The 55,557-nt window shown below is 73.4% G+C and carries 54 protein-coding genes (1 of these 54 running past the window's edge); 26 read left to right on the top strand and 28 right to left on the bottom strand.

The features are described from left to right. Positions 1-218: 218 nt before the first annotated feature. The 5 genes from QE405_RS17575 to zwf form a co-directional block, all read right to left on the bottom strand. The gene (locus tag QE405_RS17575; RefSeq protein WP_307203109.1) at positions 219-2,678 is read right to left on the bottom strand and encodes a DUF5682 family protein; all 2,460 of its coding nucleotides are present in this window, start codon (positions 2,676-2,678) and stop codon (positions 219-221) included. Further along, positions 2,671-3,792: an ATP-binding protein gene (locus tag QE405_RS17570; RefSeq protein ID WP_307203107.1), complete on the bottom strand. Its 1,122-nt coding sequence runs from the start codon at positions 3,790-3,792 to the stop codon at positions 2,671-2,673. Before QE405_RS17570 ends, QE405_RS17575 begins: the two co-directional genes overlap by 8 nt. Beyond that, entirely contained in the window at positions 3,789-4,940 is a 1,152-nt protein-coding gene (locus QE405_RS17565) for a DUF4132 domain-containing protein (RefSeq protein WP_307203105.1), read from the bottom strand. The genes QE405_RS17570 and QE405_RS17565 overlap by 4 nt, the downstream gene beginning before the upstream one ends. 47 nt (positions 4,941-4,987) lie before the next feature. Next, entirely contained in the window at positions 4,988-7,063 is a 2,076-nt protein-coding gene (locus tag QE405_RS17560; RefSeq protein WP_307203104.1) for a WGR domain-containing protein, read from the bottom strand. Between the two features lie 80 nt (positions 7,064-7,143). After that, positions 7,144-8,604, bottom strand: a complete 1,461-nt coding sequence (gene zwf / locus QE405_RS17555; protein WP_307203102.1) for a glucose-6-phosphate dehydrogenase — start codon at positions 8,602-8,604, stop codon at positions 7,144-7,146. Between the two features lie 151 nt (positions 8,605-8,755). Here zwf and QE405_RS17550 point away from each other — a divergent pair, with 151 nt between their 5' ends. Together QE405_RS17550 and QE405_RS17545 are read left to right on the top strand one after the other, a co-directional pair. Next, positions 8,756-9,253, top strand: a complete 498-nt coding sequence (locus QE405_RS17550; protein ID WP_307203100.1) for an NfeD family protein — start codon at positions 8,756-8,758, stop codon at positions 9,251-9,253. A gap of 43 nt (positions 9,254-9,296) precedes the next feature. Then, positions 9,297-10,835: a flotillin family protein gene (locus QE405_RS17545; protein ID WP_307203098.1), complete on the top strand. Its 1,539-nt coding sequence runs from the start codon at positions 9,297-9,299 to the stop codon at positions 10,833-10,835. Between the two features lie 68 nt (positions 10,836-10,903). Here QE405_RS17545 and QE405_RS17540 read toward each other — a convergent pair whose 3' ends face one another. Then, entirely contained in the window at positions 10,904-11,371 is a 468-nt protein-coding gene (locus tag QE405_RS17540) for a MerR family transcriptional regulator (protein ID WP_307203096.1), read from the bottom strand. Positions 11,372-11,435: 64 nt separating this feature from the next. Between QE405_RS17540 and QE405_RS17535 the strand changes: the two genes are divergently transcribed. After that, on the top strand, positions 11,436-12,368 hold the full coding sequence (locus QE405_RS17535; protein ID WP_307203094.1) for an NAD(P)/FAD-dependent oxidoreductase: 933 nt from the start codon (positions 11,436-11,438) through the stop codon (positions 12,366-12,368). 108 nt (positions 12,369-12,476) lie between these two features. Here the strand turns inward: QE405_RS17535 and QE405_RS17530 are convergent, their stop codons facing one another. Next, positions 12,477-13,934 (bottom strand): NAD-dependent succinate-semialdehyde dehydrogenase, encoded by a 1,458-nt coding sequence (locus tag QE405_RS17530; RefSeq protein ID WP_307203092.1) that lies wholly within the window; start codon positions 13,932-13,934, stop codon positions 12,477-12,479. 106 nt (positions 13,935-14,040) lie between these two features. Here QE405_RS17530 and QE405_RS17525 point away from each other — a divergent pair, with 106 nt between their 5' ends. From QE405_RS17525 to QE405_RS17510, 4 genes are read left to right on the top strand one after another with little or no spacing between them, the layout of a single operon-like run. Beyond that, positions 14,041-15,039 (top strand): ABC transporter ATP-binding protein, encoded by a 999-nt coding sequence (locus QE405_RS17525; protein WP_307203090.1) that lies wholly within the window; start codon positions 14,041-14,043, stop codon positions 15,037-15,039. Further along, positions 15,036-15,797, top strand: coding sequence for an ABC transporter permease (locus QE405_RS17520; RefSeq protein WP_307203088.1), 762 nt, complete (start codon positions 15,036-15,038; stop codon positions 15,795-15,797). Before QE405_RS17525 ends, QE405_RS17520 begins: the two co-directional genes overlap by 4 nt. Next, positions 15,794-16,912, top strand: coding sequence for a sensor histidine kinase (locus QE405_RS17515; RefSeq protein WP_307203086.1), 1,119 nt, complete (start codon positions 15,794-15,796; stop codon positions 16,910-16,912). Before QE405_RS17520 ends, QE405_RS17515 begins: the two co-directional genes overlap by 4 nt. After that, positions 16,909-17,532: a response regulator transcription factor gene (locus tag QE405_RS17510; RefSeq protein WP_373459473.1), complete on the top strand. Its 624-nt coding sequence runs from the start codon at positions 16,909-16,911 to the stop codon at positions 17,530-17,532. The genes QE405_RS17515 and QE405_RS17510 overlap by 4 nt, the downstream gene beginning before the upstream one ends. Positions 17,533-17,724: 192 nt before the next feature. On the opposite strand, the gene QE405_RS17505 is transcribed toward QE405_RS17510, so the two are convergent. Together QE405_RS17505 and QE405_RS17500 are read right to left on the bottom strand one after the other, a co-directional pair. Beyond that, a complete protein-coding gene (locus tag QE405_RS17505; protein ID WP_307203084.1) occupies positions 17,725-18,927 on the bottom strand; it encodes a TerC family protein in 1,203 nt (400 codons plus the stop codon). Positions 18,928-19,053: 126 nt separating this feature from the next. Then, positions 19,054-20,175 (bottom strand): SGNH/GDSL hydrolase family protein, encoded by a 1,122-nt coding sequence (locus QE405_RS17500; protein ID WP_307203082.1) that lies wholly within the window; start codon positions 20,173-20,175, stop codon positions 19,054-19,056. Positions 20,176-20,517: 342 nt separating this feature from the next. Here QE405_RS17500 and QE405_RS17495 point away from each other — a divergent pair, with 342 nt between their 5' ends. Together QE405_RS17495 and QE405_RS17490 are read left to right on the top strand one after the other, a co-directional pair. After that, positions 20,518-20,655 (top strand): hypothetical protein, encoded by a 138-nt coding sequence (locus tag QE405_RS17495; protein ID WP_307203080.1) that lies wholly within the window; start codon positions 20,518-20,520, stop codon positions 20,653-20,655. Positions 20,656-20,842: 187 nt separating this feature from the next. Continuing rightward, positions 20,843-21,454 (top strand): YceI family protein, encoded by a 612-nt coding sequence (locus QE405_RS17490; RefSeq protein ID WP_307203078.1) that lies wholly within the window; start codon positions 20,843-20,845, stop codon positions 21,452-21,454. Between the two features lie 89 nt (positions 21,455-21,543). Here QE405_RS17490 and QE405_RS17485 read toward each other — a convergent pair whose 3' ends face one another. Continuing rightward, positions 21,544-21,966: a DUF1707 SHOCT-like domain-containing protein gene (locus tag QE405_RS17485; RefSeq protein ID WP_307203076.1), complete on the bottom strand. Its 423-nt coding sequence runs from the start codon at positions 21,964-21,966 to the stop codon at positions 21,544-21,546. Beyond that, on the bottom strand, positions 21,963-22,712 hold the full coding sequence (locus QE405_RS17480; RefSeq protein WP_307203074.1) for a PadR family transcriptional regulator: 750 nt from the start codon (positions 22,710-22,712) through the stop codon (positions 21,963-21,965). The genes QE405_RS17485 and QE405_RS17480 overlap by 4 nt, the downstream gene beginning before the upstream one ends. A 126-nt stretch (positions 22,713-22,838) precedes the next feature. Between QE405_RS17480 and QE405_RS17475 the strand changes: the two genes are divergently transcribed. Beyond that, entirely contained in the window at positions 22,839-23,834 is a 996-nt protein-coding gene (locus QE405_RS17475; RefSeq protein ID WP_307203071.1) for a glycoside hydrolase family 6 protein, read from the top strand. A gap of 4 nt (positions 23,835-23,838) precedes the next feature. Here the strand turns inward: QE405_RS17475 and QE405_RS17470 are convergent, their stop codons facing one another. Both QE405_RS17470 and QE405_RS17465 read right to left on the bottom strand, forming a co-directional pair. Further along, positions 23,839-24,330 carry a glutathione peroxidase gene (locus tag QE405_RS17470; protein ID WP_373459472.1) on the bottom strand — a complete coding sequence of 164 codons (492 nt, stop codon included), beginning with the start codon at positions 24,328-24,330 and terminating at the stop codon, positions 23,839-23,841. Positions 24,331-24,454: 124 nt separating this feature from the next. After that, positions 24,455-24,628 (bottom strand): CsbD family protein, encoded by a 174-nt coding sequence (locus tag QE405_RS17465; protein WP_163771602.1) that lies wholly within the window; start codon positions 24,626-24,628, stop codon positions 24,455-24,457. 122 nt (positions 24,629-24,750) lie between these two features. Here QE405_RS17465 and QE405_RS17460 point away from each other — a divergent pair, with 122 nt between their 5' ends. After that, positions 24,751-25,155: a hypothetical protein gene (locus QE405_RS17460; RefSeq protein ID WP_307203069.1), complete on the top strand. Its 405-nt coding sequence runs from the start codon at positions 24,751-24,753 to the stop codon at positions 25,153-25,155. Positions 25,156-25,234: 79 nt separating this feature from the next. On the opposite strand, the gene QE405_RS17455 is transcribed toward QE405_RS17460, so the two are convergent. Continuing rightward, complete coding sequence (locus QE405_RS17455) at positions 25,235-27,433, bottom strand: 3-hydroxyacyl-CoA dehydrogenase NAD-binding domain-containing protein (protein WP_307203067.1); 2,199 nt, start codon at positions 27,431-27,433, stop codon at positions 25,235-25,237. 29 nt (positions 27,434-27,462) lie between these two features. Continuing rightward, entirely contained in the window at positions 27,463-28,674 is a 1,212-nt protein-coding gene (locus QE405_RS17450; RefSeq protein ID WP_307203066.1) for an acetyl-CoA C-acetyltransferase, read from the bottom strand. A gap of 197 nt (positions 28,675-28,871) precedes the next feature. Here QE405_RS17450 and QE405_RS17445 point away from each other — a divergent pair, with 197 nt between their 5' ends. Both QE405_RS17445 and speD read left to right on the top strand, forming a co-directional pair. Continuing rightward, positions 28,872-30,164 (top strand): AI-2E family transporter, encoded by a 1,293-nt coding sequence (locus tag QE405_RS17445; protein ID WP_307203064.1) that lies wholly within the window; start codon positions 28,872-28,874, stop codon positions 30,162-30,164. Then, a complete protein-coding gene (gene speD, locus QE405_RS17440) occupies positions 30,161-30,604 on the top strand; it encodes an S-adenosylmethionine decarboxylase (RefSeq protein ID WP_307203062.1) in 444 nt (147 codons plus the stop codon). The genes QE405_RS17445 and speD overlap by 4 nt, the downstream gene beginning before the upstream one ends. Positions 30,605-30,613: 9 nt before the next feature. Here the strand turns inward: speD and manA are convergent, their stop codons facing one another. The 3 genes from manA to QE405_RS17425 all read right to left on the bottom strand — a co-directional run bounded on the left by manA (position 30,614) and on the right by QE405_RS17425 (position 34,211). Further along, on the bottom strand, positions 30,614-31,804 hold the full coding sequence (gene manA, locus QE405_RS17435; RefSeq protein WP_307203060.1) for a mannose-6-phosphate isomerase, class I: 1,191 nt from the start codon (positions 31,802-31,804) through the stop codon (positions 30,614-30,616). Between the two features lie 67 nt (positions 31,805-31,871). Beyond that, positions 31,872-33,023: an acyl-CoA dehydrogenase family protein gene (locus tag QE405_RS17430; RefSeq protein ID WP_307203058.1), complete on the bottom strand. Its 1,152-nt coding sequence runs from the start codon at positions 33,021-33,023 to the stop codon at positions 31,872-31,874. A 9-nt stretch (positions 33,024-33,032) separates the two neighbouring features. After that, entirely contained in the window at positions 33,033-34,211 is a 1,179-nt protein-coding gene (locus tag QE405_RS17425; protein ID WP_307203056.1) for an MFS transporter, read from the bottom strand. Positions 34,212-34,283: 72 nt separating this feature from the next. On the opposite strand from QE405_RS17425, the gene QE405_RS17420 reads away from it, so the two are divergent. After that, entirely contained in the window at positions 34,284-34,865 is a 582-nt protein-coding gene (locus QE405_RS17420; RefSeq protein ID WP_307203054.1) for a TetR/AcrR family transcriptional regulator, read from the top strand. A gap of 11 nt (positions 34,866-34,876) precedes the next feature. Here the strand turns inward: QE405_RS17420 and QE405_RS17415 are convergent, their stop codons facing one another. The 3 genes from QE405_RS17415 to QE405_RS17405 are packed head-to-tail and all read right to left on the bottom strand — an operon-like array spanning position 34,877 to position 37,731. Then, the gene (locus QE405_RS17415) at positions 34,877-36,142 is read right to left on the bottom strand and encodes an ArsB/NhaD family transporter (RefSeq protein WP_307203052.1); all 1,266 of its coding nucleotides are present in this window, start codon (positions 36,140-36,142) and stop codon (positions 34,877-34,879) included. 55 nt (positions 36,143-36,197) lie between these two features. Next, positions 36,198-37,361, bottom strand: coding sequence for a CaiB/BaiF CoA transferase family protein (locus QE405_RS17410; RefSeq protein ID WP_307203050.1), 1,164 nt, complete (start codon positions 37,359-37,361; stop codon positions 36,198-36,200). Positions 37,362-37,416: 55 nt separating this feature from the next. Then, the gene (locus QE405_RS17405) at positions 37,417-37,731 is read right to left on the bottom strand and encodes a DMT family transporter (protein ID WP_307203049.1); all 315 of its coding nucleotides are present in this window, start codon (positions 37,729-37,731) and stop codon (positions 37,417-37,419) included. A gap of 178 nt (positions 37,732-37,909) precedes the next feature. Here QE405_RS17405 and QE405_RS17400 point away from each other — a divergent pair, with 178 nt between their 5' ends. Continuing rightward, positions 37,910-38,491: a PadR family transcriptional regulator gene (locus tag QE405_RS17400; protein ID WP_307203047.1), complete on the top strand. Its 582-nt coding sequence runs from the start codon at positions 37,910-37,912 to the stop codon at positions 38,489-38,491. Further along, positions 38,488-40,569 (top strand): NADPH-dependent 2,4-dienoyl-CoA reductase, encoded by a 2,082-nt coding sequence (locus QE405_RS17395; RefSeq protein ID WP_307203046.1) that lies wholly within the window; start codon positions 38,488-38,490, stop codon positions 40,567-40,569. The genes QE405_RS17400 and QE405_RS17395 overlap by 4 nt, the downstream gene beginning before the upstream one ends. Before the next feature lie 122 nt (positions 40,570-40,691). On the opposite strand, the gene QE405_RS17390 is transcribed toward QE405_RS17395, so the two are convergent. After that, positions 40,692-41,909, bottom strand: coding sequence for a pyridoxal phosphate-dependent aminotransferase (locus QE405_RS17390; protein ID WP_307203045.1), 1,218 nt, complete (start codon positions 41,907-41,909; stop codon positions 40,692-40,694). Positions 41,910-41,964: 55 nt separating this feature from the next. Continuing rightward, complete coding sequence (locus QE405_RS17385) at positions 41,965-42,453, bottom strand: ribonuclease H family protein (protein WP_307203042.1); 489 nt, start codon at positions 42,451-42,453, stop codon at positions 41,965-41,967. 134 nt (positions 42,454-42,587) lie between these two features. On the opposite strand from QE405_RS17385, the gene trxA reads away from it, so the two are divergent. Both trxA and QE405_RS17375 read left to right on the top strand, forming a co-directional pair. Then, positions 42,588-42,989: a thioredoxin gene (trxA, locus tag QE405_RS17380; protein ID WP_307203040.1), complete on the top strand. Its 402-nt coding sequence runs from the start codon at positions 42,588-42,590 to the stop codon at positions 42,987-42,989. Positions 42,990-43,195: 206 nt separating this feature from the next. Beyond that, positions 43,196-43,993 carry a hypothetical protein gene (locus tag QE405_RS17375; RefSeq protein WP_307203039.1) on the top strand — a complete coding sequence of 266 codons (798 nt, stop codon included), beginning with the start codon at positions 43,196-43,198 and terminating at the stop codon, positions 43,991-43,993. On the opposite strand, the gene QE405_RS17370 is transcribed toward QE405_RS17375, so the two are convergent. Then, positions 43,978-45,330, bottom strand: coding sequence for an LLM class flavin-dependent oxidoreductase (locus QE405_RS17370; protein WP_307203037.1), 1,353 nt, complete (start codon positions 45,328-45,330; stop codon positions 43,978-43,980). The two genes, QE405_RS17375 and QE405_RS17370, sit on opposite strands and share 16 nt — an antisense overlap. Before the next feature lie 250 nt (positions 45,331-45,580). Here QE405_RS17370 and QE405_RS17365 point away from each other — a divergent pair, with 250 nt between their 5' ends. After that, complete coding sequence (locus tag QE405_RS17365; protein WP_307203035.1) at positions 45,581-45,868, top strand: hypothetical protein; 288 nt, start codon at positions 45,581-45,583, stop codon at positions 45,866-45,868. Between the two features lie 16 nt (positions 45,869-45,884). Here the strand turns inward: QE405_RS17365 and QE405_RS17360 are convergent, their stop codons facing one another. Then, positions 45,885-46,178 (bottom strand): DUF1905 domain-containing protein, encoded by a 294-nt coding sequence (locus QE405_RS17360; RefSeq protein WP_307203033.1) that lies wholly within the window; start codon positions 46,176-46,178, stop codon positions 45,885-45,887. A 120-nt stretch (positions 46,179-46,298) separates the two neighbouring features. Here QE405_RS17360 and QE405_RS17355 point away from each other — a divergent pair, with 120 nt between their 5' ends. Further along, positions 46,299-46,862, top strand: coding sequence for a dihydrofolate reductase family protein (locus QE405_RS17355; protein WP_307203031.1), 564 nt, complete (start codon positions 46,299-46,301; stop codon positions 46,860-46,862). A gap of 81 nt (positions 46,863-46,943) precedes the next feature. On the opposite strand, the gene QE405_RS17350 is transcribed toward QE405_RS17355, so the two are convergent. After that, positions 46,944-47,504: a YbaK/EbsC family protein gene (locus QE405_RS17350; protein ID WP_307203029.1), complete on the bottom strand. Its 561-nt coding sequence runs from the start codon at positions 47,502-47,504 to the stop codon at positions 46,944-46,946. Positions 47,505-47,521: 17 nt separating this feature from the next. Between QE405_RS17350 and QE405_RS17345 the strand changes: the two genes are divergently transcribed. Continuing rightward, positions 47,522-48,676, top strand: coding sequence for an MFS transporter (locus QE405_RS17345; RefSeq protein WP_307203027.1), 1,155 nt, complete (start codon positions 47,522-47,524; stop codon positions 48,674-48,676). Between the two features lie 85 nt (positions 48,677-48,761). Here QE405_RS17345 and QE405_RS17340 read toward each other — a convergent pair whose 3' ends face one another. Next, a complete protein-coding gene (locus QE405_RS17340; protein WP_307203025.1) occupies positions 48,762-49,529 on the bottom strand; it encodes a class I SAM-dependent methyltransferase in 768 nt (255 codons plus the stop codon). Positions 49,530-49,576: 47 nt separating this feature from the next. Here QE405_RS17340 and QE405_RS17335 point away from each other — a divergent pair, with 47 nt between their 5' ends. Both QE405_RS17335 and QE405_RS17330 read left to right on the top strand, forming a co-directional pair. Beyond that, complete coding sequence (locus QE405_RS17335; protein ID WP_307203023.1) at positions 49,577-49,933, top strand: TraR/DksA family transcriptional regulator; 357 nt, start codon at positions 49,577-49,579, stop codon at positions 49,931-49,933. A 177-nt stretch (positions 49,934-50,110) separates the two neighbouring features. After that, on the top strand, positions 50,111-51,763 hold the full coding sequence (locus QE405_RS17330) for a M20/M25/M40 family metallo-hydrolase (RefSeq protein WP_307203021.1): 1,653 nt from the start codon (positions 50,111-50,113) through the stop codon (positions 51,761-51,763). Positions 51,764-51,848: 85 nt separating this feature from the next. Here the strand turns inward: QE405_RS17330 and QE405_RS17325 are convergent, their stop codons facing one another. Further along, entirely contained in the window at positions 51,849-52,742 is an 894-nt protein-coding gene (locus QE405_RS17325) for a DNA adenine methylase (protein WP_307203019.1), read from the bottom strand. Positions 52,743-52,845: 103 nt separating this feature from the next. Here QE405_RS17325 and QE405_RS17320 point away from each other — a divergent pair, with 103 nt between their 5' ends. The 3 genes from QE405_RS17320 to QE405_RS17310 form a co-directional block, all read left to right on the top strand. Continuing rightward, entirely contained in the window at positions 52,846-53,700 is an 855-nt protein-coding gene (locus tag QE405_RS17320) for a DUF7687 domain-containing protein (protein ID WP_307203017.1), read from the top strand. 62 nt (positions 53,701-53,762) lie between these two features. Beyond that, positions 53,763-54,119, top strand: a complete 357-nt coding sequence (locus tag QE405_RS17315; RefSeq protein ID WP_444939690.1) for a hypothetical protein — start codon at positions 53,763-53,765, stop codon at positions 54,117-54,119. Between the two features lie 59 nt (positions 54,120-54,178). Continuing rightward, positions 54,179-55,557, top strand: partial view of a DUF3375 domain-containing protein gene (locus QE405_RS17310; protein ID WP_307203016.1) — the 5' portion only. 133 nt of this gene lie beyond the right edge of the window; only the first 1,379 of its 1,512 coding nucleotides appear in the window; its start codon is at positions 54,179-54,181; its stop codon lies beyond the right edge, outside the window.

Below are 55,557 nucleotides of genomic sequence, written 5' to 3'. Positions count from 1 at the left end.
CACCTCGTTGATCCAGTCGGTGCTCGTCAGGAAGCCGGAGCCGGTCGAGCCCGCCGTCCGCGACGCGCCCTCCTCGAGGAAGCCGAGCGCGTCGTCGAGGCGCGCGTCCTCGCCGACGGGCCGGCCCAGCGCGTCGTCGGCCGCCGGACCCAGCACCAGCCGCCACCGCCGGGCGACCAGCTCCTCCTCGTCGGGGCTCGAGGCCCCGGGTGGGGCGGTCACCGCGCCGTACCTGCTCGTAGCGGACCCGTGTGCTCCTCCACGAGCGCCCACAGCGCGTCCTCCCGGGTGAGGAGGGTGGCGAGCTCCTCCTCCGGTACGTCGAGGTCGGGCCCCGCCGGGGACGGGCCGCCGCCGGGCCCGGCCGCCAGGTGCGCCAGCAGCGCCCGGCGCTCACGCGGCAGCAAGCTGGTCGCGGCACGCCGCAGGTCGGGCAGCGCGCGGCGGAAGTCGTCCGGCGACCAGGTCCGCAGCGCCGCGTCGAGAGGATCGAAGATCTCGGGCGCCGCGAGGGCGAGGTGGCCCGCGACGGCGAGCAGCCCGGCATACCACTCCCCCGTCCCCGCCGGGTCCGGCGCGCCCTCGGGGCCGACGGCGGCGAGGTCCCGCGGCGCGACCGACGCGAGCAGCCACCGGGCGCCGGTGAGGGCGCCGAGCGCCTCGGGGGCGTGGCCCGAGCGGGTGCTGCCTCGCGCGAGCTGCTCGGCCACCGCGGCCGCGAGCCGTGGCTCGAGGTCGCGGAGCGCGGGCGACGCGACGACGGCGTCGACGAGGCGGCGCAGGGCCACGGCGAGCTGCTCGGACGGCCCGCCCGGGCCCTGCGGCCCGAGCCGCTCGACCAGCTCGACGCCCCGGAGGCCGACGAGGCGGACGAGCGCTCCGAGGTCCGCGCGGTCGGTGGTGCCGTACCACCGGTCGAACCGGTGCAACCGCAGCAGCACCGCGAGCGGCTCGACGAGCTCCGGCAGCCGGTCGAGGGCCAGCGTGCCCACCTCGACCTGCTCGCGGAGCCGGCCCGTGAGGTCGGGGAGGCCGCAGAGCACAGCATCGAGCAGCGCACCGGTGAGCGCGGCGACGTCGCCCTCGGCGGCCCGGCGGCCGAGCACCGCGAGCACGGCCTGCTCGATGCTCGCGCCCCACCGGCTCGCCAGCACCGCCCGAGCCGTGACCGTCGTGCCGCCCCGCACCCGCCACTCCTGGGTCGAGTCCACCCGCGCGCCCACCTGCGCGCCGATCGGGCCCTGCGGGTCGGCACCGCGGACGTCCCGCACCAGCCGAGCGGCGGGCACGTCGAGCACGCGGAGGCGCTGCAGCAGCTGTGCCCGCGCGCGGTCGGCGTCGTCCTCCAGGTCGAGCACGTGCGCGGTGGTCTGCGGCTCCAGCGGCATCCCCAGCGCCGCGCAGCGCGCCTCGACCTCGAGCACGAGCGGCGGCAGGTCGGTGCCGGGCGCGAGCCGTCCGACCGCGTCGCCGCGCATCAGCTCGCGCACCCGGTTGAGCAGCGGGTGGCCGCCGTCCGCGCTGGTGGCGGCGTCGGGCGCGACCGTGTCCTTCACGAGGGTGGACGTGAGGGCGTCGACGAGGTCGTCGCGCCACGGCCGGGCGTGCCCGCGAAGTGTCGCCAGGCCCAGCATCGCCGCCCGCGCGGCGATGAGGTCGGCGGCCGACAGGGCCACGCCCGCGTCGCGCAGCGCGGCCACCGCCTCCGCGAGCACGGTGTCCGTCAGCGCGTGCGCGTCCTCCCCGGTCGCCCGGTGGGCGCGGTCGTAGTAGCCCGGGCTCGGCTGCCCCGCCAGGTAGCCGCGCTGCTCGTCGAGGGCCGGGTACGACGTCGGCACCAGCGCGTGCCCCGTCTCCAGGTCGTCGGGGGTCGGCGGTGGCCCGGCGAGCTCGTCGGCCCGGGGCGCGGCGGCCAGCCGCTCCTGCAGGGCCGCCGTGTGCGCGGCCCCGGTGACGACGAGCAGCACGCCGTCGGGGTGGTCGGCCCGCGCCCGGCGGACCTCCGCCGCCATGTGCGCCTCCCGGGCCTCGTCGAGCGCGCGTTCCGCGAGCGCGCGGTCGTCCCGCCGGGCGTCGCCGTCCGCCCGGATCCCGGCGCCGAGCAACGCCGCGCGCCGCAGGTACGTCGCCGTGCCCAGCCCCGGGTCGATCTCGGCCAGCTCGTCCCAGACGGCCGACATCTCCCGCCGCCCCGTGTACGCCGCGAGCCCGTCGAAGAACGACGCGCTGACCTCGTCGGTGCGGTGGAGGGCCGCGCCCTCGGCGGTGGCCGGGCCCCCGTCGTACCCGCCCTCCTCGACGAGGACCTGCGCGTGCCACGGCAGGTCGACGAACCGCATGTCGGCGCCGACGCCCGCGCCGTCGCGGATCGCGTGCCACTCGGGGCTGAAGACGGCGAACGGGTAGAGCGCGTAGGCCACCTCGGTGCGCTCCGGGGTCTCCCGCCGGAACCACGTCATGAGGGAGACCGGCGGCTCGTGCGCGAGGAGCAGCTGGTCGAGGCGGGTGTAGTCGGACGGGCCCTCCACGAGCACCGCCGCCGGCCGCAGCCGCGCCACGAGGTCGCGGACCGCCCGCGTGGCCGCGGGCGAGTGGTGGCGCACCGGGACCCAGCAGATGCCCTGCTCGTCGACCTCGGTCGTCGAGCGGACCTCCGCCATCGAGCCGACCTCAGCCATCGAGCAGACCGCGGGCGGCGTGCAGCTCCTGCCACCGCCCGCCCCGCTCCTTCGCGACCCGCGTCAGGTAGCCCCGCAGGCGGGACCGGTCCTCGTCGGAGTCCTTGAGCGCCGTGCCGAGCAGCGCGCCGACGACGTCCTCGCCGCGCGGAGGCGCGCCCGTGAACCACGCCGAGGAGAGGCCCGTCGCGACCGCGACCGACACCGCCTCGGCGGTCGACATCGCGGTCGACAGCTGCTCGACCGGGCGCCCGTCCGCGGTGCGCCCCCGGCGCAGCTCGGCGAACATCGTCACCAGCACCTCGGTGAGGTCGCCGGGCAGGGCGGCCGTGATGCCCGCGTCCGCGAGGATCGCGTCGCTCTGGCGCTGCACGAGCTCCGCCTCCCGCCGCAGGTCGGCGATGGGGTGGATGGTCTCGAAGCTGAAGCGTCGCTTGAGCGCCGCGCTCATGTCGTTGACGCCCCGGTCGCGCACGTTCGCCGTCGCGATCACCGAGAATCCCCGGCGCGCGTGGAGCACGCGGTGCTCGTCCTCGAGCTCCGGCACGACGAGCACGCGGTCGGAGAGCACCGAGAGCAGCGAGTCCTGCGTCTCGATCGGGCAGCGGGTGATCTCCTCGAAGCGCACCACGGCGCCGGTGCTCATGCCGCGGTGCACGGGCGCCGGCACGAGCGCGTCGAGGCTCGGGCCGCGGGCCAGGAGCAGCGCGTAGTTCCACGAGTAGGTGATCGCGTCCTCCGTGGTCGACGCGGTGCCCTGCACGGTGAGCGTCGAGTCGCCGGAGACGGCGGCGGCGAGCAGCTCGGAGAGGAACGACTTCGCCGTGCCCGGCTCGCCGACGAGCATGAGGCCGCGGTCGGTCGCGAGGGCCACCACGCACCGCTCGACGAGCGCCCGGTCGCCGACGAACTTGGTCTCCAGGCCGAGCCCCTCGCGCTGGCCGGCGTCGCCGAGCACGAAGTCGACGACGCTGCGCGGGGAGAGCCGCCACCCGTCGGGCACCCGGGCGCCCGTGCGGCGGTCGCGGTCGTCGAGGCGGTCGAGCTCGTCCGCCCAGCGCGTCTCGGCGGAGGGGCGCTGGACGCGGGGGGCCGGGGTGCTCGCCGCGCTCACGCCTCCATCCTCGCCTCGACGGCGGCGAGCGTGCGACGCACCTCCGAGACCACCACCGGGTCGACGGTCGTCCAGTCGAGCCGCGGGTCCTCGCGGTCCCACCACACGTAGCCGACGCCTCCCTCGACGTACGACAACGGCACGAGGCTCACGGCGTCCAGCTTCTGCGGACCCGACTCGTGGAGCATCCCGGCCCACAGGCCGTCGGAGATCTCGAGCACCACGCCGACCCCGTGGGTGGGCAGCGCCAACGTGAACACGTGGATGACGCCGGCGTCCTGCGGCTCACCGCGGCGCCAGCCGGCGCGCTCGAGCGTGGTCGACAGCGCGCCGGGACCGATCCGCCCGGTCGGCAGGCCGGCCAGCGCCGGTCCGTCCTGCTCGTCCGGGAGGCCGAAGACCGCACGGTCGAGCTGCTCCACGGGCGACGTCAGCTCGTAGTCCAGCAGGTGCGTCCGCCACGCGTCCTTGTCGGCCTCGTCGATCGTGAGCGGGTGGGCGAGCGCGATCGTGGCGCCCTCGCCGGGCTCCACGGGGTCCTCCTCGACCGTCACGTACTCCCGGTCCTCCGTCACCCGCACCAGCCGCTCCGTGCCGTCGGCCTCCGTGAGGCGCCAGACCAGCGGCCGCACGAGCGAGTTGAGCACGGGGTGCCGCAGCACGTACGCCGCGTGGTCGCCCGCCGACCAGACCCGCCCGGTCACCATCGCGCGCTCCAGCCGCGTGGTCTGGATGGAGGCCACGTCGGTGAGATGCTTGCGCAGCACCGTGAACTCCTTCTTCGTCTCCGCGGCCGTCTCGGCGTCGTCCTTGCTGGTGGGCGCCGGCAGCGACGTGCGCGGCTTCCCCGTCGGGCGGCCGTCGTCGCCGAGCGCGTGCACCACGGGCTTGCCGTCGGTCCCGAGGCCGACGCGGAACTGCCGCGGCCCGTAGTCGAGCACCCGCACGCCGCGCTCGTCGAGACCGGCGTCGGGCACGACCCGGTCCTCGAACTCGTCGACCGTGAGGCCCTGCAGGTCGGCCAGGCGTTGGAGCGACTCGTTCGCGGCCTTCTGCACGCCCTTGAACTTCGACTTGCCGGCGATGCCGGAGATGGCCTGCATCGCCGCGTTGGTGCCGGTGGCCGCGAGGGCGTCGAGGCCGAGCACGGCGCGTTGGTGCTGGCTCTCGCCGGGCCAGGCGCGGACGAGCGGGGTCAGCTCCGCGACGTACCCCTCCGCCCCCAGGAACCCCGACGCCAGGAACAGCGCGCCCGCTCCCCCGAGGCGCCCCCGTTGCCGAGGAAGCCGCGCAGCAAGCCGCTGCCCACGGCGTCCCGAGCCGAGGCGCTCATGCGCTCGCGCACGGCGGCGACCAGGGGGCGCGGGGCGAGGGTGGGGTCCAAGGCGCTGCGCATGGCCGAGCCGAGCACGGCGGCGGTGGCGACGGCGTCGAGCCGGGCCTCGTCCTCCCCGTCGGTCACTCGCACCGGCGGGAGCGCACCCGTCCACACCGGCAGCTTCTTCGGCACCTTGATCTTGCTGGGGACCACCTCGGCGGCCTCCTCGGCCGCGACCGCCTCCGTCCACCACGTCGGCATCGCACCGTCGGCGCCGAGCACCGGCAGCGCGGCGAGCCGCCGCACCTCCTCGACGACCGCGACCATCGCCGGGTGGAGCGGGGCGAACCCGGGGTCGACGACGAGGATCTCCCGCACGAGCCCGGCCAGTGCCTCCCGCTCGGCGCGGTCGAGGGGACCCTCGTACGCCGCGAGCAACCCCCGGTGGGCCACGAGCCAGTCGCGGGCGACGGTGCCGGCCTTCGACCGCGCGAGGAGCCGCAGCATCCCGGGCACGGCGCCCGGCCCGTCCACGCGGGCCGCGAGACGCTGGGCGAGCGCGACGGCCTCGCCGGCGCGGCCCTTCAGGCACACCACGGCGACCGCCCGCTCGAACATGGGCCCACCGAACAGTCCGATCGCGAGGGCCGGCGGCAGCGGGGCGGTGTCCGCGACCTGGAGGCCGTCGGTCTCGGACGCGTCCACCACCCGGTCCCAGAGCGCCCGCCGGGACTCGGCGTCGGGCAGGCGCACGGCGGCGGCGACGAGGCGGCCCAGGTGGGCGAACGAGAGGTAGCCGTCCGAGCCCACGGTCATGCCCGCCACGAGGTCCGCGTGCTCGTCGGGGCTCGCCAGCAGCACGCTGCGCAGGAGGGCGGGCTGGAGGTCCGGATCGATGAAGCGCGGGGTGCCCTCCTCGGCCCACCGCGCCCGCGTGCGATCGAGGGCGGCGTCGACCTCGGCCGCGGTCAGGTCGGGCACGAGGGCGCGCAGCGCCGGCGCCCACTCGAGGGCGACCCGCGACGTGACCCGCTCGAGCACCGCGGCGCGGCCGTCGGTGACGAGGTCGACGGCGATCGCGGAGACGTCGTCGAGGTTGCAGAACTGGACCCCTCCGGTGAGGTCGGTCAGTCCGGGCGGCAGCGCGGCCGCCGCGTCCAGCACGACCTCGGCGGCCCGCGCCCGGCGCTGCCGCTGGTCGAGGTGGCCGCCGTACTCCTTCAGCTTCCGCCCCTCCACCCGCGCCTGCTGCCACTCGGCGGAGGTCACGGGGCGCCACCGGCCGTTCTCGTGGACCTCGGGCACGTGCTCCCGCATGTAGGTCCGCCACCACCGGGCCGTCAGCTCGCCGGGCACACCCGCGAACGGCGGGCTCGCGACCCACTCGTGGCGGCGGTAGTCGGAGGTGTCGGCGACGACGTGCGCCTCCGCAGCGGCCTCGCAGGCGGCGACGACGTCCTGCGGGGATCCCTCCGGGTCAGCGGCGGGCGCCGCCGGACCCTCCGGCAGCGCGGCCAGCTCGAGCGGGTGCCACCGGAAGCCCAGGTCACCGGGCTCGAACGCCTTCGGCTCCGGTACGTCGCGATCCACCTCGGGCGGGCTGGTCGGCGTCGCTGCGGCAGGCGCGGGAGGTCCGACGGTCGGCGCGGCCGGGGCGCTCGTGGCCGGGGTGCTCGCGGCCGGGGCGCTCGCGGCCGGGGCGCTCGTGGCCGGGGTGCTCGCGGACGCGGGTGCGGCGCCGGAGCCCGCCTCGACGTACCCCTTCTTCACCTTCGCCGCGACCTGCTTCGCGGCGTCGGCTGCCGCGTCGCCAGCGCTGCCGTGCGTCTTCTCCTTGACCTGGCCGTTGGTGCCGTTGCGGCCGTAGTGCACGACCACGCGTGCGCCCTCGACGCCGATGGACCAGAACTTGTCCGCCGAGCCGTCGACGAGCTCGAACCTGCGCATCTCCATGATGACCCCCACCTCCGGTGCGCTGGCTACCCCCGGCCGGACCGGTTGAACCCCGCGGAGCCGCCGCCGTCACCGACCGTTCACGCGTCGTCGCGCGTGGTGCGCTCCCGCCACTTCCGCTCGAACGGGAGCCGCCAGGCGCGCGGCGCGATGAGCTGGTGGATCTGGTTGGGCCCCCACGTGCCGGGCTCGTAGGGCCGCACCGGCGGCGGGTCCTCCAGCAGCGGGGTCGAGATCTCCCAGAGGCGCTCGACGCCCTCGGCCGTCGTGAACAGGGTGTGGTTGCCCTTGGTCGCCTCGAGGATGAGGCGCTCGTAGGCCTCCAGCACGGAGCCGGCCCAGGTCGTGTCCTCCACCGAGAACTGCATCGACACCTTGTCGAGGCGGAAGCCGGGGCCGGGCCGCTTGCCGTAGAACGACAGCGACACCCGGGCCTGGTCCGCCAGGTCGAAGGTCAGGTGGTCGGGGCCGTGCTGGCCGATGCCCGAGCCCTCGGGGAACATCGACTTGGGCGGCTCCTTGAACGCCACCGAGATGATCCGCTGGCCCTCGGCGAGCTTCTTCCCCGTGCGCAGGTAGAACGGCACCCCCGCCCAGCGCCAGTTGTCGACGAAGCAGCGCAGCGCGATGAACGTCTCCGTCTCCGACTCCGGGTCGACGCCGGGCTCCTCCCGGTAGCCCAGGTACTGCCCCCGCACCACGTCGTCGGGGTGGATCGGCAGCATCGACCGGAAGACCTTGAACTTCTCCTCGGTGATCGACTGGGGGTCGAGGGCCGTCGGGGCCTCCATCGCCGTGAACGCCAGCACCTGGAAGAGGTGGGTCACCACCATGTCGCGGTAGGCACCCGTCGACTCGTAGAACGACGCCCGCTGCTCGAGCCCCAGCCTCTCCGGCACGTCGATCTGCACGTGGTCGATCATGTTGCGGTTCCACACGGGCTCGAACAGCCCGTTGGCGAAGCGGAACGCGAGGATGTTGAGCGCCGCCTCCTTGCCGAGGAAGTGGTCGATGCGGAACACCTGCGACTCGTCGAAGACCGCGTGCACGGCCGCGTTGAGCTGCTTCGCGCTCTCCAGGTCGGTGCCGAACGGCTTCTCCATGATGACGCGCGAGCCCTCCACGAGGTCGGCATCGCGCAGTGTGTGGATGACCGCCAGGGCCGCCCGCGGGGGCACCGACAGGTAGTGCAACCGCCGCTGCGGCCCCTCGCACTCGCCCTCGGCCTCCTCGACGGCCTTGCGCAGCGACTCCGCCGTGCCGCCCGGCGCCCAGAACAGGCGCTGGGCGAAGTCCTTCCACTCCGCGTCGGTCGTGTCGGGGGAGAACTCCTGGATGGCCCGGTGGGCGAACTCGACGAACGAGTCGCGCGTGTGCTCCTCGAGCGACGTGCCGACGATCTGCACGCGGGGCAGCAGGCCCGAGCGCAGCAGGTGCAGCATCCCGGGCAGCAGCTTGCGCCGCGCGAGGTCGCCGGTCGCGCCGAACAGCACGATCGTGGTCGGAGGTCCCGGGGTGCCCTGGGGGTGTGCGCTCGACATGACGTCCAGCCTGCCACGCCCTGGCGACAGTCCCGGGTGCTCTTCCCCACCCTGGGGACGCGGCCCGGCGACGACGGCAGAGGTGTGCGAGGGTGGACGCGGGGGTAGGACGAGGTGCACCGCCCCCTTGCCCCGAGGAGACGTGCTGCCCGTGACCCCCTTCGTGATCATCGGAATCTGCGGCGTCGGCGTGCTCCTGCTCTCCCTCCTCCTCGACGGCATCCTCGACCTCGACGGCCTCGCCGGCGACTGGTTCTCCACGGCCGCGCTCGGCGGCTTCGTCTCCGCCCTCGGCTTCGGCGGCGCGATCGCGCAGGGCGCGGGCGCCCCGCAGCTCGTGGCCACCGGCATCGGCGCCGGCGCCGGTCTGCTCGTCGGCTGGTTCAGCGCGTGGCTGACCCGCCTCGTGCGCACGGGCGCCACCGACGAGACCCCGACGACGCGCGACGTCCTGGGCTGGGACGCCCAGGTGGTGTCCGCGATCCCCGAGGGCGGGTACGGCGCGATCACCGTCCGCCGCGGCGGCCACACCCTCCGGTTCAACGCCCAGGCCGAGCGTGCGCTCCCCGCGGGCACCGAGGTGCACGTCACCGGTGTGCTCTCACCGACCGCCGTGACGGTCGCCGCGACGTACGACGTCCTCCCCTGACCCCCGCACGACCTGCACATCCACGACCGAAAGGCCCATGTACATGGACCCGGTACTGACATCGATCATCGGATTCGTCGTCCTCTTCGTGCTGCTGGTGCTGCTCATCACCAGCCGCTACAAGGTCGCCGGCCCCAACGAGGCGTTCATCGTCACGGGCCGCAAGGGCAAGGCGGTGGTCAACCCGGAGACGGGTGAGCTCACCACCGACCTCTCGGGCCAGAAGGTCGTCATGGGGGGCGGCACGTTCGTCATCCCGTTCGTCCAGAAGCTCGGCAACCTCGACCTGTCGTCGCGGCGCATCTCGGTGCAGATCCGCGGTGCGGTCTCGGGCCAGGGCATCAAGCTCAACGTCGAGGGCGTCGCCATCGTCAAGGTGGGCGGCAACGCCGACCAGATCCGTCTCGCCGCGCAGCGCTTCCTGTCCCAGCAGGGCGACATCGAGCCGTTCACCCAGGAGGTGCTCGCCGGTGCGCTGCGCTCCATCGTCGGTGGCCTCACCGTCGAGCAGATCATCCGCGACCGCGCCGCGTTCGCGCAGCGCGTGGCCGACGAGTCGGAGAACTCGCTGACCGGCCAGGGCCTCATCCTCGACACGTTCCAGATCCAGGACGTCACCGACGACGGGTCCTACCTGGCCGACCTCGGTCGTCCCGAGGCGGCGCGCATCCAGCAGGAGGCCTCGATCGCGGAGGCCAACGCCCGCCAGGCCGCCGAGCAGGCCCGCATCGCCGCCGAGGAGGAGATCGCGATCTCGCAGCGCGCCCTCGCGCTGAAGCAGGCCGAGATCCGGGTCGAGACCGACGCCGCCCAGGCCCGTGCCGCCGCGGCCGGCCCGCTCGCCCAGGCCGACCAGGACCAGGCGATCCTCCTCGAGCAGGAGAAGGTCGCCGTGCGCCAGGCCGCGCTGACCGAGCGCGAGCTGGAAACCAAGGTGCGCAAGCCGGCCGACGCCGAGCGCTACCGCGTGGAGCAGGACGCCGAGGCGAAGCGCTCCGCCGAGATCGCGGCCGCCGAGGCCCGCAAGGCCTCGACGATCGCGGCCGCCGAGGCCAAGGCCCAGGAGGCGCGCCTCAACGGTGAGGCCGAGAAGGCCCGTCGTTCCGCGCTGGCCGAGGCCGAGGCCATCGAGGGTGAGCGCCGCGGTGCCGCGGAGCGCGCCCGTCGTGTCGCCGAGGCCGAGGCCGTCCGGGCCGAGGGTGAGGCCCAGGCCGCGGCCGTGCTCGCTGTCGGCCAGGCCGAGGCGGAGGCGATGGACAAGCGCGCCGAGGCGTTCGCGCACTACAACGACGCCGCTGTGCTGCAGATGCTCATCGAGGTCCTGCCCCAGATCGCGAAGGAGGTCGCGGCCCCCATCGCCGCGATCGACAAGCTGACCGTCGTCTCGACCGACGGCGCCGGCGCGATCCCGAAGCAGGTCACCGACAACCTCGTGCAGACGCTCGACATGCTGAAGACGTCGACCGGTCTCGACCTCGACGCCCTCATCAAGCGGTCCGTCGGGTCCGCGGCCGACAAGATCGGCCTCGGGTCCAGCGTGTCCGACACCCCGGGCAGCGCCTCCGAGCAGCCCACCGCCTGACCCCCTCCCGGGACGTCATGCGCCCCGGCTGCCCCCGCAGCCACCGCGCATGACGTCCCGGAGTCGTCTCAGTCGACGGCGGCCCGCGCGCGGCGTACCGCTCCCTCCCAGCTCACCTCCGGCGGCAACGCCGGCCGCGGACGCGACTCGTCCAGCAGGTCGGCGAGGAACCCCTTGTAGCGCGGGCAGTTGGTGACGTCGTGCGCCCGGCAGCCGAGGGCGTGCTCCGTCATCTCGCGCCACAGCTCCATCGACCGCATCCGCTCGGCGATGTCGTCGAGGTGGGCCTGCAGCACCTCGCGCCGCCCCTCGGCCTCGCTGTCGAGCAGGATCCGGATCTGCTCCAGCGTCATCCCCGCCGCCTTGTTGCGCACGATGGCGGCGATCCGCACGACGTCGCGCTCGGCGTAGCGCCGCCGGCCCGCACCGTCGCGCCCCGGCTCGAGCAGGCCCTCGTCCTCCCAGTGCCGCAGCACGTGCGTCTCGAGCCCGAACCGGCTCGCCGCAGCCCCGATGCTCCACTCGCTTGACTTCATCCCGACATGAAGTCACACGCTGGTGACCAGCGCAAGCACCCACCATCCGTGAAGGAGCACCACCATGTCCGAGATCCGTGACGCCCTCGTCGTCGGCGGCGGTCCCGCCGGCCTCCAGGCGGCCCTCACCCTGGGCCGCATCCACCGCTCGGTGACGCTCGTCGACTCCGGTCGCTACCGCAACGCCACCGTCGAGCACATGCACAACGTCCTCACCCACGACGGTCGCCCGCCGGTCGAGTTCCGCGCGCAGGCGCGGGAGCAGCTGGACGACTACGACATCGAGCTGCGCGAGACCAGCGTCGCGTCGATCGCCGGGGACGTCACGACCGGCTTCGCCGCCACGCTCGGCGACGGCACCACCGTGCGGGCCCGCCGGGTCGTGCTGGCCACCGGTCTCCGCGACGAGCTCCCGGCCAAGCAGGGCCTCGACGAGCTGTGGGGCACCGTCGCCGCCCAGTGCCCGTTCTGCCACGGCCACGAGTTCCGCGACGGGCACCTCGTGGTCCTCGGCGCCGGGGCGCCGCAGGTGCACGGCACCGCCCTCATGCGCCGCATCGCCGGCCGCATCTCGGTGCTCGCCGACGGCCAGCCCGTGGAGCCCGAGATCCGCGCGCAGCTGGAGGCGCTCGGCGCGACGGTCGTGGAGGCGGAGGTCGAGCGCTTCGAGCGGTACGGCGAGGGCGCCCGCGTCCTGCTCTCCGACGGCGCGACGATCGACGCCATCGGCGTACTGGTGACGCCGACGTTCCACCAGGCGGCGCCCTTCGCGGAGCAGCTCGGGCTCACCCTGCTGCCGTCCGGCTGCGTCGAGATCGACGACATGGGTCGCACGAGCATGCCCGGCGTGTTCGCCGGCGGCGACCTGGCCCACCGAGCGTCGCTCCCGATGCCGATGCCGTCGGTGATCGCGGCGATGGCCGCGGGCCAGATGGCCGGCGCCGGCGCCGCCGCCGACCTGCTCGCCGACGACATGGCGGCGTTGGGCGCTCGCTGAGTCGCCTCAACTTTCCCCGGTCGACCGGGGAAAGTGTCGCTTAGACCATCAATGTTGATGGTCCAAGCGGCGTGTTCCCCGGTCGACCGGGGAAAGTGCCAGGGGCCCTCAGCCCCCCACGGCGATCCCGACGTACGTCGTCTCGAGGTACTCCTCGATGCCCTCGAACCCGCCCTCGCGCCCGAAGCCCGACTGCTTCACGCCTCCGAACGGCGCGGCGGGGTTGGACAGCAGCCCGGTGTTGATCCCGACCATGCCGTAGTCGAGCCGCTCCGCCATCCGGATCGTCCGCTCGATGTCGCGGGTGAACACGTAGGACGCGAGGCCGTACTCCGTCGCGTTCGCCCGCTCGACCGCCTCGTCCTCCGTGGTGAAGGTCGAGATGGGCGCGACGGGACCGAAGATCTCGGTGGTCGCGATGGCGGACTCGTGGGGCACGTCGGTGAGCACGGTCGGCGGGTAGAAGTAGCCCGGCCCGTCAGGCACCGCGCCCCCGGTCAGCACCCGGGCCCCGTCGTGCACGGCGTCGGTGACGAGCTGGTCGATCTCCTCGACGGCCTTGGCCTGCACGAGCGGCCCGACCTCGACGCCGTCGTCCTGGCCGCGTCCCAGCCGCATCCCACCCATGCGCTCCGCGAGCGCTGCGGAGAAGTCGGCCGCGACGGACTCGTGCACGAGGAACCGGTTGGCGGCGGTGCACGCCTCCCCCATGTTGCGCATCTTGGCGAGCACGGCGCCCTCGACCGCCGCGTCGACGTCGGCGTCCTCGAACACGATGAAGGGCGCGTTGCCGCCGAGCTCCATGGAGAGCCGCTGCAGCTGCTCGCTCGACTGCTCCACCAGCTTCTTGCCGACCGGGGTCGACCCGGTGAAGGACACCTTCCGCAGCCGCTCGTCCGCCATGAGGGTCGAGGAGACCTCACCGGACCGCGTGGACGTCACGACGTTGAGCACGCCGGCGGGCAGGCCGACCTCCTCGAACACCTGGGCCACGGCCAGCGTCGTGAGGGGCGTGAGCGCGGCGGGCTTGACGACCATCGTGCAGCCGGCGGCGATGGCGGGCCCGATCTTGCGGGTGGCCATCGCGATGGGGAAGTTCCAGGGCGTGATGAGCAGGCAGGGGCCGACCGGCTTCTTGACGGTGAGCAGCCGCGACCCGCCGGCGGGCGCGTCCATCCACCGCCCGTGGATCCGCACGGCCTCCTCGGCGAACCAGCGCAGGAACTCCGCGCCGTACGCCACCTCGCCCGCCGCCTCCTTCAGCGGCTTGCCCATCTCGAGGCTGATCAGCCGGGCGAAGTCGTCGGTGCGCTCGGTGATCCGCTCGTACGCCGCGCGCAGGATCTCGCCGCGCTCCCGCGGCGCGGTCCGGGCCCAGTCGCGCTGGGCGGCCACCGCGGCGTCGAGGGCGGCGACCGCGTCGTCCGCGGTGCCGTCGGCGACGGTCGCGAGGACGGACTCGTCAGCAGGGTCCAGCACGTCGAAGGTCTCGCCCTCGTCGGCGTCGCGCCACGTGCCGCCGATGTAGAGCCGAGGGGTCAGGATGCCGTCCGGGAGTGCGCTCATGGAGCCAGGGTGCCACCGCGCACCAGCGCCCGCATGACAGGTGTCACGGCAGGATCGTGACAGGCGGGCACGGCGCCGGACCGCCTCCCGGCGGCAGGCTCGGGCCATGACCACGACCCACCCCGACGGGCCCCGCGCCACCCGGCCGCACGACGGCCCCGCGGTCGCGCTGCGGGCCCTGACCAAGACGTTCCACACCCGCGCCGGCGACGTGACGGCCGTCCGGGGCATCGACCTGACGATCCAGCCCGGCGAGGTGGTGGCCGTCCTCGGTCCCAACGGCGCCGGCAAGACGACGACCCTCGACATGCTCCTGGGCCTCACCGAGCCGACGAGCGGCAGCGTCGAGGTCGTCGGCCTCGCGCCCCGCCGGGCGATCGCGACGGCCCGCGTCTCGGCGGTGCTGCAGACCGGCGGCCTGCTCCACGACCTCACGGTCGGGGAGACGGTGCGGCTCGTCGCGTCGACGTACCGGCACCCCGCACCCGTCGACGACGTGCTCGAGCGCGCCGGCCTCACCGGGCTCGCGTCCCGGCTGGTCTCGAAGTGCTCGGGCGGGGAGCAGCAGCGGCTGCGGTTCGCGCTGGCACTGCTGCCCGAGCCCGACCTGCTCGTCCTCGACGAGCCGACCGCGGGCATGGACGTGACGGCCCGCCGCGACTTCTGGGCGGCGATGCACGCGGAGGCCGCCGGCGGCCGGACGGTCGTGTTCGCCACGCACTACCTCGAGGAGGCGGACCAGTTCGCCGACCGCATCGTCGTCGTGGCCGACGGCCGCGTGATCGCCGACGGCACGACCGCCGAGATCCGGTCGCGGGCGTCGGGCCGCACGGTGCGCGCCACCCTGCCGGCGACGCTGTCGTTCGACGCGCGGCACGCGACGCTCGTCGGCCTGCGCCGTCACCCCGGCGCCGCCAGCGTGACGGTCGACGAGTCCGGTCGCGTCACGGTGGTCGCCACCGACTCCGACGCGGTGGCCCGCGCGCTCCTCGTCGACGTCGGCGCCCACGACCTCGAGGTCGTGGCCGGCTCCCTCGACGACGCCTTCGTCGCCCTCACCAGCGCATCCGCCGGTGCGACCGCTCCCCAGGAGGAGTCCCGATGAACACGACCTACCTCGGCCTCGAGCTCCGCCGCATCCTCCGCGACCGCGCGAGCCTGTTCTTCATCGTCGCCCTGCCGGCGTTCCTCTACGTCGTCTTCGGCGCCACCCAGGACGGCTCGCAGGCCTCGGTCGGCAACGGCAACGTGGCGCTCTACATCATGCTGTCGATGGCGGCGTACGGCGCGGTGACCGCCACCGTCGGCATCGGCGGCACCGCCGCCGTCGAGCGCCTGCAGGGCTGGGGCCGCCAGCTGGGCCTGACGCCGCTGCCCGACCTCGGCTTCGTGGTCGTGAAGGCCGCCCTCGCGGTGCTGGTCTCGCTGCTGCCCGTGGCCCTCATCTCGGTCGTCGGCGCGCTCACCGGCGCCTCCGGCACCGCGTCCGCGTGGGCGCTGAGCCTGCTCGCGATCGCAGTCGGCTCGGTCGTCTTCGCCCTGTTCGGCCTGTGCGCGGGGCTCGCGTTCCGGAGCGAGGCCGCGGTGAGCGCGGCGAGCGGTATGGTCGTGATCCTGGCGTTCCTGGGCAACGTGTTCGTGCCCCTGAGCGGCACCCTGCTGACGATCGCGAAGTTCACGCCGCTCTACGGGTACGCCACGCTCGCCCGCTACCCCGTCACGGAGGGCCGCCTCATCTCGAACGACGGTTCCGACCTCGGCACCGACCCGCTCTGGGTCCCGCTGCTCAACCTGGGCGTGTGGTGCGGCGTGCTCGGCGTCGTCGCGGTGCTCCTGGTGCGTCGGGGGCGCGCCCGCCCATGAGCTCCGCCACTGCGACCTCCCCCGTCGGTACGACGCAGCACCGTCCCCCGCCGGACCCCGGCGCCCGCTGGGGCTGGGCCATGGCCTGCGTCTGGCTGGTCTTCATGCTCTTCCCGGTGCTCGACCTGCTCCAGACGCCGCGGCCGCTCTCCCAGCAGGTCGCCGGGTGGGTCGTGGTGACGCTCTTCGTCGCGGTCTACGTCCACGGCTTCGTCATCGCCGACCTGGGGTGGATGCAGCGTCGGCTGCCGTCGTGGTGGCCGGTGGCGGGGACGGCGGTGCTCCTCGTGCTGAGCGCCGCGGGGGTCGCCCTCCAGGGGCTCTCCTCCATGGGGCTGTTCATCTACACGTCGGCGTACGCCATGTTCCTGGCCCCGCTGCGACTCGCCTCGGTGGTGGTCGGGGCCCTCGTCGCGACCACGGCCGCGCTGGCCGCCTTCGTCGACGCGTTCTCCGGGGGCGCCTTCTTCGTGCCGGTGCTCGTCGCGACCGTCGTCACGATGGCGGTCGCGCGCGTGCTCGAGGACCGGCGCGACCTGTTCCGCGAGCTCGGCGAGGAGATGGCACTCGTCGCCGAGCGGGAGCGGGTGGCCCGGGACGTCCACGACGTGCTGGGGCACAGCCTGACCGTCGTCGTCGCCAAGGCCGAGCTCGCCGAGCGGCTCGTCGACCTCGACCCGGAGCGCGCGAAGGCCGAGATCGCCTCGATCCGCTCGCTCAGCCGGGAGGCGCTCGGGGAGGTGCGGGCCACCGTGTCCGGCCTGCGGGTCGCCCGGCTCGGCGACGAGCTGGCCTCCGCCCGGGAGGCCCTGACGTCGGCGGGGATCGTCGCCGACGTGCCGACCGATCCCGACGTCGTCGACCCGCGGCGCCGCATCGTGGTCGCCTGGGTGCTCCGCGAGGCCGTCACCAACGTGGTGCGGCACAGCGGCGCGTCCCGCTGCTCGGTCGAGCTCGGCGACGCCCGGCTCGTCGTCGCCGACGACGGGCGGGGCGGGCCGCACGCGCCCGGCAACGGGCTGCGCGGCATCGGCGAGCGCGTCCGCGCCGCCGGGGGGACCCTCACCGTGAGCTGCGGGCCCGAGGGCGGGACACGGCTGGAGGTCGCCTGGTGAGCACCATCCGCATCCTCCTCGCCGACGACCAGGCGCTCGTGCGGGGCGCGCTGGCGGCGCTCCTCGACCTCGAGCCCGACCTCGAGGTCGTGGCCCAGGTCGGGCGGGCCGACGACGTGGTCGCCGCCGCGGAGCGCAGCGCGGCCCAGGTCTGCCTGCTCGACATCGAGATGCCGGGCAGCGCGGCCGTCCCGGACGGCATCGCGGCGGCGGCGGAGCTCGCCCGCGCCGTACCCACCGCCCGCTCCCTCATGGTCACCACCTTCGGGCGCCCGGGCTACCTGCGGCGTGCGCTCGAGTCGGGGGCCGCCGGCTTCGTCGTCAAGGACACGCCGGCGGGCGAGCTCGCCGAGGCGGTACGGCGCGTGCACGCCGGCCTGCGCGTCGTCGACCCCCTCCTGGCGGGGGAGTCGCTGGCGGGCGGCGCCAACCCGCTGACCGAGCGCGAGGCGGAGGTGCTGCGCGTGGCCCTCGACGGTGGCCCGGTCGCGCGGATCGCCGAGCGCGTCCACCTCTCGCCGGGCACGGTCCGCAACTACCTCTCGGCCGCCATCGGCAAGACCGGCACGACCACCCGCGTCGAGGCCGCGCGCGTGGCCCGGGACCGCGGCTGGATCTGAACCCCGACCACCCGGGGACGTCCTCGCGGACGTAGTCCCTGACGTTCCGCACCGTGTCGCCGTCCGGACACGGCGTGTCGAGTGCAGAACGTCAGGGACTACGAGCGGGGGGACCGCAGACCACCGGGATACGGAACGGGGCCGGAGCGACCCGGTGGTCGCTCCGGCCCCGCCGGTGCTGGGTGACGGACCTCAGAGGGTCTTGCCGCCCGGGGCGACGTCATCGTGCGCCTCGTGCACCCGGGCGAACAGGGCGTCGAGCTCGGCCCGCTCCTTCGGCTCGGGCTGGAACTTCTCCGGCAGGTCGGCGATCTGCTGCTCCTTGGCGGCGACGACCGCGTAGAGACGCTGGTGCTCGGCCGGGTCGTGCGTGTAGGAGCCGTCGAGGTAGTGCTCGGCGTTGGCCTTGGCCGCCTTGATCGTCGACTCCGCCTTGCCCTTGGGCGAGAGCAGCGACGCGATGACCGTGATGGCGAGGACGCCGACGATGACGCTCAGCGAGACCGCGATCGAGACCTCGGGGATCGCGGTGACGTGCTCGCCGCCGTTGATGAACGGGACCTCGTTCTCGTGGAGGGCGTGGATGAAGAGCTTCACGCCGATGAAGCCGAGGATGACCGCCAGGCCGTAGGACAGGAACACGAGGCGGTCGAGCAGGCCGTCGATGAGGAAGAACAGCTGACGCAGGCCCATGAGCGAGAACGCCGTCGCCGTGAAGACGATGTAGGACTCCTGCGTGAGGCCGAAGATGGCCGGGATCGAGTCGAGCGCGAAGAGCAGGTCGGTGCCGCCGATCGCGATCATCACGAGCAGCATCGGCGTCAGCATGCGCTTGCCGTTGACGACGGTGAACATCTTGTCGCCGTCGTACTCGTCCGAGGTGTGGAACCACTTCTTCGCCAGGCGGATGACGAAGTTGTCGATCTCGCCCTCCTCCTCGTCCTCCTCCTTCAGCAGCGACAGCGCCGTGTAGATGAGGATCGCGCCGAAGAGGTAGAAGACCCAGGAGAAGTTGTTGATGGCCGCAGCGCCCACGAAGATGAACGCGCTGCGGGCGAAGAGAGCGAACACGATGCCGAAGAGCAGCACCTTCTGCTGGTCCTCGCGCGGCACCTTGAAGCTCGCCATGATGATGAGGAACACGAAGAGGTTGTCGACGCTGAGCGCCTTCTCCGTGATGTAGCCGGCGAAGTACTCACCGCCGAACGTCGAACCCCACTCCCAGAGCACGAAGAACCCGAACGCGACCGCGAGCCCGACGTAGATCGCCGACCAGATCGCCGCTTCCTTCAGCGTGGGGATGTGGGCCTTCCGCACGTGGAAGAAGAAGTCGAAGGCCAGGAGACCTGCGATGACGGCGATGGTGAGACCCCAGATCAGTGGGGAGACATCCATGGACGGGCTCCGATCGGTTCATTCAGACAGAGGGAGAGGTCGGGGTACGCCCCAGGTGGTGCCCGCGGCGTACCCCTCTCAAGATCACCTCAACGAGCCGATGCCCTCGGTGGTTCCCGACGGGCGTCACTCGGCGGGCGCCGCACCCCGCTCGACGGCGTCGTGGGCCTCGTCGAGCTGCGCCACGTCGACCTCGGCGGGGCTCACCCCGCGGTCGTACGGCGCGCGCTCGGCCTGCAGCGCGGCCTGCTCGCCGCCCCGGGCAGCGGCCTCGGCGAGGACGGCGTCGGTGACCGTCACCGTCGTGCCCACGGCGGCACCGACGAGCGGCGCGTAGCCCTGGGCGTGGCCCGCGACGTTGGGGTGGTAGCTCTCGACGACCGGGTTGGACAGGCCGTTGAGCCACTCCGGGTCGTCGCAGACGGCGTGGCCGGTGAAGGCGCTCGTCGGGTCCACGAAGGTGAAGCCGGCCGCGGCGGCCGCGGCCGAGGTGCGGCTGTTGAGCTGGTCGGCCGTCGTGTTGAGGCGGGCCTGCTCCTCGGGCGAGAAGAAGGTGAGGGCGTCGCAGTCCTCCCCCATGAACAGCCGCGGGTAGCCCGCGACGACGACCTCCGCGGACGGTGCGGCGGCACGGATCTCGGCGTAGAGACCGGAGAGCCGCGCGGGCAGCGTCGAGGCCACGAAGGACTGGGCCCCGTCGACGGCGGCGTCGCAGTCGCTCGCCCAGGCCGGGAGCGCGCACTCCGTGATCACCCCCGTGAAGTCGGCGTCGTTGCCGCCGATGGTCAGCGTGACCAGGTCGGTGTCGGGCCCGAGCGCACCCAGCTGGTTGGCCCGGACGTCCGCGACGACCGATCCCGAGCAGGCGCGGAGGTCGAGGGCGTAGCCGTTCGCCGCGGCGAGCAGCGAGGGGAAGGCACTGGTGGAGCGCAGGCACTCCGTCCCGTCCTCGAGGTAGCTGCGGGTGCCGGTGCCCGACGAGTAGGAGTCGCCGAGGGCCACGTAGGACGACCCGGCCGGCACCGCCGCTCCGACGGCACCGCCGCCGACCGACGTGGAGCCGGAGACGCCCGGCGTCGGGGACGCGGTGTCGGGGCCGGTCCCGGTCGAGCCCGAGACCGGGTCGGCGACGGCGGCGCCGCTCCCGAGCGCCGTTGCGGCGAGGACGAGACCGGCTCCGGTGGCGAGCAGGCGGCCCGCGGGCCGGGCCCACGATCGGCCGGTGGACAGGACGGGGTGGATCGCCATGTGTTCCTCCCGAGAATGATGGCGAGACGGGTGGCGCCCGAGCGGCACCACCAGCACCGTAGGCGCGGCCACCGACGGTCCGCCACCCTCGCGGGCCCCGCCCCGACCGGACCCTTCCGGTTGCGTGCGCGGGGTCGTTCACCTCTCGTTCACCTTCAGGCGCCCGCTGTTCACCGTCCGCGACCCCCCGAAGTGGAGCGGTTCCGACTCTCCAACGCCCGTTTGCACCCCTCCAGTGGGGGACGAGCACCACATCGGGGCCGATTCCGGCGTCGTCGACTACCGAAGTGGCGACCGATGGGCTATCTTTCGGTGAACGGAACATGAACAGGAGGTGTCACCATGCACAACGTCGCACAGGACCGCCGCTCCGCGCCCGCCATGACCTGGGTCAAGGTCACGGACATCAAGGGCCGCACGCGCATGGAGGCTCGCTGGACCTCGGCCTCGTCGGCCGTCGCCCGACCGGCCGCCGCCTGACGCACACCGCACCCACCACTCCACGTCGGAGCCGCTGCCCCAGCCGGGGCAGCGGCTCCGTCTGCATTTCACCGGGGGTCCACCGACCGCTCCCCCGCCGGGGCTTGACGCTTCAACCGGACCGGAGTACGGTTTCTGTTGAAAGTTCAACTAGAACGCCACAGACCATCCCCCGGAGGACCGCACCATGGGCATCTTCAACCGCAAGACCACCACCGACACCCCGTCCGCGTCCGACTTCGACGCCCCCACCACGCTGCTCGACGACATCGCGGGTGACTACGCCCTCGACATCACGCACACGCGCTTCGGCTTCTCCGTGCGCCACGCGATGGTGACGACGGTGCGCGGCTCCTTCAAGGAGTTCGAGGGCACGGCGCACGTCGACACGGCCGTCCCGGCCAACTCGAAGGTGGACATCACCCTCAAGGCCGCCAGCATCGACACGGGCAACGCGGACCGTGACGGTCACCTGCAGACCGGCGACTTCTTCCAGGCCGACGTGTTCCCCAACATCACCTTCGTCTCGACCAAGGTCGAGCGCGAGGACGCCGACACCTGGCTCGTCACGGGCGACCTCACCATCAAGGACGTCACGAAGCCCGTCACCGTCGAGCTCGAGCAGACCGGCTCGGCCCGCGACCCGTTCGGCAACGTGCGCATCGGCTTCGAGGGTGGCGTCACCATCAACCGCAAGGACTGGGGCCTGACCTACAACGCGGCCCTCGAGACCGGCGGCGTGCTCATCTCGGAGAAGGTCAAGCTCGAGTTCGACATCTCCGCGGTCCAGTCCGCCTGAGCGACCCCCGCGCGGTCCCGTCGCACCCCGACGGGGCACCCACCGACGCCCCCGCCTCCCGTCACCCCGGGAGTGCGGGGGCGTCGTCGTCAGGTCGCCCGGCGGGCGAACAGGAAGGCGAACACCACCGCGAGCGGCAGCAGCACGAGGAGGCCGCCCACCTCGCCGAGGGCGGTGAGGCCGAACACCACGAGGAGCACGACCCCGAGGCCGGCCGACCAGGTACGGCGCGCCGCCCGACCCGGGGGTCGGCGGCGGACCACGTCGTGCCGGGGGGCGTTCCAGTCCACCCCGTCATCGGCCCGCCGCACCGGCGAGCCCCCGATCGCCGCGGGGTGCGGAGCGGGCAGGTCGTCGAACAGCGGGCGGAGGTCCGCGGCGTACCGCGCCGTCCACACCTGCGCCACCCGCTCCTCGTGCTCCTCGACGTCCAGCCGTCCCGCGACGTGGTGCTCACCGAGCACCTGCGCCGCCTCGGCGCGCTCCGCGTCGGAGAGGCGCAGGTCGGTCACTTGTCGCCCTCGGCCAGGATCCCGTAGAGACGGCGGCGTGCGTCGGCCAGCACCTCCAGCGCCTGCTTGCGCTGCGCGTCGGTCCCGGTCGCGACGATCTGCCACAGGGCGCTCATGACCTGCCCGATCTCGGGGAGCGCACCCTGCGGGTCCGGCTCCGGCGGGGCGAACGGCCGCCAGACGGCGGCGAGCTCGTCGGCGTGGGCCGCGACGTACTCCCGCCCCTCCGCCGTCAGGGTGAGCGTGCGTCGTCCCACGGGCTCGTCGGCGACGACGAGGCCCTCGTCCTCCAACTGCTGGATCGTCGGGTAGACCGAGCCCGGCGAGGGCTTCCACTCGCCGTGGGAGCGCTCCGCGATCTCGTTGATGACCTGGTAGCCGTTGCGCGGCTCCTCGGACAGCACGTCGAGGATCGCCGCGCGCACGTCGCCGCGCTTGACGCGCGGTCCGCTCGGCCGGGGACGCTCGGCCGGGGCGTCGAAGCCGAGCAGCGCCGCCATCCACGGCGGCACCGGTTGGCCGTGGCGGCCGCCGGGGCGACCGGGGCGGCCGCTGCCGCGACCCGGACCCCGACCGGGACGCGGCCCGCGTCGGCCGGGCTGCGGCGGACCGAACGAGGACAGCGCCTCGCCCCAGGCGGCCCACTCTCCGCCACCGAACCGGTCGGATCCACCGCGACGCCGCTGACCGGTGCCCTCACCGGTGTCGTCGTCACGCTCCGGGTCGTCCTCGGGGTCGTTCCACATGACAGCTCCTCATCGACAGTCGGCGATATATCGCGAGCGTACGCCGACCGGTGCGCTCGGCCAAGGAACGCCCAAGGAACGGCCAAGGGGGCCGTGCCCGGGTGAGGGGCGCCGTACGCTCCGCCCATGTCCCCGCGCCGCGCGCCCTGGACGGTCGCCGGCGTCGCGGTCGTCACCCTGCTCCTGAGCCTCCTCTCCCCCGGCGGCACGCCCGTCGCCGGGGCGTCCCCGGCCGCCGCGGCAGCGCCCGCCGCCGCTCCGGCGGCGCTCGACCCCCGGCTGACCCGCGGGCTCCTCGTCGACCCCTCCAGCCTCGCGATGAAGGCCGCGGCGAAGGATGCGGCGTTCAAGCCCATCGCCGGCGTCGCCCAGGCGCGGTGGTTCACCTCCGCGCTGCCGGTCTCCCGGGCCCGGTCGACGGCGAAGGCCTGGGGCGACCTCGGCGTGCGGAGCGCCAGGACCCCGCTCGTCGCCATCTACGCCCTGCCGGGGCGCGACTGCGGGGGCCACTCGGCGGGCGGGTTCGACGCGACGACGTACCGCTCGTGGATCCGCGAGGTCGCCGCGGGGCTCAAGGGCTCCCGCGCCGTCGCCGTGCTCGAGCCCGACGCGCTCGCGCTGCTCGGCTCCTGCAGCGGGCAGGAGAGCTGGCTGCCGCTGATCCGGTACGCCGCGCAGCAGCTCCAGGCGGCCGGGGTGTGGGTCTACCTCGACGCCGGGCACTCCTCCTGGCAGCCGGCCTCCGTCATGGCCGACCGGATCGCGCAGGCCGGGATCGCCTACGCCCGCGGGGTGGCGGTCAACGTCAGCAACTACCAGCGCACCAACACGGTGGGCGCCTACGGGCAGCAGGTGGTCGCGGAGCTGGCGAAGCGCGGTGCCCGCAACAAGACCGTGCTCGTCGACTCCTCGCGCAACGGCGCCGGCGCACCGGCGGACGGCCAGTGGTGCAACCCGACGTCGGCCCGGCTCGGCATGACGACGCGGGTGGTGAACGCGAAGAGCATCGACTTCGTCGCGTGGATCAAGCGCCCGGGCGAGTCCGACGGCACCTGCAACGGGGGGCCGCCGGCCGGCCAGTGGTGGCCGGCCGGGGCCAAGCGCCTCATGGCGACGCCCTGAGGCGTCAGGCCGCGAGCGCCTTCTCGATGTCGCCGGCGATCTTCTCCGGCTTCTTCGTCGGGGCGTAGCGGCCGATGACCCGCCCGTCGCGGCCGACGAGGAACTTCGTGAAGTTCCACTTGATCTTGCCGCCGAGCAGGCCGGACTTCTCGTGGCGCAGCCACTCGTAGACCGGGTGCGCGTCGGGCCCGTTGACGTCGACCTTGGCGAACATCGGGAACGTGACGCCGTAGTTGCGCTGGCAGAAGGACCCGATCTCGTCGGCGTCGCCGGGCTCCTGGCCGTTGAACTGGTTGCACGGGAAGCCGAGGACGACGAGGCCCCGGTCGCCGTACTTCTGGTAGAGCTCCTCAAGGCCCTCGAACTGGGGCGTGAACCCGCACTGGCTGGCGGTGTTGACGACGAGGACGACCTTGCCGGCGTACGTCGACAGGGGCTCGACGTGGCCGTCGAGCCGGGTCGCGGTGAAGTCGGTCAGGGTGCTCTGCGTGCTCACGGGGCTCCTCGGGCTTCCTCGGGTCGCTGCGGACGTGCGTCGGGGCGGGACACCGGTGGTTCGGTGCCGATCATCGCGCGGATGGCTGCGGCCCACCAGTGTCCCGCCCCGGGGGCGGTGAGGATCAGGAGCGGAAGACGTCCTTGACGTTCTCGCCGGCCTGCTTGGCGGACGCCTTGGTCTGGTCCGCCTTGCCCTCCGCCTTCAGCTCGTCGTCGTTCTTCGCGTCGCCGAGGGCCTCCTTGGCCTTGCCAGCGAGGTCCTGCGCGGTGTTCTTGGCCTTGTCGGCGATACCCATGGTGCAACCTCCGTGCGTCGTCGGTGGAACGGTCGCCCTCCACGGTAGGCACGTCGTCGCGAGAACCCCAGGAAGTCCACGATCGGCCCCGCTCGCCGCCCCTCTGCGGCGAGGATGGCGTCATGCAGGTCTCGACACCCGACGGACGCACCGTCGTCGTACGCCGCCGGATGCTCCCCTGGCGCCCCCGACGACGGCTGGGTTACGAGCCCGGCGACGCCAGCGACGGCGACCTCGGGGGCGACAGCCTCGTGGGCATCGTGGTCGGGATCCTGTTCGTCGTCGTCGTGATCCCTCTGCTGGCGATCGTCGGGGCACTCCTCGTCGAGCTGCTGCTCCTCGTGCTCGTCCTGCCGCTGTTCTGGCTCGTGAAGGTGCTGCTGCGCCGCCCCTGGACCGTCGAGGTCGTCGAGCAGCACCGCGTGCTGCGGGCCGAGAGCGTGCGCGGGTGGCGGGCTTCGGGGACGCTGGTCACGACGCTCGCGCAGGAGATCGCCTCAGGTCGCCTGCCGTTGAAGCCCGTCTGAGCCCCGGAACGGGTCGTGGCCCCAGCGCGACGATTTCCGTCGCGCTGGGGCCACGCCCGGGTGGAGCAGGTGGAGCAGGTCAGGCCGGGAAGGACTCCCCGTTGGCGGCCAGCTTGCGGAGGTACTCCGTCGGGCGGAACCGCTCGCCGTACTGGTCGGCCAGCTCGTCGGCCCGGGCGATGAAGGCATCGAGGCCGAGCGCGCCGTCGCGACCCTCGAAGCCGGTCATGTACTGCGCGGCCCCACCCGTGTGCGGCGGGAAGCCGATGCCCATGATGGAGCCGATGTTGGCCGCCGCGGCGGACGTGATGACGCCCTCCTCGAAGGTCTTCGCCGTCTCGAGCGCCTCCAGCACGAGCACGCGGTCCTGCACGTCCTCGAACGGGATCTGCTGCTCGGCCACGGGGAAGGCCTCCGCCAGGCCGGACCACAGGCCCTGGCGCTTGCCGGCCTCGTCGTACTCGTAGAAGCCGGCGCCCTTGAGGCGCGAGGGACGACCGAGCTCGATCATCTTGTCGACCACCGCGAGACCCGGGTGGGGCTCGTAGGCGAGGCCGTCGCGCTCGGCGGCGTCCGCCGTCGCCTTGGCGATCTTCTTCATGAGCTCCATGTTGAGCTCGTCGGTGAGCTGCAGCGTGCCGACGGGGTAGCCCGCCTGCGTGACCGCCCGCTCGAGGGTCTGCGGGTGCACGCCCTCCGCGAGCAGCTGCAGGCCCTCGTTGACCATGAAGCCGATGACGCGCGACGTGTAGAAGCCGCGGCTGTCGTTGACGACGATCGGGGTCTTCTTGATCTGCTGGACCAGGTCGTAGGCCTTCGCCAGCGCGGCGTCGGTCGTCTCCTCGCCGCGGATGATCTCGACGAGCGGCATCTTGTCGACGGGCGAGAAGAAGTGCAGGCCGATGAAGTCCGCCGGACGGTCGACGCCCTCGGCCAGCTCCGTGATGGGCAGCGTCGAGGTGTTGGAGCACAGCAGTGCGTCGGGGTTGACGTGCTCCGCGATCTCGGCGAACACCTTGGCCTTGAGGGCCGGGTCCTCGAAGACGGCCTCGACGACCACGTCGACGCCCGCGAAGTCGGCCGGGTCGGCGGTGGCGTGGATGCGCTCGAGGAACGCCGCCTTGCCCTCCTCGGTCTCGCGCCCGCGGGAGACCGCCTTGTCGAGCAGCTTCTCCGAGTAGGCCTTGCCGCGCTCGGCCGCCTCGACGGAGACGTCCTTGAGGACGACCTGCGCGCCGGACCTGGCGAAGACGTAGGCGATGCCCGCGCCCATCATGCCGGCGCCGAGGACGCCGACCTTCCGGCCCGTGAACTTGTCGTGGCCGTCGGGACGCAGCGAGCCCGCGTTGATGGCCTGCAGGTCGAAGAAGAACGCCTGGATCATGTTCTTGCTCTGCTGGCCGACGATGAGGCCGGTCAGGTAGCGCGACTCGATCCGCGAGGCGGTGTCGAAGTCGACCTGCGCGCCCTCGACCGCGGCCGAGAGGATCGCGCGCGGCGCCTCGTAGGGCGCGCCCTTGATCTGCTGGCGGAGCAGCGCCGGGAAGGCCGGCAGGAACTGCGCGAGCTTCGGCGTCGACGGCGTGCCGCCGGGCATCTTGTAGCCCGGCCGGTCCCACGGCTGCTGCGCGGCCGACGCGTCGTCCGCGACGGAGGCGAGCCACGCCCGGGCGGCGGGGAGGAGCTGCTCGAGGTCGTCGACGAGCTCGTCGACGAGGCCCTTGTCCTTCGCCTGCGCCGGCTTCATGCGCGGACCCTGGAGGAGGATGTCCATGAGCGCGGTCTGGAGGCCGAACATGCGCACGGTGCGGGTGACGCCGCCACCGCCGGGCAGCAGGCCGAGGGACACCTCGGGCAGGCCGATCTGCGCCTTGGGGCTGTTCCACGCGACGCGGTGGTTGGCCGCGAGCGCGATCTCGAGGCCACCGCCGAGGGCCGCGCCGTTGATCGCGGCGACGACGGGCGCGGGGTAGAGCTCCAGCTTGCGGAGGGCAGCCTTCGTGTCCTCGACCATCGCGAAGATCTCGCCCGCGTCCTCGGGACGGGCCTGGACCATGCCCTTCAGGTCGCCACCGGCGAAGAAGGTCTTCTTCCCGCTGGCGAGGACGACGCCCTTCACGGAGCCCTCGGGCTCGGCGTACAGCTGCTCCACCGCGGCCGTCATCGACGTGCGGTAGAGGTCGTTCATCGTGTTGGCGCTCTGGTTCGGGTCGTCGAGGGTGAGGGTGACGATCCCGTCGGCGTCCTTCTCGTAGCGGACGGCGCTCTGCTCGGTCATCTGCTGTTCTCTCCTGGTCGTTCCGGCGCTCAGACGAGCTCGACGATGGTGGCGATGCCCATGCCGCCGCCGACGCAGAGCGTGGCGAGGCCGCGCTTCAGCTCGCGGCGCTCGAGCTCGTCGATGAGCGTGCCGAGGATCATGGCGCCGGTGGCGCCGAGCGGGTGGCCCATGGCGATGGCGCCGCCGTTGACGTTGGTGATCTCGTGGCTGATGCCCATGTCGCGCATGAAGCGCATCGCGACGGCGGCGAACGCCTCGTTGATCTCGAACAGGTCGATGTCGTCGACCGTCAGGTTCGCCTTCGCGAGCGCCTTGCGGGCGGCCGGGGCGGGGCCCGTCAGCATGATGACCGGGTCGGCGCCGGAGACGGCCGCCGAGACGATGCGGGCGCGGGGCGTGAGGCCGGCGCGCTTGCCCGCCTCCTCCGAGCCGATCGCGACGAGCGCGGCGCCGTCGACGATGCCCGAGCTGTTGCCGGCGTGGTGGACGTGGTCGATGCTCTCGAGCCAGTGGTACTTCTCGAGCGCCACGTCGTCGAAGCCCGCGCCCTTGCCGATGTCGGCGAAGGAGGGCTTGAGGGTCGACAGGCTCTCCACCGTCGTGCCGGGGCGGATGAACTCGTCGTGGTCGAGCACGACGAGGCCGTTGGCGTCGACCACGGGGATGACCGAGCCCTTGAAGTAGCCGGCCTCGCGCGCCTTCGCGGCGCGGGCGTTGGACTCCGCGGCGTACGCGTCGACGTCCTCGCGGCTCCAGCCCTCGACCGTGGCGATGAGGTCGGCGCCGATGCCCTGCGGCACGAAGCTGGTCTGCAGCGCGGTGGCCGGGTCCATCGCCCAGGCGCCGCCGTCGGAGGCCATGGGCACGCGGCTCATGGACTCGACGCCGCCGGCGAGGATGAGGTCCTCGAAGCCGCCGCGGATGCGCGACGCGGCCTGGTTGACGGCCTCGAGCCCGGAGGCGCAGAAGCGGTTGAGCTGCACGCCCGCGACGGTGTCGGGCAGGCCCGCCTTGAGCGCCGCGGTCTTCGCGATGTCCGCGCCCTGGTCGCCGACCGGGCTGACGACGCCGAGCACGACGTCGTCGACGACGGCGGGGTCGAGGTCGGGGTTGCGCTTGCGGGTCTCGTCGATCAGGCCGACGACGAGGTCGATGGGCTTCACCTCGTGGAGGGAGCCGGTCTTCTTGCCCTTGCCACGCGGCGTACGAACGTGGTCGTACACGAATGCTTCTGCCATGTCGGTCCTTGCCTGCCTCGATGGTTGCAGTGGATCGGCCTCCGGGCAGACCCGTGCCGATCGGTGTCCGTCGCCGATTGTGACACCATTACTGTCAACGTGGAAGGTCCGGGGCCCCTCGAGTGACCCGTGAGTAACAAAACGGCCCGTACGGCGCACCGCCGCGCCCGCCGGACCCGACGGCCTAGGGTTGGCCCGTGACGACGTCCTCCGCCAGCGAGAACCCGGACCATCGACCCCGACCCCAGCCCGACCGTGCGGACGTGATCGACCGCGGCCTGGGCAAGCTCAACGTCTGGGGCATCCGGCTCATCGTGGGCGCGGTGTCGCTCTACATCCTGGGGTGGATCGTCGGGCACACGTGGGTCGTCTGGTTCCCCGTCGCGCTCGCGCTCGTCCTCGCGACCCTGCTGGCGCCACCCACCACGTGGCTGCGGCGGCACGGCGTGCCGTCGACCCTGGCCGCGGCCGGCGTGATGCTCGGCTTCCTCGGCAGCCTCGTCCTCGTGGGCTACCTGCTGGCGCCCCAGGTGGCCGGCCAGTCCAACGACATCGCCGACAGCGCCGTGCGCGGCGTCGGCGAGGTGCGCGACTGGTTGCAGGACGGTCCGCTGCAGATCAGCGACGGCCAGATCACGCAGGCCTTCGAGACCGTGCAGGACTGGCTGACCGACCAGTCGGCCAACATCAGCGCCGGGGTGATCACCGGCATCTCGGCGGTCACGAACGTGCTCATCAACCTCGTGCTGATGCTCATCCTGACGTTCCTCTTCATCAAGGACGGCCACCGCTTCCTGCCGTGGGTCTCCGCGATCGGCGGCCGCCGCGTCGGGGGCCACTTCGTGGAGGTCATCAGCCGGGCGTGGAACACCCTGGGCGGCTTCATCCGCACCCAGGCGCTCGTGTCCTTCATCGACGCGCTCTTCATCGGGCTCGGCCTGGTGTTCATCGGCGTCCCGCTCGCCATCCCCCTGGCGATCCTCACCTTCTTCGCCGGGTTCATCCCGATCGTCGGCGCCGTCACCGCCGGAGCGCTCGCCTGCCTCGTCACGCTCGTGACCAACGGGCCCGGTGACGCGCTCATCGTGCTCATCATCATCGTGGCCGTCCAGCAGCTCGAGGGGAACGTGCTCTCCCCGTGGCTGCAGGGCAAGAGCATGCGGCTGCACGCCGGCATCGTGCTCATGTCCGTCACGGCCGGCTCGACCATCTTCGGCATCACGGGCGCGTTCCTCGCCGTGCCCGTCGCGGCGACGGTGGTGGAGGTGCTTCGCTACCTCAACGAGAGCGTCGACGAGGCGGTGGCGGCGGACGCGCCGTACCAGGACGCCCACGGCGCCCGCGGGCCCGACGGCCCCGCCGGCGCCCACCCCGTCGCTGCCCGAGGACGTGCCGCACACGGAGGACGGCCTCACCCCGGCCGAGCTGCGGGAGAAGCACGATCCGGACGCGTGAGACCGGGTACGGCGGGGAAGGGTCCCCCGCCGTGAGCCTGGATGCCCCCCTCGCGGCCGCGTCGGCGACGGCGCCCGTCACCGCGCCCGTCACCGCGCCCGTCACCGCGCCCGTCACCGCGCCGTCCGGTGACGAGATGTGCTCCTACGCGCTCGACGTCTGGACCGACCACCCGACGGTGCTGGCCGACGCGGTCGCGATGGTGGCCGTGCTGCGCGAGGCGGCGGCCGCCGGCGGGGCCGTGGTGCTCGGCGAGGCCGCGCACGTCTTCCCGAACGGCGCGGTGACGATGTCGCTCGTGCTGTCGCAGTCGCACCTCGCCGTGCACACGTGGCCCGAGCACGACCTGGCCAACGTCGACCTGCTGACGTGCGGCGTGCTCGAGGGCGAGGCCATCGTGGCCGCCGTGGCGCGGGGGCTCCACGCGCGGCGTACCCGGGTGACGCGCACGATGCGGCCCGTCACCGCGGAGTGAGCGGAGGCGTCAGACGACGTCGACGAGGCGGGAGTGCACGGCCCGGCGGGCCGGCTCGAAGGCCTGCGCGACCTCGCCCAGCCCGATGATGACGCAGTCGCGGTCCTCCGGGCCGAGGAACACCGACTCGCCGCGGCCCAGCCGCACCTGCTCGCCGGCGCCGTTGCGCACGTCGACCTCGCCACCGGTGCAGATGAGCAGCGACTGCCGGGCGTTGACGACGGCGACGCCCTCGGGGTCGGCGTGCGAGACCTGGGTGACGGCCAGCGCGAACTCGACGTCGGCGGGGCTGAAGACCTCCGTCTCCGCGAGCGCGAACTCGGGGTTGACCCGGGCGATGCGGGCCATGCCGGTCGTGCCCAGGCAGGTCACGAGGCCGGTCGGGTCGACGTGCTTCCGCGTCAGGCCGGCGCGCAGCACGTTGTCGGAGGACGCCATGACCTCGAGGCACAGCCCCTTGAGGTGCGCGTGGATGATGCCCGCGCCCAGGTAGGCCGCCTCGCCCGGCTGCAGCGTCATCCGGTTGAGCATGAGGGAGATGACGACCCCGACGTCGTCGGGGTAGTACTCGGCGATCTCGACCGCGGTCGAGTAGGCGCGCTTGATGTCGAGGCCCATCTTGCCGAGGGCACGGCAGGCGCCGACGACCTCGCCGATCTGGGCCGGGCTGACCTCGGAGCTGAGGAGCCACTCGACGCGACGCACGATGCCCGCGAAGCCGGGGTCGGCGCGGAGGTCCTCGGCCAGCTTCTGGGTCAGCGGCGTCTCCAGCGGGGCCAGCACGCGGAGGATCTCCACGGTGGGGCGGAACCCGATGAGGCTGTCGAAGGTGGTCAGCGCGTAGACCATCTCCGGCTTGTGGTTGTCGTCCTTGTAGACGCGGTTCGGGGCATCGAGCGGGATGCCCGCGCGCTCCTCCTCGGCGTACCCGTCCTCGGCCTGCGACTTGCTGGGGTGCACCTGCAACGACAGCGGCTGGTCGGCGGCGAGCACCTTGAGCATGAACGGCAGGTCGCCGGTCAGGTCGGAGAGCGGCTTCGCGTTGCCCGTCGCGTCGACCGCGGTCGACGGCTGCAGGGCGTGGGTGCCGATCCACACCTCGGCGACCGGCGTGCCGTCGGGACGCTCGCCCAGGAAGCGCGGGATGGCCTCGGGCGACCCCCACGAGTAGTTCTGCACGCCGTTGCGGAGTCGGTACATGCGGACCAGCCTAAGCAGCGGAGCGCGTTCGCGCGGCGTACCGCTGGGTCGCGGGGAGCCGCGTCGGTCACACGAACGCGGACACCCCGGTCTCCGCGCGACCGATGAGCAGCTTCTGGATCTGGCTGGTGCCCTCGTAGAGGGTCATGACGCGGGCGTCGCGGAGGTACTTCGCGACGGGGTAGTCGTCGACGTAGCCGTAGCCCCCGAAGGCCTGGACGGCGTTGTTGGCGGCGCGCACGGCCGCCTCCGAGGCGAACAGCTTGGCCTTCGACGCGGCGAGCGAGAACGGCTCGCCGCGCATCGCGAGGTCGGCGGCGCGCCAGACCAGCAGCCGCGCGGCGTCGGCGTCGACCGACATGTCGGCGATGAGGTCCTGCACGAGCTGGTGGGCGGCGATCGGCTTGCCGAACTGGTCGCGCTGGGTCGTGTACTCCACCGTCGCCGCCAGGCAGCCCGCGACGATCCCGGTGCAGCTCGCCGCGATGCCCACCCGGCCGGTGTCGAGCGTCGACATCGCGATCCGGAAGCCCTGGCCCTCCTCGCCGAGGAGGGCGTCGGCGGGCACCCGCACGCCGCTGAACGACAGCGCCGCGGTCGCCTGGCCGCGGAGCCCGAGCTTGCCCGTCACCTCGCGCCGCTCGAAGCCGGGCGTGTCCGTCGGGACGATGAAGGCGGAGACGCCCTTCGGGCCGGGCCCGCCGGTGCGGGCGAACACGAGGCAGGCGTCGGCCCAGGTGCCGTTGGTGATGAAGATCTTCTCGCCGTCGATCACCCAGTCGTCGCCGTCGCGGACCGCCTTCGTGCGCAGGTTCGCGGCGTCGGAGCCGTGGCCGGGCTCGGTGAGGCCGAAGCACCCGAGCAGCTCGCCGGCGACGATCCCGGGCAGCCACCGCTGCTTCTGCTCCTCGGTGCCGTGGGCCAGGATCGGTCCGGCGAAGAGACCGGCCGACACCGAGACGATCCCGCGGATGGCGGAGTCGGCACGGCCGAGCTCCTCCATCGCCAGGCAGTAGGTGAGGAGGTCGAGGCCGAGGCCGCCGTACTCCTCCGGGATCTTCACGCCGAAGAACCCCTGCTCTCCGAGCTTGGGCACGATCGCGAGGTCGACGGACTCGGCGCGGTCCCACGCCGTGCGGTGCGGCACGACCTCGCGGTCGCAGAACTCGCGGGCGGCGGCCCGGAAGGCCTCCTGGTCGGGCGTCAGGGTGAGGTCCACGTCACAGGTCTACCAGGGCGCCGGCGTGCGGGCACTGTCCGATCGGGTCGCACTCGGCTCCGTCCCGGCGCGCCCGGGGAGGGACGCCGCACAGGACAGCGCCGCGACGGCGCCGGCGAGCAGGAAGGCCGCGCCCGACCCGCTGCGCCCGGTGACCTCGCCCGCCAGGGCGGAGCCCAGCGCCTGGCCGAGCACGAGCAGCACGAAGAACCCGGCGACCAGGCCCGCGGGCGCCTGCGGGCGCAGCTCCCCCGCCCACGCGATGAGGGCGGACGTCGCCGCGACGAAGCCCCAGCCGAAGAGCGCGCAGGCCAGCCCGGCCGGGACCGGGGCCCCACCCGCGGCGCCGAGCAGCACGAGGGCGCAGGCGACGGCCGCCACCGTCACGGCCCACCCGGCCCGCGGCGAGCGGGCCGCGAGGTGGCGCGCGGTCAGCACCGTCGCCGTACCACCCACCCCGATGCCGATCCACGCCACCGTCGTCGCCGTCTCGCCGAGGCCCTGGGCGGCCAGGTGGGCGCGCCCGTAGGTCCACGCCGCAGCCGAGGCCGCGCCCAGCCCGAGGGCACCGAGCGCGGGGACGAGCAGCGCGGGCACCCGGTACGTCGCGGCGTGACCCGCGTCGTACCCGGCGGGCCGCGGGCCGGCGGGTCCGGAGGAGCCGCCCCGCGCGAGGAGCAGCACCAGTCCGCCGCAGAGGAGGGTCGCGGCGGCACCGGCGGCGAACCCCGCCCGCCAGTCGGGCAGCAGCACCACAGCGAGCAGGCCGGCCGCGACGAGCCCGGGGCCGGTCCCGGAGTTCACGACCGCCTGGGCCCGCTCGCGGCGCTCGGCGGCCACCTGGCGGTCGACGATCGCCACGAGCGCCGGCGAGGCGAGCCCGGCCGAGGACGACGCGAGCACCGCGGCGACCGCGAAGGTGCCGGCGCCCGGAGCGAGCGCCATGCCCGTGGCGCCGACGCCGCCGGTGAGCACGGCTGCCGTCAGCACCGTCCGTGGACGGCGGTCGGCGACCAGCCCCGCCAGCGCACCGACGCAGTAGGCGAGGGAGGCGCCGGAGGAGACGTAGCCCGCGGCACGGTCCCCGAGGGCGAGGTCGGCCTGCACGTCGGGGAGGAAGAGGCCGTAGGCGAGGCGCACCAGGCCGTAGGTGCTCGCGACGAGGGCGAGGCCGGCGAGGGCGAGCACGCCGGAGGGGGTCGCCGGTCCCCACGAAAGCGATAACGTGCGTTTCATTTTGCCGAGTCTAGGGTGGGACCCGTGGCCAGCCGAGCGAGCACCGAGAAGAAGCTGCTCGACGCCGCCGACCAGCTGCTCTTCCGCCGGGGCGTGACCGCCACGCCGGTCGACGAGGTGCTCGCGCTGGCCGGGGTGTCACCGGCGACGCTCTACCGCGCGTTCGGCAGCAAGGACGGCCTGCTCGTCGCCGCCCTGGAGCGCCGCCTCGACACGTGGCTGCTCACCTGGGAGGCCGCCGTGGCGGCGGCGCCCGACGACGAGGCCCGCCTGCTGGCGGTCTTCGACGCCCTCGAGACCTTCCGGTCGCGGCCCGACGGCGCCCGGTGGTGCGCGTTCCTCGGCAGCGCGGCGGAGCACGCCGACCCCCCGGCCCCCCTGGCCGCCGCCCTCGCGCGCGACACCGACGAGCTGCGCACCCGGCTGCGGGCGCTGGCCGTGCCCGTGGTCGGCGAGGCGGGGGCCGACGAGCTCGCGTCGTCGCTGCTGCTCGTGGTGTCGGGCGACCTCGCGATGCGGCTGCGCGACGGGCACGTGTCGGCGAGCGCCGCGCGCGACGTGGCCACCGCGGTCGTGGCCTCAGCGCGCCGGAAAACGGGGCGCTGAGGCCACGACGCTCAGGTGCCGACGAGCGCCGCCGTGCCGGCCATGACGGCCGTCGCGACCACGACGAGCACGGGCGTGACGAGGAGGCCCGCCGCGTGGAAGCGCCGGCCCACGTCCGCCGGGTGCTCCAGGGCGGGATTGCGGAGCCAGAGGAGGTTGGCCAGGGAGCCGGCGTACGTCGCGCTCGCGCCCACCCCGACCCCGACGAGCACCGCGAGCACGGCCTCGGGCCCGACGGGTGCCGCCAGCGGCACGAGCAGCAGCGTCGCCGGGAGGTTGTTGAGCAGGTTGGCGGCCACCATTGCCACGAGCGCCACGACCACGAGGCTGCCGACGCCCGTGCCGTCGGGCAGCAGCCGGTCGAGGAGGTCGGCGCCGCCACGGTCGGCCAGGGCCGTCACGGCGATCGCCCAGCAGAGCACGAAGACGGCGAAGGGCACCTGCCCCGCAGCGAGGAGCCGCGTCGGGGCGAGCCGCAGGCCCGGGCGACGGGTGAGCGCCGCGCGCACCCCCAGCACCACGGCCGCCGCCAGCGCCGGCCACACCGGCTCGAGGTGGAGCTGGCCGCCGACCACGATCACCGCCAGTGTCACGCCGAGCACGACGAGGGTGAGCCGGTCGGGGCGCGGGACCGCCACGGGGGCCACCGTCGCCACGGGCGTGACGGCGGCCGGGCGCTGTGCGCGGCGTACGACGACGTGCTCGGCCGCGACGACCACGAGCCACGCCGGCGCCATCAGCAACGTGAAGTGGAGGAACGTCAGCCCGGCGGCGTCGAAGGCGACGAGGTTGGTGAGGTTGGAGACCGGCAGCAGGATCGACGCGGTGTTGGCGAGGCGCACCGAGGCGAGGTCCAGCGGCCAGGGGTCGCGACCGAGGCCCCGGGCCGCCAGCGCGAGCACCGGCGCCAGCAGCACGACCGTGGCGTCGAGGGTGAGCAGCGCCGTGACCACCGCCGCCGTGAGCACGGCGAGGAGCACGAGCCGCCGGCCGGGGTCGGCCGCGCGGCGGGCGCCGGCCGCGACGATCCCGCCGAGCCAGGCGAAGACGCCGCCGCGCTCGACCAGCGTGGCCAGCACGAGGATCGCCACGAGGTAGCCCACGACCGGCAGCAGGTCGAGCACCGCCCGCTCGGCGTGGTCGGGACTGACGGCACCGACGCCGAGCACCAGCCCGGCGGCCAGCACGCCGACCACCAGCTGTCGGACGCCGTCGAGCACGAGCGCCGCGACGAGGCAGGCCCCGGCGGCGACCACGGCGGCGGCGAGCAGGATCACCGGGCAAGGGTGCCAGGGCCGGGGGCGCCGCCGGCGTCACCCCCGCCACCGGCACTCAGGCCTGGACGAACGCTCCCGAGTCGATCAGCCCGTCGACGTCGGCGACGCCCCACGCCGCGAGCGCCTCGCGGGTGTAGGCGCCGGCGCGGTGGGGGCTCAGGGTCAGCGTCGGCGCCGTCCGCGAGAACCGGGGGGCCGGCGCCGGCTGCACGACGCCGTCGCGCTCGACGAAGATCTCCCGGGCGGCGACGTGCGGGTGCTCCGGGGCCTCGCTCATGCGCAGGATCGGCGCGACGCACGCGTCGGTGCCGTCGAACACCTCGGTCCACTCGGCGCGGGTCCGCGAGCGGATGGTGTCGGCGATGAGGGTGCGCAGCTCGTCGTACCGGCCGAGCTCGGCCTGGGTCGGCGCCTGCTCCTTGATGCCGAGGCGTGTCACGAGCTCGTCGAAGAACTGCGGCTCGAGCGCCCCGACCGCGAGGTGCTCGCCGTCGGCGGTCTCGTAGATGTCGTAGTAGGGGATGCCGCCGTCGAGCAGGTTGGCGGCGCGCTCCTCGGTGAAGCCGCCGCCGGCCAGCATGGCGGAGGCCATGGCGTTGAGGTGGGCGGTGCCGTCGACGATCGCGGCGTCGACGACCTGGCCCTTGCCGCTGATGCCGCGCTCGACCAGGGCGGCCAGGATGCCGATGACGAGGTAGGTCGAGCCGCCGCCGAAGTCGCCGACGAGATTGCTCGGGAAGTGCGGGCGGGCCTTGTCCTGGCCCAGCCCGTGGAGGGCGCCGGTGATGGCGATGTAGTCCATGTCGTGGCCGGCCGCGTGGGCGAGCGGGCCCGTCTGGCCCCAGCCGGTCATCCGTCCGTAGACGAGCCGCGGGTTGCGCGCGAGGCAGTCGTCGGGACCGAGCCCGAGCCGCTCGGTCACCCCGGGCCGCAGGCCCTCGACGAGCACGTCCGCCTCGGCGACGAGGTCGAGCACGGTGTCGCGGGCGATCGGGTCCTTGAGGTTCGCCGCCACGCTGGGCCGCCCGCGGGTGAGCAGGTCGTGGCGCGGGTCGGCGACGACCGACAGGGCGCCTCCGCCCGGGCGGTCGATGCGGATGACGTCGGCACCGAGGTCCGCGAGGATCATGCAGGCGTGCGGGCCCGGCCCGATCCCCGCGAGCTCGACGACCTTCAGGCCGGCGAGCGGCCCCGTTCCCTGTCCCAGCGTGAGTGGCATGGACGGATCATGACAGGTTCACTGTCACGGTCGCGAGGGCCTCCCCGGGCCGGGCTCAGTGGGCGAGCTTGAGACCGATGACGCAGGCGACGATGCCCAGCAGCAGGAGCGCGCGCACCGCCGAGAAGGCCTCGGCGCCGGTGGCCATGGCGTACGACGCGGTGAGCGCCGCACCGATCCCGACCCACACCGCGTAGGACGTGCCCACCGGCAGCGTCCGCATCGCCCACGCGAGGCCGACCATGCTGGCGACCACGGAGACGGCGAAGACGACGGAGGGCACCAGGCGGGTCAGGCCCTCCGAGCGTGAGAGGGCGGTCGCCCACACCGCTTCGAGGCACCCCGACAGGACGAGCACGATCCAGGCCATGGGCGCATGGTGGCCCATGCGTGTTGCGGGGAGGTGACACCACTGCGTCCCCCCGCTCCCCGTCCCCGGGTCGTGGTGTGAGGCCTGCGGAAAGCGTGCGCCTGACACCACGACCCGGGGAGAGGGACGTGCTTGCAACCAGTTGCACTGCAACGCGTTGCATGGCACGCTTCCGCACATGGCCCTCGAACACGTGCTCCTCGTGGCGCTGCGCGAGCGCGGCGGCTCGGGCCTCGAGCTCACCCAGCGCTTCGAGCGCACCCTCGGCAACTTCTGGCAGGCCAGCCACCAGCAGATCTACCGGACGCTGGGTCGCATGGCCGACGACGGCTGGGTCGACGTCGAGACGGTCACCCAGACCGGGCGGCCCGACAAGAAGGTCTACGCCGTCTCCCCCGTCGGCGCGAAGGTGCTCGCCGAGTGGCTGGCGACGCCGACCTCGCCCGGACCGCTGCGCGACGAGGTGGCGGTGAAGATGCGCGGCGCGGCGTACGGCGACCGTGCGGCCGTGCTCGCCCACCTCGCCGTCCGGCGGGAGGAGCACCGGGCGCGGCTCCGCACCTTCGAGGCCATGGCGGCCGAGCAGTTCCCCGACCCGGACGCCCTCGCCGGGCCCGCCCTCGACCGCTGGCTCGTGCTCCGCGGAGGGCTGCTCATGGAGCGGTTCTGGGTCACGTGGCTCGACGAGTACCTGACGGCGCACGGGGCGCCGAGCACCCCTGATCCCCATCCCGAGACCGACCGCGAGGAGTCCCGATGACCGCACCCACGGCGTACCCCACCTTCCTCAGCCCGCTCACCGTCCCCACGGCGCACGGGCGCGGCAGCGTCACGCTGCGCAACCGCAGCGTCATGGGGTCCATGCACACCGGGCTCGAGGACGGGTTCTGGAACATCGGCAAGCTGGCGGCCTACTTCGCCGAGCGCGCCGCCGGCGGGGTCGGGCTGATCGTGACCGGCGGCTACGCGCCCAACAAGCGAGGCTGGCTGAAGCCGGTGGGCTCGGAGATGACGAGCCGGCTGCAGGCCGCGCGCCACGTGCAGGTGACCGACGCGGTGCACGAGCACGACGCGAAGATCGTGCTGCAGCTGGTGCACGCCGGCCGCTACGGCTACCACCCGCTCAACGTCGGCGCGTCGCGCCGCCAGAGCCCCATCACGCCGTTCCGGCCCACCGCGCTCAGCACGAAGGCGGTCGACCGCACGGCGAGCGACTTCGCGCGGGCGGCGCGGCTGGCGCAGCGGGCGGGGTACGACGGCGTCGAGGTGATGGGCTCCGAGGGCTACCTCATCAACCAGTTCCTCGCCGCGCGCACCAACGACCGCACCGACCGCTGGGGCGGCAGCGCCGCGAAGCGGATGCGCTTCCCGATCGAGGTCGTGCGCCGCACCCGGGAGCTCGTCGGCGACGACTTCCTGCTCGACTACCGCATCTCGCTCCTCGACCTCGTCGAGGACGGGCAGACGTGGGAGGAGACCGTCGAGCTGGCCCACGCGCTCGTCGAGGCCGGCGTCGACGTCTTCAACACGGGCATCGGCTGGCACGAGGCCCGGGTGCCGACGATCATCACGCAGGTCCCACGCGCCGCGTGGCGCGACTCCACCGCCCGGCTCCGGGCCGCGCTGCGGGCGTCCGGCATCGCCACCCCGGTGTGCGCGTCGAACCGCATCAACACCCCGGAGGTGGCCGAGGACATCCTCGCCGCCGGGGAGGCCGACCTCGTCTCGCTGGCGCGACCGTTCCTCGCCGATGCCGCGCTCGTCGCCAAGGCGGCCGCCGGGCGGGCCGACGAGATCAACACGTGCATCGCCTGCAACCAGGCCTGCCTCGACCACATCTTCAGCAACAAGTTGTCGTCGTGCCTCGTCAACCCGCGGGCGTGCCGCGAGACGACGCTGGTGCTCAGCCCCACGCGGACCCGCCGCACCGTCGCCATCGTCGGCGCCGGACCCGCCGGTCTGGCGGCCGCCGTGTCGGCCGCGGAGCGCGGCTTCGCCGTCACCCTCTTCGAGCGCAACCCCCACCTCGGTGGGCAGTTCCAGCTCGCGATGCAGATCCCCGGCAAGGAGGAGTTCGCGGAGACGCTGCGCTACTACACGCGCCGGCTCGAGGTGCTCGGCGTCGACGTGCGCCTCGGCACCACGGCGACCCCCGACGACCTGGCGGGCTTCGACGAGGTCGTCGTCGCGAGCGGCGTCGAGCCGCGGGTGCCCGCCATCCCGGGGATGGACCACCCGAAGGCCGTCTCGTACGCCGACGTGCTCGCCCGCCGCGTCACCTGCGGCCAGCGCGTCGCCGTCATCGGTGCCGGCGGCATCGGTGTCGACGTCGCCCACTTCCTCACCCACGACCCGGCCGAGTCCATCGACGACGTCGCGACGTGGAAGTCGCACTGGGGCGTCGGCGACCCCGCCCTCGACCGCGGCGGGCTGACGGAGCCCAAGCCGCGCGCCGTCGTGCGCGAGGTCTACCTGTTGCAGCGCAAGACCACGCCCATCGGCGTGGGCCTGGGCAAGACCTCCGGCTGGGCCCACCGGGCCGTGCTCAAGCAGTCGGGCGTCGTGCAGGTCTCCGGCGTGACCTACGACCGCATCGACGACGACGGCCTGTGGGTGACGGTCGACGGGGAGCAGCGGCTGTATGCCGTGGACCACGTCGTCGTGTGCGCCGGGCAGGAGTCCGTGCGGGACGTGTACGACGCGCTGGACGGCGCTGCGGCGTACCCGGGCGGCAGCGCCGCGGTGCACCTCGTCGGTGGGGCCGACGTCGCGGCGGAGCTCGACGCGAAGCGCGCCATCGAGCAGGCCACCCGCGTCGTGGCGGGGATCGCCGGCTGAGCTCCCACCGCCGTCGTAGTCCCTGACGTTTCGCACCGTGTCGCCGGCGATCGTCGGCGTGTCGTGTGCGGAACGTCAGGGACTACCCCGGAGAGGGGGCCGGCCCGGGTGGGACCGAGGGGTCAGCGGCGCAGCGTGGCGAGGAAGTCGGCGATCCGCTCGATGGCCTCGGTCAGCATGTCGACGTCGGGCAGCGTCACGAGGCGGAAGTGGTCGGGCTCGAACCAGTTGAAGCCCGTGCCGTGGGTGACGAGCAGCTTCTTCGCCCGGAGCAGGTCGATGACGAACTCCTGGTCGTCGGTGATCCCGAACATCTCCGTGTCGAGCTTCGGGAAGCAGTAGAGCGCACCCATCGGCTCCACGCAGCTGACGCCCTCGATCTCGTTGAGCAGGCGCCACGCGGTCTTCGACTGCTCGTAGAACCGGCCGCCGGGCCCGATGTACTCGCTGATCGACTGGTAGCCGCCCAGCGCCGTCTGGATCGCGTGCTGCGCCGGCACGTTCGCGCACATGCGCATGTTGGACAGCAGGGTCAGGCCCTCAAGGAAGTCCTCCGCCAGGTGCTTCGGGCCCGAGATCATCACCCAGCCGGCGCGGTAGCCGCAGACCCGGTAGGCCTTCGACAGGCCGGAGAAGGTGAGGCAGAGGACGTCGTCGCCGGCGTACGTCGCCGTGTGGTGGTGGACCGCGTCGTCGAAGAGGATCTTCTCGTAGATCTCGTCGCTCATCAGCACGAGGTCGTGGCGCCGGGCGATGTCGACGAGGCCCTTGACGGTCTCCTCGCTGTAGACCGCGCCCGTCGGGTTGTTCGGGTTGATGATCACGAGGGCCTGGGTGTTCGGCGTGATCTTGGCCTCGATGTCGGCGAGGTCGGGGTTCCACCCGTTCTCCTCGTCGCAGCGGTAGTGCACCGGCGTGCCGCCGCAGAGCGTCACGGCCCCCGTCCAGAGCGGGTAGTCCGGCGCCGGGACGAGCACCTCGTTGCCGTCGTCGAGGAACGCCTGCAGCACCAGCGAGATCATCTCGGAGACGCCGTTGCCGATGAAGACGTCGTCGACGGAGGTGTCCGTGAGGCCCCGCGACTGGTAGTACTGCGCCACCGCCGTGCGCGCCGAGTAGATGCCGCGCGAGTCGGAGTAGCCCTGCGCGTCCGGCAGGTGCGTCACCATGTCGGCGACGATCGACTGGGGCGCCTCGAACCCGAACGGCGCCGGGTTGCCGATGTTGAGCTTGAGGATGCGGTGGCCCTCCGCCTCGAGCCGCTGCGCCTCGACGAGGATCGGACCTCGCACGTCGTAGCGCACGTTCTGAAGCTTCTTGCTCTGCACGATGGGCCGCATGGGCGTCAGTGTCGCAGTCGGCTCCGCGCCGTCGCACCCCGGTTTCCGCCCGCGGTCAGACCTCCTTGGCCGCCTGCACCGCGAGCCGGTCGACGAGGTCGTTCATCCGGTTGCCCGAGTGGCCCTTCACCCAGCGGAAGGCCACGTCGCCGCGGGCGTTGACCTCCGCGACGAGCGGCTCCCACAGGTCGCGGTTCGCCACCGGCTGCCGCGCGCTGTTGGTCCAGCCGCGCTGCAGCCACCCCGCCCACCAGCGGTCGCGGAAGCAGTTGACGACGTACGTCGAGTCGCTCACCACCACCAGCGGTCCCGGGTTGGCCAGGACCGCTTCGTAGGCCGCCCGCACCTCCATGCGCTGGTTGGTCGACGCGGCCTCACCGCCCGCGGCGTACCGCTCCTCGTCGATCGCCCACGCCCACCCGCCGGGGCCGGGGTTGCCGGAGCACGCCCCATCGGTGAACACCTCGACCGCTCCGGGCGGCGCGACCATGTCGGCGGGCCGGGGACGGGTGCGGGTGGCGGTACGGCGCGGGCGGGGCGGCATCGGGCTCCTCGTGCTGGCTGGGGGTCGGGCTGGGGATCGGGCTGGGCGAGGGGGAGACGCTAGCGGGAGCGGGGAACACCCGTCCGCCCGGCCTCGTTGGAGGTGGGGACAGGCCCGACGACGAAGGAGCGGCCATGAGCACGGTCAACATCGGATCCACCGACTTCGAGCGCACGATCACCGACAACGAGCTGGTGATCGTCGACTTCTGGGCGGAGTGGTGCGGCCCGTGCAAGGCCTTCGCGCCCGTCTTCGAGAGGGCGTCGGAGTCGCACGGCGACGTCGTCTTCGCCAAGGTCGACACCGAGACGGAGCAGCAGCTGGCCGGCGCCGCCCAGATCACGTCGATCCCGACGCTGATGGCGTTCAAGAAGGGCACGCTCGTCTACCGCGAGGCCGGCGCCCTGCCGCCCGCGGCCCTCGAGCAGCTGATCACCGGCCTGCGCGACCTCGACCTCGACGCGGCGCTGGCCGAGCACGCGAAGGAGCAGGCCGAGGGCGACGCGTCGCCCAACGGGCAGGAGCCCCCGGCCTGACGCCGGGCGGCTGATCCGAACCCACCGCTGGGTCGAGCCCGCGGCGGAAAGGGTCACGGACGACAGCCGATCCGGCATCTGGCGTGGCGTTCGTGCCCCTGTCCGGACGGCCCGCTGGGTGTCCCCAGGCTCGCGACGGGCTGCGATCGTCCCCAGGTCGGACGACGACGCCCCGAGCCCCGTCAGGACGAGGCCATCGTGAACGGGTGAGCACCGCCGATGGGGCCGCGCGCCCCGACCACACCGACGAGACCGACCACGCCGACCTGGTCGAGCTGGGCCGGGTGCGTCGAGCGGGCTGGACCCGGGTCGTGCACGGCGCCCACCGGCAGGTCGCACCACCCGCCGGGGCGCCTGACCTCGACCTGCTTGCCGTACAGCAGGTGCTGCCACCGTCGGCGGTCCTGACCGGGCTGACGGCCGCCGGAGCCCGCGGGTGGTGGCTGCCGTTGCTCCCCGACGACGTCCCCGTCTTCGCCAGCACGCCGCGGGGCAGCGGCCGGGTGCGTCGCCCGGAGCTGCGCGTCGCTCGGACGGCCGGCCCCACACCGATCGAGACCGTGTCCGGTCTCCGCCTCTCGTCGGCCGCGCGGACGCTGCTCGACTGCGGGCGCCTGCTCGGCACGCTCGACCTGGCGATGGTCGTCGCGGGAGCACTCCACGCCGGGGTGCCCCGTACGGCGGTGGAACAGGCTGCACACGTCCCCGATGCCCGAGGCGGTCCGCGCCTGCGGGCTGCGCTGGGCCTGGTGCTCGACGGCGCCGAGTCGGCCATGGAGGTCGTCCTCGGTGCGCTGTGCCTGGTGCTCGGTCTCGAGGTCGAGGCCCAGCACGAGGTCCGGGACGCCGACGGCCGGCTCGTCGCCCGCGGTGACGTGTGCCCCGGGGGACCCGGACCCTCGTCGAGTACGACGGCGCCACCCACCGGGAGGCGGACGCGCAGCGCGACGACCTCCGCCGTGACCGGCGTCTGGGCGCCGTCGACTGGTCACGGATCGCGGTGACGCGCCACGACCTGCTTGGACAGGTGGGCACGCTGGCGCGCGACCTCGACCGTGCGGCGGGGCGCGACCACGACCCGGCGCGGTTGCGGCCCTGGCGGGCCCTGCTGCGGGAGAGCACCCAGACCGCCGCCGGCACCGCGTGGCTGCGCCAGCGCTGGGCCCCGCGGCGCATGCCGCCGCGAGCGGCATGAAGAGCGCCGTACGGAAAGGGGCACGAACGCCAGCCCGGAGGCCGGATCGGCTGTCGTCCGTGACCCTTTCCGCGCCGAGGCTCGAGCCCCCGGGCGCAGGACCCTCAGTCCGCCAGCAGCTCCCGCACGCGGGGCGCGACCTGGGTGCCGTAGAGCTCGATGCACCGCATGAGCTGGGCGTGCGGTTGGGGGCCGTTGGAGTACTTGAGGTCGAACCGGTCGATCCCCAACGTGCGCACGGTCGCCGCGATCTTCTGCGCGACGGTCTCGGGCGACCCGACGTAGAGCGAGCCCGCGTCGGCCTCGGCGTCGAACTGCGCCCGCGTCGCCGGGCCCCAGCCGCGCTCGCGGCCGATGCGGTTCGCGGTTGGCCTTGAAGTGCGGGAACAGCAGCTCGCGCGCCTCCTCGTCGGTGTCGGCGACGAAGCCCGGCGAGTGCACGCCCACCGGCAGCCGCTCGTCGGCCTGCTCGGGGTGCAGCTCGCGGAGCGCGCGGTGGTAGAGCTCGACGTACGGCGCGAAGCGAGCCGGCTCACCGCCGATGATCGCCAGCATCATCGGGAAGCGGTAGCTGGCGGCCCGCACCACCGACTCCGGCGAGCCACCGACGCCGACCCACGTCGGGATGCGGCCGGCGGCCGTCGTCGGGAACACGCGCGCCCCCCGCAGCGGGCCGCGCACCGAGCCCTCCCAGGAGACCTCGCCCTCGCCCTGGAGCGCCGCCCAGAGGTCGAGCTTCTCCTCGAAGAGCCGCTCGTAGTCGCCGAGGTCGAGGCCGAACAAGGGGAACGACTCGGTGAACGATCCGCGGCCCATCGTGACCTCCGCCCGCCCGGGGGCGAGCGCGTCGAGGGTGGCGAAGCGCTCGTAGACCCGCACCGGGTCGTCGCTGCTCAGCACGGTCACGGCGGTCCCGAGGAGGATCCGCTCCGTGCGGGCCGCGACCGCGGCGAGCACGATGTCCGGCGCCGAGACCGCGTAGTCGTCGCGGTGGTGCTCACCGATGCCGATCGCGTCGATGCCGATCCCGTCGGCCAGCACGGCCTGCTCGACGAGGTCGCGGATCACCTGGCCGTGGGGCACCGGGGCCCCGCTGGCGTCGGAGCTGACGTCGCCGAACGTGTCGAGGCCGAGCTGGACGGTCATGGGGTCCTCCGTGGGGTCGTTGAGCGCTCAACCAGCGTACGCCGACCCGCGGCTCGCGACCGCAACCGCGCCCGCCGACGACCCCGCCCTCACCCCCGCGTCATCCACCGTTCACCGTGGCGCCGGAGGTCCGTCCACAGCCTGCCGGGACGACCCTGAATTCGGCGCGGAACTGTGGCACCATCGTCGCGGCGGAGCGCGTGGGCGCTCCGGTTTTTCTTTCTTCTGGAGCAGAGAGCGAGGGGAGCAGATGCACACCGCCGGGGAGCGCACGCAGGACGGGACCGACGCCGTGCGGGAGTACGTCGCGCTCGACCGCGCCCTGCGCCGGTTGGAGGCGAAGGACCCGGGCCAGTCGGCCGTGCTGCGGCTCCAGCTCAACCGGGCCCGCGCGGCCTACCTCAAGGCCGGCCCGCAGGGCGAGCAGACCTACACCGAGCTCCTCGTCGTGCTCCACGCCGCCTGCGCCTCCGCGCTCGTCGAGGTGGAGGGCGGCTCCGCCGCGTCGGCCGCCGACGCCCGCCCCGTCACGCGCTGACCAGCGAGCCCCGCGCTCAGGGGACGGCGATCTCCACCGTCACGGTGACGACGTCACCGAGCTCGACCTCCTCGGCGCGCCGCAACGCCACCTTGAGGGGCACCATGTAGCCGCCGTCCCGCGGGAAGATCGCGGTCGTCATGCTCGTGCCGCCCACGGTCACGGTCGCGGGGATCATCCCCCAGCCGTAGGTGACCGCCCCCGCCACCGCGTGGATCTCGTCGGTCTCGTCGGGCGGCACCACCACGAAGTGGAACGGCGCGGGCCCGCGCCAGTGGACGACCTCGCCGGAGAACGTCAGCTCGAGCACCCGGTCACCGTACGACGCTCCCGACGCCCCCGGCAGCCCCCGATGACTTCCGGGTCCGTGGGGGGTCAGACTCGCCGTACCCACCGCCCCACCCCCGGCGGGCGAGCCCAGGAGGAAGCCGTGCGCCCCATCGTCGTCACCGAGTTCGTCACCCTCGACGGCGTCGTCGACTCCCCCGGGGGCGGCGACCACCCGCACGCGGGCTGGACCTTCGAGGACGTCCCGTTCGTCGAGGAGGCCTACGAGATCAAGGGCCGCGAGATGGAGACGGCGACGGCGCTGCTGCTGGGGCGCCGCAGCTACGACGAGTTCGCGCCGGTGTGGCCGTCGATGGAGGAGTTCGCGGCCTACAACGCGATGCCGAAGTACGTCGTGTCCTCCACCCTGCAGGACCCGGAGTGGACGGGCACGGAGGTGCTCCGCGGCCTCGACGACGTGGCGGCGTTGAAGGAGACCGAGGGCGGCGAGATCCACGTGCACGGCAGTGCCACCCTCGCGCAGGGCCTGCTGGCCGCCGGCCTCGTCGACCGGCTCCACCTGCTGACGTTCCCGCTCGTGCTCGGCAGCGGCAAGCGGCTCTTCGCCGATGACGCGGACAAGGTCGCGCTCACGCTGGTCGAGCACGCGACGTACTCCAACGGCATCCAGCTGTCCGTCCTCGAGGTGGCGCAGCCCGGCGCCTGACCCGCTCGACCCCTCCTCGTCCCGGGTCGTGGTGTGAGGCCCCCGATTTCCGCAGGGCTGGCACCACGACCCGGGGTGAGCTCAGCGACCGAGGTCGGCGACGACCTCGACGCCCGGGACCGCGACGAGCGAGGAGCCGGGGAGCAGCAGCTTCGAGCGACGCAGCCCCGAGCCGATGACGGCGACGGGCGCCGTGCGGGCCCGCTCGTCGACGAGCACCCGCCAGGCGTCCGGCAGCCCCACCGGGGTGATGCCGCCGAACTCCATGCCGGACTCCTCCGTTGCCCGCTCCATCGGCAGGAACGAGCACTTCCGCACGTCGAGGGATCGCTTGACCAGGCCGTTCACGTCGGCACGGGTGTCGGCGCGCACGACGCAGGCGGCCACCCGCTCCTCCCCGTCGCGCCGTCCGGCGACGAGCACGCAGTTGAAGGACATCGTGGGGAGCAGCTCGGGATAGGCCTCCGTGAGCGCCGCCGTGTCGGCCAGGTCCGGGTCGATCTCGACCACGCCGACGGCCCCCGCGGTGACCGGGTCGGCCGCGGCCCACGCCTGGAGCGCCGCCGCGACGGGGGCCGCGACGAGGTCGAGGTGCTCGAGCGCCGGTCGGCTGCGCAGTTCTCCGATGCTGGGGGGCGTCATGGGTCCATCATGCGTGCATGACGCGCCCTGGCTCCGCCCCGGTCGTGGCAGCGGCGTTCGCCGCCCAGGGGTTCGGGTACGCCGCGGTCGTCACGGCACTGCCCGCCCTCAAGGACCGGTTCGCGTTCGGCGACGCGTTCGTCTCGGGCCTGCTGCTCGGCGTGTGCGTCGCCGCCGCGGTCGGCTCGGTGCTCGCCGACCTCGTCGCCGTGCGGTGGGGCAGCCGCCAGGCGCTCGCCGGCGGCCTGCTCGTGCAGGCCGCCGCGCTCACCGTCGCGGCGACGGCCGGCTCGCTGGGGCTCTTCATGACGGCGACGGCGGTGTACGGCGCGGGGCTGGGCGCCGTCGACGCGGCCAGCAACATGCAGGGCGTGCTCGCCGAGCGGCGTCGGGGCCGACCGCTGCTCGGACGCTGCTACGCGGCGTACACGGCGGCGGCGGCGGTCGGGGCCCTCACGACGGCGGGGGTCGCGACGACGGACCTGTCCGGCACGACCGGCATGGTGGTGGCCGCGGGTCTGCTCGCCGTCGTCGCGCTCGTCGGTGTGCGCCTGTTCGACCACGCCCGCGCCGCCCGCGAGCCCGGCAGCGAGGGCCGGGGGCCGCTGCCCGGGCGGGGCATCCGGCTCGTCGGCGCCCTCGTGCTCGTCGCGTTCGCCGTCGACGCGGCGGTCTCGACGTGGAGCACGGTCTACCTCGACGGGCTCGTGGCGGACGCGGCGCTGGCGCCGCTGGGCTACGCCGTCTACCAGGGCACCGTGCTGACCACCCGGCTGGTGACCGACGTGCTCGTGCGCCGGTCGGGCCGGGCGCCCGTCGCGCTGGCGGGGATCGTGGTCGGCGCCGTCGGGTGCGGCCTCGTCGCGGTCGTCCCCGGGGTGCCGGGCGCGGTGGCGGGCTTCGCCCTGGCCGGCGTCGCGACGGGCACGCTGGTCCCGCTCGCCTTCGGCGCGGCGGGCGAGCTCGCGCCCGGGCGCAGCGACGAGGTCGTGGCGCGGGTCAACCTCTTCAACTACGCGGGCGTGGTGCTCGGCGCCGCCTCGCTCGGCGTCGTCGGCGAGGGACGGGGCCTCGGCATCGCCTTCGCGCTGCCGGCCGTGCTGCTGCTGGCGGCCCTCCCGCTGGTGCGCCGCGCGTTCGGCGGCGCCGTGGTCGTGCGCGCCCGAGCCTGAGCGCGCCGCCCGGGCCGACCCGGTCCGCGTCCGGTCAGCGTCCGGTCAGCGTCCGGTCAGCGTCCGGTCAGCGTCAGTCCCCGCGTCAGTCCCGGGGCGTCCAGCGCACGCACAGGCAGGTGTGGGGCCAGGCGATCATGCCGTCGCCGCGGTCCTGCTCCTCGACCGCGCGCTCGACGATGCCGCGGGCGCGGTCGAGCAGCGCCTCGCGCTCGTCGTCGGGCAGGGTGGCGATACCCGAGTGGGTCGCGAGGTTGCTGACGACCTGGTCGACGTTGACCCACCAGGTCCACCGGATCGCGGCGAGCTCGGACTCCCCCTCGGGCAGACCGACGTCGTCGGGGCTCCAGTCCGCCGTGCGCGGTGGGGCCGGGTCGAGCGACTCGATCTCGGCGACCCAGCCGCCCTGGTCGTCCTCGACCGTGTTCCAGAGCAGCGCGAGGCTGCCGCCGGGACGGAGCACGCGGCGTACCTCCGCGACGGCGGGTTCGAGCTCCACCCAGTGCCAGGCCTGGCCGAGCAGCACCATGTCGACGGAGTCGTCCTCCAGGGGCAGCTCCTCGGCGCGCCCGACGTGCCGCTCGACGCTCGGGACCCGCTCCGCGAGCTGCGCGAGCATGGCCTCGTCCGGGTCGATCGCCACCACGTCGAGGCGGCGGGCCGCCAGCGCGGCGGTGAGCTTGCCGGTGCCGGCCCCCACGTCGGCGACGCGGCGGGGCTCCTCGCCGTTGTCCTCGTCGACCCCCTCGCCGAGCACCCACTCGAGGGCCTCCGCCGGGTAGTCGGGCCGGTAGCGGTCGTAGTCCTCGGCGAACGAGCCGAACACGCGGGCGCGGGTGGGATCCGGGGTCACCCTCTCGACCCTAGGCCGTCGGGCCCGCGCGTGGCAGGCTCGAACGGGTGACCGACCCCGAGGACGCCGGCGCGCTCCGCACCGAGCGCGCCGCCACGCTGGCGCGGCTCGCGCGCCTGCGGGAGGAGCACGCGGCCTTCGTCGCCGCGAGCCGGGACAGCAACGCCGACGACGAGCACGACCCCGAGGGCGCCACCATCGCCTTCGAGCGCGCGCAGGTCGAGACGCTGCTGCGCGAGGGCGCCGAGCGGCTGCGGGAGATCGACGCCGCCCTCGACCGGGTGGCCCGTGGCGCGTACGGCGTGTGCGTCGTCTGCGGCCGGCCCATCGACCCCGCGCGGCTCGCGGTGCGCCCCTCGGCCACCACCTGCGTGCCGTGCGCGAGCCCGCCCCGCCGTCGCTGACGTGAGACGCCGCACGGTTCCCAGCGGGCGCCGGAGCACGTAGCGTGCGGGTCCTCACACCGGCTCGGCGCGCATCGGGGTGCGCCGCGCGGACGAACGAGGGCACTCGGGGTGCTCGATCGGGAGGTACACGTGAGGACGAGCTCGATGCTGTCCGGACGCACCAGGCGTCCGGTGATGGGGACCGTGACCGCCGTCGTCACCGGTCTCGCCGTGGCGGCCGCCACCGGTCCTGCTGCCGCCGGACCCGGCGACGAGGACCGCGGACCCGGACGGGGACCAGGGCACGGCCACGGACCGGGCCACGGCCACGGACCGGGGCACGGACCGGGCCACGGCCACGACACCCCCGACTTGGCCGAGACGGTCACGGGCGCCGCGGTGCACGACCACCTCGAGCAGCTCCAGGCCATCGCCGAGGCGAACGGCGGCAACCGCGCCGTGGGCACGCCGGGCTACGAAGCCGGCGCCGCCTACGTCGAGGAGGTGCTGACCGCGGCCGGGTACGCCCCGGAGCGCCAGTACTTCGACGTGGAGACCTACGAGGTCGACACCCTCGTCCTCGAGGTCCCGGGCGTCGCGCTCGAGCCCGTCGCCATGTCGTACTCCTCCTCGACGCCCGCCGGCGGCGTCACCGCCCCCGTGACCACGCCGGCGGCCGATCCGCTGGGCTGCGACGCGGCGGCGTACGCGGGGGGTGACGTCACCGGCGACGTCGTGCTCGTGGACCGCGGCACCTGCTCCTTCGGGCAGAAGGCGGCGGCGGCCGGCGAGGCGGGCGCGGCCGGCCTGGTCGTCGCGAACAACACCGACGGTGCCCTCAACGGCACGCTCGGCGGGACCCTCGAGGGGTCGGCGCCCGCGGTCGGCATCACGCAGGCCGAGGGTGCGGCCCTGCGCGAGGCGATCGCCGCCGGCCCGCTCACCGCCACCTTCGACCTCCAGGCGTCGGTCGAGACCATCGAGACCTTCAACGTGCTGGCCGAGACGTCGACCGGCCGCGACTCCAACGTCGTCATGGTCGGCGCGCACCTCGACGGCGTGCCGGAGGGTCCGGGCATCAACGACAACGGTTCCGGGTCGGCGGCGATCCTCGAGACGGCCGTGCAGCTGGCCGAGGCCGGCCCGCTCAACAACAAGGTGCGCTTCGCCTGGTGGGGTGCGGAGGAGATCGGGCTGCTCGGCTCCGCGCACTACGTCGACGACCTGGCGACGAACGACCCCGCCGGGCTGGAGGCGGTCGCGACCTACCTGAACTTCGACATGGTGGGCTCGCCGAACTACACGATCGGGGTGTACGACGCGGACGAGTCGACCTACGAGGCCCCCGTCGAGGTGCCCGAGGGCTCGATCGCGACCGAGGCGGTCTTCACCGATTACTTCGACGCGGTCGACCAGCCCTGGGTGGACTCGGAGTTCTCCGGCCGCAGCGACTACCAGGCCTTCATCACCAACGGCATCCCCGCCTCCGGCCTCTTCACCGGCGCCGACGAGGTGAAGACCGAGGAGGACGCGGCGACGTTCGGCGGCACGGCGGGCGAGCTGCTCGACCCGAACTACCACACGCCGGCCGACGACATCACGAACGTGTCGCAGGAGGCCCTCGACATCATGGCGCCGGCCATCGGCCACGCCACGCAGGCCCTCGCGGAGAGCACCGAGACCGTCAACGGCGTGCCCGGGGCCCCCGACTGGAGCGCCGAGCAGCGCTACCACCGGGGCGACCGGGTGGTGCACGACGGCCGGCTCTGGGAGGCCACCCGACCCTCGCGCGACAAGGAGCCGAGCACCCGCCGCAGCTCGCCATGGCGGCTGGTGAGCGCCGGCTGACCCTCCGCGCCGCGAGGCGCGCAGGACCCTGATCCGTGCCGCGGGTCGACGTCGGGGGGCGTCGGCCCGCGGCACGCAAACCACGTCAGTACGTCAACAGGAGCCTGTCGGTCACCACGTGAGACTCGAGCGACCGTCCCTCCATCTGGAACCGCTTCAACATCGAACGCCCGACGTTGACCAGCACCTCTCGCTCAAAAACCCCGTCCGGAATCCCGACGTGAAGCAGTTCGTCACTGTTGGTGACCTTGCTACCGTCGATGCTCAGGGCCACCTTTACGTCCCGCTGCTTGGCGTCGGCAATGCAGGCAAACAGATCTTGGAGGTCGAATCGCTGTGCGCCATAGAGAATAGTCTGCGTGTGCGTGTAGGGCGGATCGCAGTAGACCGCGTCGCCCGGCTGCATCCGAGCGAATGCTTCGCGGTAGTCCAAGTGCTCGAATGTGGCACCTGCAGTGCGCTCGCGCCAGAGCTTCGCGCGCTTGGTGAACGAGTCTGGGTTCACCGGCTTGTGGACGCCCATCGGTGTCGACATGTATCCGTCCGCAGCACGAAAGCGGACCACGCCGCCGTAGCAGGAGCGGCTCAGGAAGAGCAGGTCTGCCGGGTTCGGACCAGCGTTGTAGGACGCCTTAATCTCCTCGTAGGCCTCGCGCCGGTCCGCCGCGGCGTCGTAGCGCTCCCACCGCTCCGTGTACCAGTCGAGGAGCGTGCCGACGTCGTCGTGCAACATCTGCCAGATTCCGATCAACGGCAAGAAGCCGTCGGACCCGACCGCCCGGCCAGGCTGCAGCGTGCCGAGCACCGCTGCGCTGCCCAAGAATGGTTCCCAGTACGTGCCACCATCAAGGGGCGGCAGGTAGCCGGCGATCTCGTGCGCGAACCGCTGCTTGTTGCCAATCCACTTAAGCAACTGGGTCTTGAATGGCAGCACGGGTCGGCGCGCATCCAGGTCGTACACGGTGGCTGCAGCGGTCATGGGACGAACGTTATCCGCCACCACCGACAGCTCCGGCGCACTGGCTCGGGTCGGTCGCCACGAAAGCACGACGGGGTCGGCAACTCCGTGAGACGGTCGCTGAATGCAACCGGACGACTACTTCCTCGAATTGCCTCAGGCCTTCTGGGCCAACGTTCGCACCATCAGCCAAGGCCTCGGCTACACCGTTCGTGCTCGGCCGGGACAGACAAGTCAGATCAAGGTTCCGACCGCTGATGAGATAGTCACGCTGTACCGCCACCTCGGGCTGTCCAGCGAGCACCTGTTCCCCCGGACTGGGCGAGCGACGGAATTGGGCAGGACTCTGATGGAGTACTTCCCGTACCGCGCCGCAGTCCTTGAGGAGACCGCTGAGCCAAACCTGATGGACGTGAAGGAAGCACGCGCACTGTTCGACGAGCTCCGAGACGACTTACGTCCTCGGCGCCCCTTCGCGATGAACAAGCAGAGAGGTGACAAATCCGGGCCAGCGCTGCTGACGGGCATGGTCAACATGATCTTGGAGTCCCACATCGGCGACGACTGCGACTACGACCCCCGGCAGCTCACCACGGTCACACGAGACGGGCTGCCTGTCCGAACGCTCGCGCGCCGGGTCGACGGCGCCTATCCGGCGGTCGTGAACCCGATTGCTGTGTGGGAAATAAAGGAATACTACCACACGACTACATTCGGCAGTCGAGTCGCGGACGGCGTCTACGAGACGATGCTGGACGGTCTGGAGCTGAAGGAGCTACGCGAGCACGAGGGCATCAAGGTCAAGCACTACCTCATCGTCGACAGCCACTACACCTGGTGGGGCATGGGACGGTCGTACCTATGCCGAATAGTTGACATGCTTCACATGGGTCTCGTCGACGAGGTGCTGTTTGGTCGCGAGGTCGTCACCCGGCTGCCCGTCATCATCGAGGAGTGGCTCGACCTCAGTGACGTGTGAGCCGCCAAGGGTGGACTTCGCAGCGCCCGCTTGACCTCAACCGCGGTCGAGGTCGTCTGATCGTGGCCATGCCCCGCCGCGAGCCGAACGACGCCGAGCTGCGTGTCCTGTCCCGCCCCACCGGCCTGGCCCGGATGGCCACCGTGGACGCCGACGGCCTGCCCCACGTCGTACCCACCGTCTGGAAGCACGACCCCGCCACCGGCGACTTGCTGCTGACGGGCCGGTCGCTCGCCGGGACGGTGCGGGTGCGCAACGTCGCCGCCCACCCGTGGGCGGCCGCCGTCATCGACGGGGTGGGGGACGGCCCCGGCTGGCGTCCGTGGGGGGTGACGCTGCGCGGACCGGCGCGGTACGACGCGGACGTCGCCGCCATCCGCCTGACGCCGACCCACGTCTCCTCCTGGGGGCTCGACTGAGCCGGTCGCCGCCCGCCGTGGCATCCTCACCCGGTCACGACACGGGTGGGAGGACTGCGATGAGCGACGTCGCCGACGAGCTCGCGCGCATGCGCGAGGCGTTCGAGCAGCCGACGCTCCGCCTGCTGCACCAGCAGCACGCACCGCTCGTGCTGACGATCTTCCGGCTGGCCTTCGGCCGCGACAACCAGCCCGTGCCGACGAGCCGCCTGCACCACCAGGTCGAGACCTACCTCGGCGAGCTGCGGATGGCGGGCGTCGAGGGCCTGCCCAGCGGCACCGGGCGGGAGCTGTGCCTCACCTGGATGCGCCGCAAGTGGCTCATCCGGGCCAACGCGGCCGACGGTGACGGCGAGGTCTACGTGCTGACCTCGTCGGCCCAGGAGTCGCTCGAGCAGGCCCGGTCCCTCGCCCGGGAGCGCGCGACGCTGTCGGAGCACCGGGTGGCGACCATCGTGTCGGCGTTCCGGCGCTTCAACTCCGAGGCGAACCCCGACCGCACCACCCGCGTCACCCTCCTCAACGACGAGATCAACCGGCTCCGCATCGAGCGGGACCGGCTGGTCGACGGCGGCGAGATGCCGCCCGCGAGCGAGGACTACATGGCGGAGGGCTTCGGCGAGCTCCGCTCCCTCGTCAGCGCGCTGCCCAGCGACTTCGCGCGGGTCGAGGAGGCGTTCGCGCGCATCCGCAACGACATCCACGACGCGTTCCGGGCCGACGAGCGACCCGCGGGCGAGCTCGTCGACGACTACCTCGCCCGCATCGACCAGCTGACCACCGCGACCCCCGAGGGACGGGCTTTCGAGGGTGCGTTCCCGCTGCTGCGCGACGAGGACCTGCTCGGCCAGCTGCGCGCCGACATCGCCGCCCTGCTCGAGCACCCCAGCACCGACGCGATCCTGTCCGAGGCCGACCGCCGCGAGCTCCGCGACACCGTCAAGCTCATCCGTGCCGGCCTCGACCGCGTGCTCGTCCAGCGCAACCGCGCGACCGCGACGCTCCGCAGCAACATCGAGGCCCGGGACGTCAACCGCGACCGCGAGCTCGAGCGGGTGCTGCGGCACCTCGAGGGGCGGCTGGGGACCTGGTACGCCGCGACCGGCCCCCGCGCGACCGCCGGCGTCCCGCTCCTCGCCGAGCGGGCGGGCGTCGACCACCTCCGTGAGCGCTTCTTCGACCCCAGCGAGGAGCGGGTGCCGCCGCCGCTGGAGCCCGTCGACGACAGCGACGGCGGCGACGTGTCGTGGGACGAGCTCCGGGCGGCCGGCGGTCCCTCGCTGACCGACCTCGGTGACGCCCTCGACACGGTGCTCGACCCGATGCTCCTACCGGGCCCCGCGACCATCGCCGAGCTCTTCGACTCCCTGCCGGTGCACCTGCGGCGGCCGGTCGAGGTCATCGGCCTCCTCCACCTCGCGGAGCGCCGCGGGCTGGT

The sequence above is a fragment of the Nocardioides zeae genome (assembly GCF_030818655.1).
Classification (GTDB): Bacteria; Actinomycetota; Actinomycetes; order Propionibacteriales; family Nocardioidaceae; genus Nocardioides; species Nocardioides zeae_A.
The sequence above is the reverse complement of the archived record's forward strand: the minus strand, read 5'-3'. Positions and strand labels throughout refer to the sequence as shown.

Bases quoted from the DNA above. Each gene is read 5' to 3' on its own strand.
- QE405_RS17325 (WP_307203019.1), bottom strand. From the start codon at position 52,742: ATGACCGCTGCAGCCACCGTGTACGACCTGGATGCGCGCCGACCCGTG.
- QE405_RS17385 (WP_307203042.1), bottom strand. From the start codon at position 42,453: ATGCCGCCCCGCCCGCGCCGTACCGCCACCCGCACCCGTCCCCGGCCC.
- QE405_RS17475 (WP_307203071.1), top strand. From the start codon at position 22,839: ATGTCCCCGCGCCGCGCGCCCTGGACGGTCGCCGGCGTCGCGGTCGTC.
- QE405_RS17400 (WP_307203047.1), top strand. From the start codon at position 37,910: ATGGCCCTCGAACACGTGCTCCTCGTGGCGCTGCGCGAGCGCGGCGGC.
- QE405_RS17365 (WP_307203035.1), top strand. From the start codon at position 45,581: ATGCACACCGCCGGGGAGCGCACGCAGGACGGGACCGACGCCGTGCGG.
- QE405_RS17500 (WP_307203082.1), bottom strand. From the start codon at position 20,175: ATGGCGATCCACCCCGTCCTGTCCACCGGCCGATCGTGGGCCCGGCCC.
- QE405_RS17560 (WP_307203104.1), bottom strand. From the start codon at position 7,063: ATGGAGATGCGCAGGTTCGAGCTCGTCGACGGCTCGGCGGACAAGTTC.
- QE405_RS17405 (WP_307203049.1), bottom strand. From the start codon at position 37,731: ATGGCCTGGATCGTGCTCGTCCTGTCGGGGTGCCTCGAAGCGGTGTGG.
- QE405_RS17540 (WP_307203096.1), bottom strand. From the start codon at position 11,371: ATGAAGTCAAGCGAGTGGAGCATCGGGGCTGCGGCGAGCCGGTTCGGG.
- QE405_RS17490 (WP_307203078.1), top strand. From the start codon at position 20,843: ATGGGCATCTTCAACCGCAAGACCACCACCGACACCCCGTCCGCGTCC.
- QE405_RS17390 (WP_307203045.1), bottom strand. From the start codon at position 41,909: ATGCGGCCCATCGTGCAGAGCAAGAAGCTTCAGAACGTGCGCTACGAC.
- QE405_RS17480 (WP_307203074.1), bottom strand. From the start codon at position 22,712: ATGTGGAACGACCCCGAGGACGACCCGGAGCGTGACGACGACACCGGT.
- QE405_RS17515 (WP_307203086.1), top strand. From the start codon at position 15,794: ATGAGCTCCGCCACTGCGACCTCCCCCGTCGGTACGACGCAGCACCGT.
- QE405_RS17530 (WP_307203092.1), bottom strand. From the start codon at position 13,934: ATGAGCGCACTCCCGGACGGCATCCTGACCCCTCGGCTCTACATCGGC.
- QE405_RS17330 (WP_307203021.1), top strand. From the start codon at position 50,111: ATGGGGACCGTGACCGCCGTCGTCACCGGTCTCGCCGTGGCGGCCGCC.
- QE405_RS17450 (WP_307203066.1), bottom strand. From the start codon at position 28,674: ATGGCAGAAGCATTCGTGTACGACCACGTTCGTACGCCGCGTGGCAAG.
- QE405_RS17545 (WP_307203098.1), top strand. From the start codon at position 9,297: ATGGACCCGGTACTGACATCGATCATCGGATTCGTCGTCCTCTTCGTG.
- QE405_RS17495 (WP_307203080.1), top strand. From the start codon at position 20,518: ATGCACAACGTCGCACAGGACCGCCGCTCCGCGCCCGCCATGACCTGG.
- QE405_RS17535 (WP_307203094.1), top strand. From the start codon at position 11,436: ATGTCCGAGATCCGTGACGCCCTCGTCGTCGGCGGCGGTCCCGCCGGC.
- QE405_RS17395 (WP_307203046.1), top strand. From the start codon at position 38,488: ATGACCGCACCCACGGCGTACCCCACCTTCCTCAGCCCGCTCACCGTC.
- QE405_RS17525 (WP_307203090.1), top strand. From the start codon at position 14,041: ATGACCACGACCCACCCCGACGGGCCCCGCGCCACCCGGCCGCACGAC.
- QE405_RS17520 (WP_307203088.1), top strand. From the start codon at position 15,036: ATGAACACGACCTACCTCGGCCTCGAGCTCCGCCGCATCCTCCGCGAC.
- QE405_RS17410 (WP_307203050.1), bottom strand. From the start codon at position 37,361: ATGCCACTCACGCTGGGACAGGGAACGGGGCCGCTCGCCGGCCTGAAG.
- QE405_RS17465 (WP_163771602.1), bottom strand. From the start codon at position 24,628: ATGGGTATCGCCGACAAGGCCAAGAACACCGCGCAGGACCTCGCTGGC.
- QE405_RS17575 (WP_307203109.1), bottom strand. From the start codon at position 2,678: ATGGCTGAGGTCGGCTCGATGGCGGAGGTCCGCTCGACGACCGAGGTC.
- QE405_RS17505 (WP_307203084.1), bottom strand. From the start codon at position 18,927: ATGGATGTCTCCCCACTGATCTGGGGTCTCACCATCGCCGTCATCGCA.
- QE405_RS17370 (WP_307203037.1), bottom strand. From the start codon at position 45,330: ATGACCGTCCAGCTCGGCCTCGACACGTTCGGCGACGTCAGCTCCGAC.
- QE405_RS17320 (WP_307203017.1), top strand. From the start codon at position 52,846: ATGCAACCGGACGACTACTTCCTCGAATTGCCTCAGGCCTTCTGGGCC.
- QE405_RS17350 (WP_307203029.1), bottom strand. From the start codon at position 47,504: ATGACGCCCCCCAGCATCGGAGAACTGCGCAGCCGACCGGCGCTCGAG.
- zwf (WP_307203102.1), bottom strand. From the start codon at position 8,604: ATGTCGAGCGCACACCCCCAGGGCACCCCGGGACCTCCGACCACGATC.
- QE405_RS17345 (WP_307203027.1), top strand. From the start codon at position 47,522: ATGACGCGCCCTGGCTCCGCCCCGGTCGTGGCAGCGGCGTTCGCCGCC.
- trxA (WP_307203040.1), top strand. From the start codon at position 42,588: ATGAGCACGGTCAACATCGGATCCACCGACTTCGAGCGCACGATCACC.
- QE405_RS17460 (WP_307203069.1), top strand. From the start codon at position 24,751: ATGCAGGTCTCGACACCCGACGGACGCACCGTCGTCGTACGCCGCCGG.
- manA (WP_307203060.1), bottom strand. From the start codon at position 31,804: ATGTACCGACTCCGCAACGGCGTGCAGAACTACTCGTGGGGGTCGCCC.
- QE405_RS17455 (WP_307203067.1), bottom strand. From the start codon at position 27,433: ATGACCGAGCAGAGCGCCGTCCGCTACGAGAAGGACGCCGACGGGATC.